The organism is Micromonospora sp. NPDC005257, assembly GCF_042872445.1.
GTDB lineage: Bacteria > Actinomycetota > Actinomycetes > Mycobacteriales > Micromonosporaceae > Micromonospora.
Window position 1 is genome coordinate 169,304 of sequence record NZ_JBIAKL010000003.1, and the last position, 54,028, is coordinate 223,331.

The following is a 54,028-nucleotide window of genomic DNA, read 5'->3' on the forward strand; positions in this document are numbered from 1 at the left end:
CGATCCGGGCGGTGATCCGCTCCAGCACGATCTGGAGCGCGCCCTGCGCGGCCGACAGCACCCGGGAGCGGGTCATCGCGGTGTGGAAGGTGGCCACCACCGGGCCCCGGGCGCAGAGCACGGCCAGCATCGACAGGCTCGGGGTGAGCGGCTCGTGCACGTGCAGCGCGTCGAACTCGCCCCGGGTGATCCAGCGCCGCACCCGGGCGGTGGAGACCGGGCCGAACGCGATCCGGGCCACCGACCCGTTGTACGGCAGCGCCACCGCCCGCCCCGCCGAGACCACGTACGGCGGCAGCGCCGACTCCTCGTCGGCGGGCGCCAGCACGCTCACCTCGTGACCGAGCCCGAGCAGCGCCTCGGCCAGGTCCATGACGTGGTTCTGCACGCCGCCCGGGACGTCGAAGGAATACGGGCACACGATGCCGATCCGCATGGCGTCCCCCTAGACCGTCCCGGTGGTGGCCGGCGGCGCCGACGCGGGCGTGCCGTCCCGGCCCTGGTCCAGCCACATCCGCTGCAACATGTGCCAGTCTTGCGGATGCCGGGCGATGCCCGCCGCCAGACCGTCGGCAATCCGCTGCGTCACCGTGCGCACCCGCGCGTCGAGCGGGGCGCTGTCCGGGTCCGGAAGCGGCAGCGGGCCCTCGAGCGACGCGCACGCGGCGTCCGGTTCGTACCACAGTGAGGCCACGTAGAGCGGCGCGCCGGTGCGGATGGCCAGCAGCGCCGGCCCGGCCGGCATCCGGGTCCGGCCACCGAAGAAGTCCACCTCGACGCCCCGGGCCGACAGGTCCCGGTCGGCGAGCAGGGGCACCACGTACCCGGCGCGCAGCCGGTCCACCAGCACGTCGAACGCGGGACGCGGGCCGCCGCGGTTGGGCAGGATCTCCATCCCCAGCCCTTCCCGGAACCCGACGAACCGCTCGTAGACGCCGTCCGGAAGCCGCTCGGCCACCGTCGTCATCGGCCAGCCGGTGGCCGCCACCCAGGCGCCCGCGGCATCCCAGTTGCCGGCGTGCGGCAGCGCCACCACGGCGCCCCGCCCGGCCGCCACGTCGGCGGCGAGCAGTTCCTGCCCGGCGAGGCGGAACCCGGCGAGGATCTCCGCCCGGCTCAGGCCGGGCAGCCGGAACGCCTCCATCCAGTACCGGGCGTACGAGCGCAGCCCATCGCGCACCAGCGCGTCCAGTTCCGCGTCGGGCATCTGAGGGCCGACCACCCGGCGCAGGTTGGCGCGCAGTCGACGCGTACCCCCGCCGTCCTTGCGGTGGGCGCGGTCGGCGCCCACCCGGAAGGCCGCCGCCGCGACGGGCCGGGGCAGCGCCCGGACCAGGCGCCAGCCCGCGACGAAGCCCGCCTCGGTGAGGTTCACTCCGCGCCGACCCGCTGGGCCTGCCGGTACACGTGGGCCATCCGCTGCCCCACGGTGAAGATCGAGACGGCGGCGAGCAGCCAGAGCGCGATCTCCAGGGCGTGGGGGACGCCGACGCCGGTGAGCAGACCGCCGACACCGACGATGAGCAGCCGCTCGGTGCGCTCGGCGATGCCCACGTTGCAGGTCATCCCGAGGCCCTCGGCGCGGGCCTTGACGTAGGAGACCAGCCCGCCCGCGGCCAGGCAGATCAGCGCCGCAGCCACGCCCGAGTAGTCGTGCTCGGTGGCCAGCCAGTACGCGACAGCGCCGAACACCGCGCTGTCGGCGACCCGGTCCATGCTCGAGTCGAGGAACGCCCCGAAGCGGGTGGATCCGCCGCTCATCCGCGCCATCGTGCCGTCGAGCAGGTCGGTGAGGGCGAAGACCGTGACGATCAGCGCGCCGGCGACCAGATGGCCGCGCGCGCCGAAGCCGAGCGCGCCGGCGAGCACGCCGACGGTGCCGGTCACGGTGACCGCGTTGGGGGACACGCCCGCACGGAGCAGGGTACGGGCGATCGGCTCCACGACGCGGGTCATGCCCGCGCGGGCCGTCACTTGGAAGATCTTCGCCATGGCGGTCCCACGATAACGGCCCGCAACCGTCGGGGACACAGCCGGGCGTGCGACCCGCCCGACGGCCCTTGTGCCCGCACCCGCGCGGGTGTGAGATCGAGCCAGGAGGTGAGCCAGTTCACCGGATCACCGGTCCGCGTTCGCGTCCGGCAGCAGATCACCGGAAGATATCGCCGCGGCGCCCGTCCCGGGTCCGCTCCCCCGTCGCCCGCGGCGGTCGCCACCACCACCGGTTGAGGGAGGTGCGCCGCGATGGCGCAGAAGAACGAGAAGGGTGCCACCGGCGGCGCGCCGGTGGTGACGGAGCCCGGCAGGGTCCGCAACGTGGTGCTCGTCGGGCACTCCGGCGCCGGCAAGACGACGCTCGTCGAGGCGCTGCTGGCCGCCGGCGGCACGATCGGCCGCGCCGGCGCCGTCACCGAGGGCACCACCGTCTGCGACCACGACCCCGCCGCCGTACGCCAGCAGCGCTCGGTGAGCCTCGCCTGCGCCCCGCTGGTGCACCGCGACGTCAAGGTCAACCTGCTGGACACGCCGGGCTACGGCGACTTCGTCGGCGAGCTGCGCGCCGGGCTGCGCGCCGCCGACGCGGCGCTGTTCGTGGTCTCCGCCGTGGACGGCATGGACGCCGCCACCGCCGCCCTCTGGGAGGAGTGCGCCGCCGTCGACATGCCCCGTGCGGTGGCGGTCTCCCGGCTGGACCACCCGCGCGCCGACTTCGACGAGGCGGTGGCGCTCTGCCAGCGGGTCTTCGGCGACAACGTGCTCCCGCTCTACCTGCCCATGCTCGGCGACGACGGCGAGTCGGTGGCCGGTCTGATGGGGCTGATCACCCGCCGGGTGTTCGACTACTCCGGCGGGCTGCCGGCGGCGGTGCGGGAGCCGGACCCGGAGCACCTGCCGGCCATCCAGGAGTCCCGCAACGAGCTGATCGAGGGGATCATCGCCGAAAGCGAGGACGAGACCCTGATGGACCGCTACCTCGGCGGCGAGGAGATCGACCCCGAGGTGCTGATCACCGACCTGGAGAAGGCTGTCGCGCGCGGCCACTTCTACCCCGTGGTGCCGGTCTGCGCGGAGACCGGCGTCGGCCTGGACGCGCTGCTCGACGGGCTGGTCGCAGCGTTCCCGTCGCCGCTGGAGCACGAGCTGCCGGCGGTCACCGGCGTGGACGGCTCGCCCCGCCCGCCGCTGACCTGCGACCCGGACGGCCCACTGGTCGCCGAGGTGGTGAAGACGACAGTCGACCGGCACGTCGGGCGGGTCTCGCTGGTGCGGGTCTTCTCCGGCACGCTCCGGCCCGACCAGGTGATCCACGTGTCGGGTCACGGCATGGCCGAGCGCGGCCACCCGGACCACGACGCCGACGAGCGGGTCGGCCACGTCTACAGCCCGCTGGGCGCGACCCTGCGCGAGGTGGCCGCATGCGTCGCCGGTGACCTGTGCGCGATCACCAAGTCGGGCAGCGCGGAGACCGGCGACACCATCTCCGCCAAGGACGAGCCGCTGCTGATCGCGCCCTGGGAGATGCCGGAGCCGCTGCTGCCGGTGGCGATCACGGCACGCAGCCGGGCCGACGAGGACGCGCTGGCCCGCAACCTGTCCCGGCTGGTCGCCGGCGACCCGACGCTGCGGCTGGAACGCAACCCGGAGACCCACCAGCTCGTGCTCTGGTGCATGGGCGAGGCGCACGCCGACGTGGTGCTCGACCGGCTGCGCGGCGGCGGGGTCGAGCTGGACACCGAGCCGGTCCGGGTGCCGCTGCGCGAGACGTTCGGCGCCGCCGCCCGGGGGCACGGCCGGCACGTCAAGCAGTCCGGCGGCCACGGCCAGTACGCGGTCTGCGACATCGAGGTGGAGCCGCTGCCCCGGGGCGCCGGGTTCGAGTTCGTCGACCGGGTGGTCGGCGGCGCGGTCCCGCACAACTACATCCCGTCGGTGGAGAAGGGCGTCCGGGCCCAGATGGAACGCGGTCTGGTCGCCGGCTACCCGGTGGTGGACCTGCGGGTGACGCTCGTCGACGGCAAGGCGCACAGCGTCGACTCGTCCGACGCGGCGTTCCAGGCCGCCGGCGCGCTGGCGCTGCGCGACGCCGCCGAGAAGGGCCAGCCGGCGCTGCTGGAACCGGTCGACGAGATCACCGTGCGGGTGCCCGACTCGTCCGTCGGCGCGGTGATGGGCGACCTGTCCGGCCGGCGCGGCCGGGTGCTCGGCACCGAGCCCGATCCGGATGCCGAGGGGCGCACGCTCGTCCGCGCCGAGGTGCCCGCGACGGAGCTGCTGCGGTACGCCGTCGAGCTGCGCTCGATGACCGCCGGCACGGGCACGTTCCGCCGCGAGTTCGCCCGCCACGAACCCATGCCCGCCCACCTGGCCGACCAGGCCCGCAAGGAGTCCACCACCCACTGACCCCCTCCTCCGCCGGCCCTTCGCCCTCCCTCCCGGCCCTCGCGATCTTGCACTTACCGCCCCCCGCAAAAGCGGCATTCCGGTCACCTGAGGGGCCGCAAGTGCAAGATCGGCGGAAGCGGGACGGGCGGGAGGACGCGGGTCAGGGGCGGACGGCGGGGACTGGGGGCATCGGCCAGTACGGGCGGTCGGCGTCCCGCAGGGCGGCTCGCCGTACCGCCGCCAGTTGCCGCTCGACCTCGGCGAAGTGGTCCGGGGCGAGCGGGCCCCGAGCTAGCGCGGCCGCGTTCTCCTCGACCTGGGCGACGGTACGTGCGCCGGGGATCGGCACGGCCCGGTCGCTGCGCGCCCAGATCCACCCGATCGCCCCCTGCGCGAGGGTGCGGCCGTCGGCGGTCAGCGCGTCGCGGACGGCGGCGACCCGGCGCAGCCACTCCGGGGCGGGCCGGCCGCTGCGGAACCACTCCAGCCAGGTCGGCCCGAGTCCGCGTACGTCGTCGCGGGGCAGCGTCGACTCCGGCGTGTACTTGCCGGTGAGCAGGCCCATCCCGAGCGGCCCCCGGGCCAGGCCGGCGAGGTCGTGCTTGTCGCAGGCGTCGAGCATGGCCGGGGCGTCCCGCAGCACCGACAGGGCGTGTTGCACGGCGGCGGCGCCACGGGCGACCTCGGCGAAGGCAGCGGCCCGGTCGGCGCGGTCGGTGCTCCACCCGTACGCGCGGATCAGGCCGGCGTCGACCAGCTTGTCGAGCGTGCCGACGAGCGCCTCGGCCCGGGGCAGCGGCAGGTCGCCCAGGTGCAGCTGGTAGAGGTCGATACGGTCGGTGCCCAGCCGGCGCAGCGAGTCGGTCACCGCCCGGCGCAGGTAGTGCGGCGAGGCGTTCTCGCCGGTGGCCTGCCGGGCCTGCTCGTCGAACGTGTAGCCGAACTTCGTGGCGACGACCGCCTCGTCGCGCCGGCCGGCGAGCGCCCGCCCGAGCACCCGCTCGCCGTGCCCGGCGCCGTACGTGTCGGCGGTGTCGAACAGGGTGACGCCGAGGTCGAGCGCGCGGCGGACGGCGCGTACCGACTCGTCGTCGTCGACCCGGCCCCAGCCCAGCGGGCGGGCGCCCTCGGCCCACGGGCCGCCGATCGCCCAGCACCCCATGCCGAGGGCGCTCACCTCGATGCCGCTGCGCCCCAACTGTCGCGTGTCGACTGCCACCGCCGCATCCTGTCACCTTCCCGGCGACAGGGGGCCGATTCGTAGCCCAGGAGCCCGGCCACGGTCACGCCGTGTGACACCGAACGCTGGACGGTAACGGTGGGCGAGCCGTCAGCGCGCGTAGGCCAGCAGTACCGGCTCGTCCTGGCCGGGCCAGGTGCCGGTGAGCCCCCCGGAGCCCGGCACCTCGGCCGGCACGGGCTGCCGGACCACCGCCAGCTCGACGTCACCGACCCGAACGACCGTCACGCCGTCGTCGGCCGGACCTGCCGACACCGGAGCAGCCGACACCGGACCGGCCGGGACCGGACGGCCGGTACGGCTGCCGGACAGCGTCATGCGCGCCGGGCGCACCTCGCGCTTTCCGTCGACCTCGAAGTACTCCTCGGCCTGACCGGCGTCGGCGAGCACCGCGGCGGCCAACACCGGCGGGTACACCGGATCGCCGCAGGCGTCGTACGCCCAGCGGCGGCCGAGCACGGAGTGCTCGATGACGCCCACCAGGAAGTCGTCAGCTCCGGCCAGCGGCGCGCCCCGGTAGGTGAGCGGCGCCTGGAGCACCGGGCCGTCGCCGGCGCGCACGAGCAGCGTCTCGATGCCGACCTCGCCGGCGGGGTCGTCGAACCGGTACGCCGCGACGCCGCTGAGCGGCACGCCGGCCTCGCCGGCGAACCACTGCCGGCCGGGCAGCCAGGAGGCGAGCAGCTCCAGTTTCGAGGGGCGCAGTTCCGCGCGGTGCAGGAGAGCCATGCGCGAGATCGTACTGCCGCGAACAGCCGCCGTCAGGCCGCGAGCAGCGCCGTCAGACCGCCGCCCACGCCCCGGCGAGCAGGTCCCGGGTGTCGGCGAGCAGTTGCGGCAGCACCTTCGTCCGGCCGATCACCGGCATGAAGTTGGCGTCGCCGCCCCAGCGCGGCACCACGTGCTGGTGCAGGTGCGCGGCGATGCCGGCGCCCGCGACGCCGCCCTGGTTCATGCCCAGGTTGAAGCCGTGCGCGCTGGACACGTGCCGGACCACCCGCATGGCGGCCTTGGTGAACGCGGCCAGCTCGACCGTCTCCGGCTCGTCCAGCTCGGTGTAGTCGGCCACGTGACGGTAGGGGCAGACCAGCAGGTGTCCGGGGTTGTACGGGTAGAGGTTGAGCACCGCGAAGACGTGCTCGCCCCGGGCCACCACGAGGGACTCCTCCGGCGGCAGCCCGGGCGCCAGGCAGAACGGGCAGCCGGCCGGCTTCTCGTACCCGCCCTCGGGCCGGTCCTCGCCGGAGATGTAGGTCATCCGGTGCGGCGTCCAGAGCCGGTCGAGTCCGTCCGCCAGACCGTTGTCGCCGCCGTACCCGGTGTCCCGCTCCGCCCCTGTCACACAGGCGATCCTACGATCCGGGGCGAACCGCGCCGCCGCCCGGGCGGCGCGGCCGCCGGGCCGCCTACTCGGCGGCGGTGGCGGTGGGACCGGCGTTGGTGCGCGAATCCACCACCTCGCGGACGTGCGCCACGGCCTCGTCGATCGGCACGCCGTTGCGCTGCGAGCCGTCCCGGTAGCGGAACGAGACGGTGCCGGCGGCCACGTCGTCGTCCCCGGCGATCACCATGAACGGAATCTTCTGCTGCTGCGCGTTGCGGATCTTCTTCTGCATCCGGTCGTCGCCCAGGTCGACCTCGGCCCGGATGCCGTGCCGCCGCAGCGTCGCGGCGAAGTCGACCAGGTAGTCGCCGTGCTCGTCGCGGATCGGGATGCCGACCACCTGCACCGGCGCCAGCCAGGCCGGGAACGCGCCCGCGTAGTGCTCGGTGAGAACGCCGATGAACCGCTCGATCGAGCCGAACTTGGCGCAGTGGATCATCACCGGCTGCTGCCGGGTGCCGTCGGCGGCCTGGTACTCCAGCCCGAAGCCCTTGGGCTGGTTGAAGTCGTACTGGATGGTCGACATCTGCCAGGTGCGGCCGATGGCGTCCTTGGCCTGCACGGAGATCTTCGGACCGTAGAAGGCCGCGCCGCCCGGGTCCGGCACCAGCTCCAGGCCGGTCTCCAGCGCGCACTGCTCCAGCACGGCGGTGGCCGTGGCCCAGTCGGAGTCGGAGCCGACGAACTTGTCCGGCTTCGACTCGTCGCGGGTCGACAGCTCCAGGTAGAAGTCGTCGATGCCGAAGTCGCGCAGCAGGCTGAGCACGAAGCCGAGCAGGTGCTTGATCTCGGACGGCGCCTGCTCGCGGGTGCAGTACGAGTGCGAGTCGTCCTGGGTGAAGCCGCGCACCCGGGTCAGGCCGTGGATGACGCCCGACTTCTCGTACCGGTAGACCGTCCCGAACTCGAACAGCCGGATCGGCAGCTGCCGGTAGGACCGCCCGCGCGACCGGTAGATCAGGTTGTGCATCGGGCAGTTCATGGCCTTGAGGTAGTAGTCGCTGCCCTCCATCTCCATCGGCGGGAACATCGTGTCCTTGTAGTAGGGCAGGTGTCCCGAGGTGTGGAAGAGACCTTCCTTGGAGATGTGCGGGGTGCCGACGTAGTCGAAGCCCTCCTCGACGTGCCGCGCCCGGACGTAGTCCTCCATCACCCGCTTGAGCACGCCGCCCTTGGGGTGGAAGACCGGCAGGCCGGACCCGATCTCGTCGGGGAAGCTGAACAGGTCGAGGTCCGCGCCGAGCTTGCGGTGGTCGCGGCGGGCGGCCTCCTCGAGCAGCTTCAGGTACGCCTTGAGCTCGTCCCGGGTCGGCCACGCGGTGCCGTACACGCGCTGCAGCTGCGGGTTCTTCTCCGACCCGCGCCAGTACGCGGCGGCCGAGCGCATCAGCTTGAACGCGCCGATGAGCCGGGTGTTCGGCAGGTGCGGGCCGCGGCACAGGTCCGACCAGCAGACCTTGTCCTCGTTCGCGGCGAGGTTGTCGTAGATGGTCAGCTCGCCGCCGCCCACCTCCATCACCTCGGAGGAGTCCAGCCCTTCCCCCTTGACCTCGATCAGCTCCAGCTTGAACGGCTCGGCGGCCAGCTCGGACCGTGCCTCGTCCAGGTCGGCGAAGCGGCGGCGGCGGAACCGTTGGCCGGACTTGACGATCTCCTGCATGCGCTTCTCGAGCTTGGCCAGGTCGTCCGGCTGGAACGGCTTGTCGACGCCGAAGTCGTAGTAGAAGCCGTTCTCGATCGGCGGGCCGATGCCGAGCTTCGCCTCCGGGAAGACGTCCTGCACCGCCTGGGCCAGCACGTGCGCGGTGGAGTGGCGCAGCACGTTCAGCCCGTCCGGGCTGTCCAGCGCGACCGGCTCGACCGCGACCTCCTCGGCCGGGCGCCAGTCCAGGTCGCGGAGCTGGCCCTGCGGGTCGCGGACCACCACGATCGCCTTCGGCCCGCTCATCGGCAGGCCGGCCGCGGCCACCGCGTCGGCCGCCGTCGTCCCGGCGGCGACGACGACGGGGTCGGCCACGACGGGGTTACGGGGTGCGGACACGGTGACTCCTGTCGTCGACGGTTCAAGGCCGGTGACCGGCCACTGCGATGCTATCGGTCGCCGGGATCCGGGCCGTCGCCGACGCCGGTGCCCGTGCCCGATGAGTTCCGTGTCGTGTTGAACCTTTTCGCCCCGCCGCCCGAACTACCAGGTGGGGCCGGAGCCGGTGCCGATCCCAGTCGACAGGGATGGGGACGACCATGAGGATGACCCGTCGGGGCCGGTGGGCGGCGGCGTCGCTGGCGGCCGTACTCGCCGGGGCGGTCGGCTGGCCGGGCGCGGCGAACGCGGCCGGGGTGACCGTCACGGCCTCGCCCGCCCAGGTTCGCCAGGGCGACGCGATCGAACTGTCGGTGCTGGTGCCGGCGGACCGGCCCGGCACCCGGACCACCCGGATCGAGCTGACCATGCCCGCGGACGCCCCGATCGGCGAGGTGTACCCGCTGTCGGTGCCGGACTGGGCGCCGACCATCACCACCCGCACGCTCGACCAGCCGGTCCCCGGCATGCACGCGGCCGAGCTGAACCAGGTGACCCACTCGGTGAGCTGGCTGCGGATGCCGGGCACCGGCACCGGGCCGGCCCGGCTGCCGCTGGGCATGGGCCCCATGCCCGCCACCGACCGGCTCACGTTCACGGTCGTGCAGACGTACGACGACGGCACCGTGGTCCGGTGGGCGGACCCGGCGGGCGGCGCGCACCCCGCGCCGGCGCTCGACCTGCTGCCGCCGCTGCCGGGCACCGTGACGCACGACGGCGGCCCCGGCACGGACGGCGGCGGGCACGGCGGTCACGGGGGCGCGGGCGCCCCCGGCGCTGCCGATGGGGCGCAGGGCGGCACGGCACCGGCGGCCGACGACGGGCCGAGCGCCGACCTGCTGCTCGGGGGCGGCCTGCTGGCCGGCCTGGCCGGTGGCGCGGCGATCGGCTGGCTGCTCAGCCGTCGCCGGCGCGACACCATGACCCTCCCGCCGGACGACGACGGCACCCCCGACGCCACCGTGGCCCCCGACAGCGCGACCCCCGAAGCCGGCGAGCCCATCACCGCCGGCGCCACCCCCACGCGTCCCTGACCGCCACGCCGCCGGCCCAACAAGCGGAAACACCCATCCACGATGCGAGACCACCGAAGGTCCTGGTCCGAAAGCGCCCTCCTGGGGGCAGGTCCGTGACGGGGGTAGGGGCGGATCCGTCAGGCGGGGGTGGGGAGCCAGGCGGGCAGGGCCTCGCGAGCGGCCAGCCAGTCCTCCGGCACGCCGCCCGGGGTGCCGGCTCCGGTGTACGCGGCCACGATCCCGCCCACGATGGCGGCCGTGGTGTCCACGTCTCCGCCCGCCTGGACGCAGACGCGGATCGCGGCGGGATAGTCGTGCAGCAGCGTGGCGGCGACCCAGAGCGTGAACGGGACGGTGTCCTGCGCGGTGACCCGGGCGCCGTTGCCGAGCGCGTCGGCCGCCCCGGCGGCGGAGTGACCGAGCAGCGCGGCAGCCCGGCGTACCCCTCGGTGCACCTCACCGGCCGGGTCGAGCGCTCCGGCGACGGCGGTGAGCAGCCGGGCCGGGTCGGGCCGGTCGCCGTCGAGGCGGGCGCGGGCGGCGAGCGAGGCGGCCACCGCGACCGCCACCGCACCGGCGACGCCCTCCGGGTGGGCGTGCGTCACCTCGGCGGAGGCGCGCGCCTGCTGGGCGGCACGGCGGGTGGAGTCGGCGTGCCAGGCGCCGAGCGGCGCGACCCGCATGGCGGCGCCGTTGCCGCAGGAGCCCTGCCCGTCGAACGCGGACGCGGCGGCCACCGGCCAGGGCGTGCCGGTGCGGATCAGCCGCAGGATGGTCACCGCACCCGGCCCGTAACCCCGGTACGGCTCACAACGCTCGGCGAACGCCAGCGCCAGCCGATCCCTGTCGATCCGGCCCTCGGCGGCCAGCTCGGCCACCACGGAGCAGGCCATCTCGGTGTCGTCGGTCCACTCCCACGGCGGCTCGGGCAACCGCCCGGCGGCGAGGTCGTCCGGGTGCCGCCCGGGGACGAAGAACTGGGAGCCGAGGGCGTCGCCCACCGACAGGCCGGCCAGCGCGTCGCGGGCGAGCGTGAGGCGGGCGTCGGGAAAGAGCGTGAACGTCATCGCCGCCCCAGCTTGCCCGCTTCACCGGGCCGCCGCAACGCGACCGGCTTGCCACGCCGAGTACGGTGCTGACGTGGCAACCGTCCTGCTGGTCGAAGACGACCACGTCGTACGCGGCGCCATGCTGCGGTCGCTGACCGACCGGGGGCACGCGGTGCACGCCGTCGGCACCGCGCTGGACGCGTTGCGCCGGGTCGCCGCGGAGACACCGGATCTGGTGGTGCTCGACCTCGGACTGCCCGACCTGGACGGCTCGGACGCGCTGCGGATGCTGCGCGGCATCACCGACGTGCCGATCATCATCGCCACCGCCCGCGACGACGAGCAGTCTGTGGTACGGCTGCTGCGCGCCGGCGCTGACGACTACATGGTCAAGCCGTTCACCGGGGCGCACCTGGACGCCCGGATCACCACGGTGCTGCGCCGGGCCGGGCGGGCCAGCCGTACCGTGGAACCGGCCGTGCACACGGTCGGCGGCCTGCGGGTCGACGTGGGTGAGCGCAGCGCGGTGCTGGACGGGGAGCCGCTGGCCCTGACCCGTAAGGAATTCGACCTGCTGGCGTATCTCGCCGCGCGTCCCGGCCGGGTAGTGTCCCGGCGGGAACTCTTGGAGGAGGTATGGCGGCAGCCATCGGTCGGCGAGGACCAGACCATCGACGTTCACCTGTACTGGCTCCGCCGCAAAATGGGCGAGTCCGCGGCGAAGCCGCGCTTCCTGCGCACCGTGCGGGGGGTCGGCTTCCGGCTGGTGGCGCCGGACTGAGGCTCACGCTGGCCGGGCTCACCGCCGGGCTGTGCGGGCTGATCGCGCTCGCGTTCCTCGTCCCGCTCGGGCTCACCCTCGCCGACCGGACCCGGGAGGCGGAGCTGGCGGACGCCGAGCGCCGTGCCGCGCTGGTGACCGGCGCGCTGGCGGCCAGCACGGACACCGCGACGATCGAACGGGCGGTGGCCGCCGCGGCCGGCGACGATCCGGCCCTGCGTCCGGTCGTGCACGGCATCGGGGCGGACGAGTCCGCCGGCCGCGCGAACCCGCGGGTGCTCGCCGACGCCGCCACGCAGCGCCGCTCGGTGGTGACCGACGTGGACGGCGGGGTGCTGCGACTGGACCCGGTGGTGCTCGGTGACCGGGTCGCCGTGGTGGAGGTCTTCGTCCCCGACGACGTGCTCGACTCCGGCGGTGGCGGGCGGTGGCTGCTGCTGCTCGCGATCGGCCTGGCGCTGGTCGGCGCGGCCGTGGCGGTGGTCGACCGGGTGGCCGCCCGGGCCGTGGACGCCACCGGCGACCTGGTCAAGGCGGCGCTCGCGGTGGGCGACGGCGAGCTGGGGGTACGGGTCGAGCCGACCGGCCCGCGCGAGCTGGCCGAGGCCGGGCACGCGTTCAACCGGATGACGGAACGTCTGGTGGCGCTGCGCGCCGACGAGCACGAACTGGTCGCCGACCTGTCGCACCGGCTGCGTACGCCGCTGACCGCGCTGCGGCTGGACGCCGAGGCGCTGGAGTCCGACGACACCAGCATCGGCACGTTCAGCGAGGCGGAGCTGGACCGGCGGCGCGGCATCCGGCGCATCCGGCAGGCGATCGTCACGCTTGAGGGCGAGGTCGATCAGCTCATCAAGACGACCCGCAAAGCGGTCAGCCAGGAGACGGCGCCGGCGTCGTGCGACGTGAGCGAGGTGGTCCGGGACCGGATGGTCTTCTGGTCGGCGCTGGCCGGGGACCAGAACCGGCCGCACCGGGTGGTCGGTGCGCAGTTGCGCATCCCGGCACCCGTGCCCCGCGCCGAGCTGGCCGCCGCGCTGGACGCGGTGATCGGCAACGTGTTCCGGTACACGCCGCAGGGCACGGCGTTCGAGGTCGCGGTGAGCCGCCGGGACGGCTGGGTGGCGATCCGCATCGACGACGCCGGGCCGGGCATCGCCGACCCGGACCGGGCGTTGCGCCGGGGCGAGAGCGACAAGGGCTCCACCGGGCTCGGGTTGGACATCGCCAAGCGGGTCGCGTTGCAGGCGAACGGTTCGGTGAGCATCGACCGGGCCCGGCTCGGCGGGGCGAGCGTGGTGATGCTGCTGGCCGACCCGGACGCGGCGCCCCGGCCGGTGAACCGGTTCGGGCTGGTCGGTCGGATGGCCCGGGAGGCACGCGAGCCGCGCGCCGGGCGGCGCTGGCCGCGTCCGCGCTGAGCCGGTGACTGTGTACCGGCGCAAGTTCTCCTTAAAGGTGGTTTAACGACGGCCGCGAAACCGGCGTGAACTGCCAGGATCGCTGACAGAACCCATCAGTTCCGTCGGCCGGGACGCCCCGTAACACCTTCCGGCCGGCGGATCATGCGCGCGGCGGGAGTCCGGTCCCCCCACACCTCGCTCCCGTCGCGCGCGCTCTCCCGTCGATCCCGGGCGCGAGGTGACCGCATGCCACCGGCCGTCAGCCGTCTGCTCCGCTGGGCCACAGTCGTCGGCCTGGGCGTCGCGCTCACGCTCGCGGTCTGGCAGGACCCGGTGCTCGCGCACGGTCCGGCCCGGCCCGCGCCGGCCGCGAGCGGTCCGAGCCCCGCGCTCACCGCGCTGGCGCTGGCCGGGATGCTGCTGACCGCGCGACGCCGGCCGCCCCGGATGTCCCGGCGGCCGGCGCCCGTACGGCCGCTCAGCGGGCCGCGTTCGCCAGGTACGCGTCGATCTCGGCGGTGATCCGGGCCTGCTCGGCCGGCGCCAGGAACGCGGCCGAGACGGCGTCGCGTGCCAGGGCGGCCACCCCGTCCGGGCCGAGCCCCAGCAGCCGGGCGGCCACCGCGTACTCGTCGTCGAGCGTGGTGCCGAACATCGGCGGGTCGTCGGAGTTGATGCTGACCGGCACGCCGGCCTCGACGATCCGGGGCAGCGGGTGCGCGTCCAGGCTCGGTACGGCCCGGGTGCGCACGTTGGAGGTCGGTGCGATCTCCAACGGGATCCGCCGCTCGGCGAGGTGGGCCAGCAGCGCCGGGTCCTGCGCGGCGGAGATGCCATGACCGATCCGCTCGGCGCCCAGCTCGCGCAGCGCGTCCCAGATCGTCTCCGGGCCGGTGGTCTCACCGGCGTGCGGCACCGAGCGCAGCCCGGCCGCGCGGGCCTGGTCGAACCAGGGCTTGAACTGCGGCCGGGGCACCCCGATCTCGGGGCCGCCGAGGCCGAAACTGACCAGCCCGTCCGGTCGTTCGTCGAGCGCGATCCGCAGGGTCTGCTCGGCGGCGGGCAGGCCGGCCTCGCCGGGAATGTCGAAGCACCAGCGCAACGTGATGCCGAAGTCGGCCTCGGCGCGCTTGCGGGCGTCCTCGATCGCCTCGCAGAACGCCGGCGCCGGGATGCCGCGGTTGACGTGCGAGTACGGCGTGACCGTCAGCTCGGCGTAGCGGACCTGCTGGCGGGCCAGTTCCCGGGCGACCTCGTGGGTGAGGAGCCAGACGTCGTCGGCGTCCCGGATCAGGTCCACCACGCTGAGGTAGACCTCGATGAAGTGGGCGAAGTCGCGGAACGCGAAGTAGTCGGCGAGCGCCTCCGGATCGGCCGGGACGGGGCTGCGGCCCTCGTGCCGGGCGGCCAGCTCGGCGACGATGCGGGGCGAGGCCGAGCCGACGTGGTGCACGTGCAGCTCCACCTTGGGCAGTCCGGCGATGAAGGTGGGCAGGTCGGTCACGAGTTCTCCTCTGCGCGGGCGCCGGTGCGGGCCACCATGAAGATCCGGCGGAACGGGAAGTACACCTGACCCTGCCGCACCGGGTACGCCTGGGCGAGCCGCACCGCCAACTCGGCGCGGAAGGCGGCCCAGCCGGCGGCGTCCAGCGCGGCGCGGACGGGGCGCAGCGCGGTGCCCTCCATCCAGGCCAGCACCGGGTGGTCGGCGCCGGTGGCGGGCAGCAGGTGCACGTACGTAGTCTCCCAGGCATCCACCGCGCAGCCCGCGTCGGTCAGCAGCGTGGCGTAGCCGACCGGCTCGTCGACGGGCGCCTCGCGCAACCTTCCGGCGAGCGCGTCGCGCCACCGGTCCTGCGCGGCGACGGAGCGCAGCAGCCGGTGCGAGGGCGCGTCGAAGTTGCCGGGCACCTGGAACGCCAGCCAGGCGCCGGCCGGCAGCGTGGCCGCCCAGCGGCGGAGCAGGTCGCGGTGTTCCGGCACCCACTGGAGCACGGCGTTGCCGACCAGGACGTCCACGTCGGGCTCCGGCCGCCAGTCGCGGACGTCGCCGACGGCGTACCGGACCGGACCGCCGTCGGCGCTCGCCCGCGCGATCATCTCCGGGGACGAGTCCAGGCCGGCGACCCGGGCGCCGGGCCAGCGGCCGGCGAGCGTGGCGGTGAGCGTGCCGGGGCCGCAACCGAGGTCGACAACGGCACGCGGGTGCTCGGCGCCGACGCGGGCCAGCAGGTCGTGGAACGGCCGGGAGCGCTCGTCCCCGTAGCGCAGATAGGTGCGTGGATCCCACATGACAGCCTCCAAACCGTACGTACGTCTTGCTGGAAGGTACGGCCCGCCGAGCGCCACGGCAAGCCGCTCACTAGGCTCGACCGGGTGGAACAGCGCAGCTTCGACCGGCTCGGCCGGCACGTCGGCATCATCGGACTCGGCGCGTGGCAGCTCGGCGCAGACTGGGGCGAGGTCAGCGAGGACGCGGCGCTCGCCGTACTGGCCGCCGCCGTCGACGCGGGCGTCACCTTCCTGGACACCGCCGACGTGTACGGCGACGGCCGCAGCGAGGCGCTGATCGGCCGGTTCCTGCGCTCCCGCCCCGGGCACGGGCTCACCGTGGCGACCAAGATGGGCCGCCGGGTGGAGCAGACGCCGGAGGCCTACACGCTGGACAACTTCCGGGCCTGGACCGACAGGTCCCGGGCCAACCTCGGCGTCGACACGCTCGACCTGGTGCAACTGCACTGCCCGCCGACCGCCGTCTTCGCCGACGACCGGGTCTTCGACGCGCTGGACACGCTGGTCGCCGAGGGTCGCGTGGCCGGGTACGGCGTCAGCGTGGAGACCTGCGACCAGGCGCTCACCGCCATCGCCCGGCCCGGTGTGGCGAGCGTGCAGATCATCCTCAACGCGGTCCGGCACAAGCCGCTGGAGCGGGTGCTGCCCGCCGCCGCTGCCGCCGGGGTGGGGATCATCGCCCGGGTGCCGCTGGCGAGCGGTCTGCTCTCCGGCCGGTACGACGAGAACACCACGTTCCCGGCGAACGACCACCGCACGTTCAACCGGCACGGCGAGTCCTTCGACGTGGGCGAGACGTTCTCCGGCGTCGACTACGACAGCGGCCTGGCCGCGGTGCGCCGGCTCGCGCCGCTGGTCGGCGGCGACCGGACGATGGCGCAGTTCGCGCTGCGGTGGGTCCTCGACCAGCCCGGCGTGACGGTGGTGATCCCCGGCGCCCGCTCCCCCGAGCAGGCGCGGGGCAACACCGAGGCCGCCGGGCAGCCGGCGCTGACCGAGGTGGAGCTGGCCGCGGTGCGGGCCACCTACGACGAGCTGATCCGCCCGCAGGTGCACGACCGGTGGTGAGCCGGCCGGCCGGCGCGGCGACGCCGGGCGCCCGCGGTGGCGGGCATGCTGGAGCGGGACTGTCGTCGGAGGGGGAACGATGAGGGGTTGGTTCCGGCTCACCCTGGGGCTGCTCGCCGTGGTGCTCGGTGCGCTGTGGACGGTGCTGGGCCTCGGGTACGTCGAGGGCAGCGTGATGAGCGACCAGCGGATCTGGGCGGTGGTCGGCCCGGTGCTGGTCCTGATCGGACTGGCCGGGCTCTGGTTGGGGATGCGCGCGCGGCGGCGCTGAGACGCCGGGCAAGGCGAAGCCCCGCCTCCCGTACGGGATGCGGGGCTTCCGGCACCGGCCGGTGCGGTCAGCTCAGATGGGGCGGACCTGCTCGGCCTGCGGACCCTTCTGACCCTGGGCGATCTCGAACTCCACCCGCTGGTTCTCCTCCAGCGTGCGGTAGCCGCTGGACTGGATGGCCGAGAAGTGGACGAACACGTCAGCACCCCCGCCATCGACGGTGATGAAGCCGAAGCCCTTGTCAGCGTTGAACCACTTCACGGTTCCCTGCGCCATGTGTATCTCCTTCTAAAACTGGCGGCCGAGCACGCCGTGCGGCCGATTGGCCGTTTTCGAGCAGCGGCGCCTGAGGCGGCCTCCAATGCAGGAGACTTCTCTCAACCCACGCGTCTCTCAACAGCGTGAGACAGCAAACCACGTACGCAAAAACTTCGCACAGCCCTCCGGACGAAATTTCTCCGACATGTGACCTGAAGGCCGCGCGAACGCCGCTGCGCGGCCCCGCCGGAGCCATGCGAAAGGCCCCTTTCCCGCATTCGGGAAAGGGGCCTTTCTGGCCTTTACGTCAGTCCGGCCAGCGCCCGGTCAACCGGCGTACGCCCACCGCTCCACCTCTGTCGACGGCGGCCCGCACCACCGAGAAGATGGCGCCCTGCAGGGCCGCGGCGGCCAGCACCTCGCCCCAGCGGCGGTCCTCGTCGGTGGCGCTCGGCGCCTCGCCGTCGCCCGCCGTCACCTTCCAGACCTGGCGGAAGACCGCCCCCGCGACGGCGCCGGCGGCCAGGCCGAGCAGCACCCCCACCGGCTTGTACGCCGCCTTGCCGACCCTGCCGCTCACCTGCGCCTCCCTCGGACGATCACCAGCACCACCGCCGTCACCAGCGCGCCGGCCGCGATGGCCGCCCACGGCAACGGGTTGCGCCCGACCGCCTCGCCCTTCTCGTACGCCTGTGCCCGGACCAGCCGGGCCCGCTCCGCCGCCCGCCCGCGCACCCGGGCCGCGGTCAGCGACGCCTGCTCACGCATCCGCGCCTTCGCCGCCTCGGCCGAGTGCCGCACCAGCGCCTTCGGATCGGCCCTGGCCGCGAGCAGCTCCACCGTCTCACCGAGTTCCACCCGGGTCCGGCGGATCTCCTCCCGGAGCGCCGCCACGTCTCCGGTCCCGTTACCGGTCATGCCCGCCTCCCGTCCTTCACCGCGGCGGTGACCGTGTCGACGTCCGCCCGAACGCTGCGGACCGCCGCCTGGGGCACCGGCGGGACGGCACGGCTGACCTGCTTCTTGCCCACGAGCGCCAGGATCCCGGCGAGCAGGAACAACGCCACCGCCACGATCAGGGCGGCCAGCCACGCCGGCATGACCAGCGCCAGCAGCAGGATCACGGTGGCGACCAGGGCGCCGGCCCCGTAGAGCGCCATCACCCCGCCGCCGCCGAACAGACCGATCCCGATCCCGGCGTGCTTGCCCTTCTCGGTCAGCTCCGCACGGGCCAGGGCCAGCTCGTCCCGCACCAGGCGCGTGACCTGCTCGGTGGCGCGCTGTACCAGCTCGGCGGTGGACGGCTCGTTCCCGGTCCGCGACGTGCTGCGACTCGCGACGTCAGCCATGCTGTCCTCCTTTCCTCATCACCGCGCTGTATGCCCGGAGTCGCCGATCGTCAATCCTGCGCGGCGCGGCCGGTACACCCGGCCGCGCGCCGCCGCAAGCCGGTGCCGGGCACCGGATCCGGGGCGTGCGCACCACGTCCCCCGCCACGGCCCGGCCAAACCCGTGCGGCCGGAAAGCCGCCCGTACGCGGGAACCCCCGGCGCCAAGGGCTGCCGGGGGCTCCGCTCGGGGTACGGGTTCAGCGCCGCGCCTCGGCGTGCTCCTCCCGGCCCACGAACACCTCGCTGCGGGCGTCGCCGTCGTCGCTGCCGCCGAAGACCCGCGCGTCGTCGGGCGCCTCGGTGCCGGCCGGGGGGCGTGCCGGGCGTCGCGGCTGCACCGCCTGCCAGGGCAGCAGGCCGGCGACCTCGCCGACCTCGGCGCGCAGCCGGGGCAGGGCGGTCGGGCGCTGGTCGCGTACCCAGGTCACCAGGTGCTCGCGGACCAGGCACCGCAGGTCCCACAGGCTGCCCGCGTCGGCGGCGCTGACCAGCGCGCGGACCTTGACCAGGCCACCCGTCGCGTCGGTCACCTGGAGCACGCAGACCCGTCCGTCCCACAGCTCGGTGCCCTCGCACAGGCGGCGCAGCTCCTCCCGCATCGCCTGCACCGGGATGGCCCAGTCCAGCTCGAACTCGGCGGTGCCGAGCACCGCCGCCTCGGTACGGGTCCAGTTCTGGAACGGCCGGCTGGTGAAGTACGAGGTGGGCAGGATCAGCCGGCGGTCGTCCCAGACCTGCACCACCACGTAGCTGAGCGTCAGCTCCTCGATCCGGCCCCACTCCCCCTCGACCACCACCACGTCGTCCAGGCGTACCGCGTCGCTGAACGCGAGCTGGAGACCGGCGAAGACGTTGGCGAGCAGGCTCTGCGCGGCCAGCGCGGCGACCGCGGCGATCACACCGGCGGAGGTCAGCACACCGGCGCCGACCCCGCGTACGGCCGGGAAGGTCATCAGCATCACGCCGACCGTGAGGATCACGATCACCGCGATGGTCAGCCGGCGCAGCAGCACCACCTGGGTACGCACCCGGCGGGCGTGCCTGTTGTTCGGCACGTCGACCCGGAACCGGGCCAGCGCGGTGTCCTCCGCCACCACCAGCAGCGAGGCCACCAGCCAGGCGGTGGCCGCGATCGTCGCCAGCACCAGCGTGTGCAGGACGACCTGCCGCCACGGGCTGCCGACCGCGTACCCGGTGGTGAACCGGACCGCGAACTGCACCGCGGCCACCGTGAGCGTCACCTGGAACGCGCGGTGCGCGTGGTCGGTCAGCTCGGTCATCAGCAGCGAGCGGCGACCGAGGCGGCGGATGACCCGGTGCACCACCTGGGCCAGCACCAACGCGATCGCCGCCGCGGCGAGCGCGGCGGCGACGGTCACGACGTAACTCTGCACGAACTCTCTCTCCCCTCCGACCGGGCGGGAATCGGGCAAAGGCCCAATGGTGCCCGGCGGCCCGGGTATCGACCAGGATCAGACCTTGCGGTACCGGGACTGGAAGAAGCAGTAGACACCGAACGCGGCGATGCCGAGCGCCATGAGCGCCAGCAGCCACGGCCCGTACGACTGGTCGCGCAGCGTACGCAGGGCGGCGTCGAGACCACGAGCCTTCTCCGGGTCGTAGTTGACCGCGGCGACCACGACCAGCAGGCCGGCGATGGCGAACACCGCGCCTCGGGAGGCGTACCCGGCCATGCCGAGGCGGCGGGTGAGCTGCCGGGTCTTCGGGCTCATCTCGCCGGTCTTCAGGTTGCGCTCGAACTTCTTCTTCAGGCCGTAGATCACCATGCCGATGCCGAGCGCGGCGAGCGCCACGCCGGCCAGCCCGACCAGCCACCGGCCGCCGTCGGAGGCCATCAGCTTCTCGGAGAACTGCTGCTGCTGGTCGGAGGCGTTGGCGCTGGCGTCCTGGAAGACCTTGATCGCGGTCCAGCCCAGCCAGACGAAGACCACGACCCGGACCGCCGAGGCGATCCGCTCGAAGAGTCGTTCCTTGCCGGTCTTGGAGACGTGGCCGGAGATCGCCTCGAAGGCCTGCCAGATCGCCATGGCGAACAGGCCGACCGCCACGGCGATCAGGAGGAACTTACCGAGCGGCTGTTCACCGAGGGTGCGCAGCGCGCCGTTCTGGTTTCCCTCCTCGCCCGACTTACCGAAGGCGATCTGCAGCGCCAGCCAGGCGAAGAGGAGGTGCACAACCCCGTAACCGATGAATCCGGCACGGGTCAACAGTTCGAGCCACCGGCTGTTACGAGCCTGGGCGGCGGTGGCTCCGGCATTCCGGGTGAGAGACATGAGCCCTCAATCTCCCGGCGGGCGGTTTTCCAAACGTGACCACCCGCCGGGACGGCCGAAACGGATCAGCCGTTGAGGTCGCGGGCGACCCGCAGCACGACCTGCTGGTCGGTGACGCTGTCCAGGCTGACCTGGAAGCCGGCGACCTCGGTGGCCTGCTGGCCCACGGTGAGCGAGAGCTGTTCCCCCGCCACCTCGACTGTCACCTGGTCACCCTGGGCACCGACCAGCTTGGCCTCGACGCCGAGGATTCGCGCGCTGGCCTCGACGCCGCGGTCGAAGGTGATCGTGCAGGCGTCCAGACCGCAGTCGGTCTCGGCGCCCTCGGAGCTGCATCCGGCGAGCAGAGCGGCGCCGAGGGCCAGGCCGGCGAGCAGACCGGCGGCGCGGCGGGCGGGGGCGGAGGTGGCGCGTCGGATCGTCACCGGCCCAAGGATAGGCGGCACGCGCCATCGCGCCTTCGTCCACGGGCGCCGGGAGTCCGTGCCGGGCGGCGTGTCCGGGTTGCGCGCTAGGGTTCCGGAATGGCTTTCGACGTCGCCCGGGTCCGGGCCGCCTACCCTGCCCTGGGCGAGGGATTCGCCCACTTCGACGGCGCCGGGGGCACCCAGACCGCCGCCACCGTCGTCGAGGCCGTGGCCGGGGCGATGCGGGCCGCGACCGGCAACCGCAGCACCGCGTTCCTGCCCGGCCGCCGGGCGCTGGACCTGGTCGCCGGCGCGCGGGCCGCTGTCGCCGACCTGCTCGGCGCCCAGCCGTCGGGCGTGGTGCTCGGGCCGAGCGCGACAGCGCTGACGTACACACTGGCCCGCTCGCTCGGCGCCGGCTGGCGTCCGGGCGACGAGGTGGTGGTCTCCCGGCTGGACCACGACGCCAACGTCCGGCCGTGGGTGCAGGCCGCGCAGGCGTCCGGCGCCACGGTGCGCTGGGCCGAGTTCGACCCGGCGACCGGCGAGCTGCCCGCCGGGCAGTACGCCGACCTGGTCACCGAACGCACCCGGCTGGTGGCGGTGACCGCCGGCAGCAACGCGATCGGCACCGTGCCGGACGTGGCGACGATCGCCAAGACCGCGCACGTGGCCGGGGCGCTGGTCTGCGTGGACGGCGTGCACTCCGTGCCGCACGGCCCGACCGACCTGGCCTCGCTCGGCGCCGACTTCCTGGTGACCAGCGCGTACAAGTGGTCCGGTCCGCACCTGGCGGCCATGGTGGCCGATCCTGAGCGGTGGGAACCGCTGCGCCCGGCGAAGCTGCTCCCCTCCGCCGACGCGGTGCCCGACCGGTTCGAGTACGGCACGCCGAGCTTCCCGCTGCTGGCCGGAGTGACCGCCGCGGTGGATCACCTGGCCGGGCTGAATCCGGAGGCGACCGGCGATCGCCGGGCACGCCTGCGCGCCGGGCTGACCGCCGCGCAGGCGCACGAGGAGGCGGTCTTCGACCGGCTGCTCGCCGGGCTCGCCGACCGCCCGTTCGTGACCGTGTACGGCGCGCCGGCCCGGCGCTGCCCGACGGTGTCGTTCCGGGTGGCCGCCCTGGCCCCGGCGCAGACGGCGGCGGCGCTCGGCGAGGCGGGCCTGTGCCTGTCGCACGGCGACTACTACGCCTACGAGTACTTCGAGGGCATGGGGCTGCGCGCCGACGGCGGCGCGGTGCGGGCCAGCGTCTACCACTACAACACCGTCGACGAGGTGGACCGGCTGCTGGCCGAACTGGACCGGCTGGCCGGGCCCGGAGGGAGAATGATCCGGTGAGTTTTCTGGTCGAGGAGAACACCGCGAAGCGCCGCTTCGAGATCCTGGTGGACGACGCGCTGGGCGGATTCGCCGCGTACACGCCCCGCGGCGAGACGCTCGTCTTCACCCACACCGAGGTCGACGGCCGGTTCCAGGGCAAGGGCGTCGGCGCGGCGCTGGTCCGGGGCGCGCTGGACCAGGTCCGTGCCCGGGGCGGCCGGGTGGTGGCGCAGTGCCCGTTCGTGGCCGCCTTCATCGAGCGCCACCCCGAGTACGCCGACCTGCTGGCCGACGCGGCGTGAGGCCCGGCCGGGGGACTTTCCCACCCGGCCGGCCCGGAGTCAGCGTGCGCCGGTCAGCACCTCGGCGGCGGCCCGCGCCGCGGCCGCGGTGGCGCCGTGGGTGGCCAGGTGCACCGCGCCGGTGACCAGCTCGGGCACGCCCAGCTCGACCACCACCGCGTCCGGGCGGACGGCGAGCGCCCGGCGTACCGCGTCCCGCATCCAGTCGTGGCGGTGCAGGTCGCGCACCACGAGCACCAGCGGCCGGCCGGCCGGCGTCGCGCCCGGATCGGCCGGTACGGCGTCGGCGGCGTAGCGGGCGGTCGTGGTGCCCGGCGCCAGGTGGGCCAGCGGGGCGGCGATGCCCCACGGCGTCTCCTCGCCGATGGCGATGTTGCGCGAGGGCTCGAACTCCACCACGTGCGCCGGACCGGCCAGCGGCAGCAGCCCGGCGTCGCCGGTGACCCGTACCGCCCGGCGGGCGGCGGTGAGCCCGATCGGTGAGCCCTCGGCCGAGGGCGGTCCGGCGGTCCGGCGGGCGCGGGCGGCGACGCTCCACGCGGCGAGCTGACCGACGCGCTTGGCCGCCTCGGCGAGCCGCTCCTCGGGCAGTTCCCCGCTGATCACCGCCGCGACGATCGCGTCGCGCAGCTCGCGGGCGTCGGCCTCGGTGGCCCGTTCCCCGCCCACACAGATCGCGTCGGCGCCGGCCACGAGCGCGCGTACCGCGGCGCCGGTGAAGCCGTACCGGTCGGCCACCGCGCGCATCTCCACCGCGTCGGTGACCACCACGCCGCCGAAGCCCATCTCCTCGCGCAGCAGGCCGCCGAGCACGCGCGGGCTGAGTGTGGCGGGCAGCTCCGGGTCCAGCGCCGGCACCAGCAGGTGACCGGTCATCACCGCCTGCGCCCCGGCCGCGACGGCGGCGCGGAACGGGGCCAGTTCGACAGCGTCGAGGCGGGCCCGATCGCCGCCGATGAGCGGCAGGTCGTGGTGCGAGTCGACCCGGGTGTCGCCGTGTCCGGGGAAGTGCTTGGCGCAGGCGGCCACGCCGCCGGACTGCAGTCCTCGTACCCAGGCGGCGGTGTGCCGGGCGACGAGCGCCGGGTCGGCGCCGAAGGAGCGCACCCCGATGACCGGGTTGGCCGGGTTGGAGTTGACGTCGGCGTCCGGGGCGTAGTCGAGCGTCACACCGGCCGCCGCGAGTTCGGCGCCGAGGTCGCGGGCGACCTCCTCAGTCAGCGCCGGGTCGTCGACCGCGCCGAGCGCGTAGTTGCCGGGCCGGGAGCTGCCCCGGGCGGACTCGATCCGGGTGACGTCGCCGGCTTCCTCGTCGATCGCGACGATGACGTCCGGCCGCTCGGCGCGCAGGTTCGCGGTGAGCGTGGCGACCTGCTCGTTGTCGACGACGTTGCGGGCGAACAGGACGACCGAGCCGAGTCCTTCGCCGAGCCAGCGGCACACCCACGGTGGCGGCGTGGTGCCGACGAACCCGGGTTGCAGGACGGCGGCGGCGAGCGCCGCCAGGTCTCCGGTCGATCCCATGGTCCGCTCGCTCATCTGCTGTCGTACCCCCGTCTCCCCCACGGACCCGCCGGGGCTGGCGGGTGCTGCCATGGTCACACCGCGCCGCTAAATAGTCAACAATCCTTACTGTTAGCCGGTGGCGCCCCGCGACCACCCGTGGGAGAGTTCCCACATGTCCGCCCTGCCGCTCGCCGACGCCACCAGCGCCGCCGACATCCCCGGCGTACGCCTGCTCGGCCTGGTGGTCGGCGGCCTGTTCCTGCTGATCGCGATCCGGGCCATGTTCCGCCGCTGATCCCGCGCCCGACCGGGTTGGGGCCCGCCGCCCGGGGTAGGGCTTGCCGTGTCCGGACACGACGAAGCCGTCCGGTCACGGCGAGAGGGCACCCACCATGAAGATCGGCTACTTCCTGTCCAGCGAGGAGTACACCCCGGCGGAGCTGCTGGCCCAGGCGCGCGGCGCCGAGCAGGCCGGGTTCGAGGCACTGTGGATCTCCGACCACTACCACCCGTGGGTCGACGCGCAGGGCCAGAGCCCGTTCGTCTGGTCCACCATCGGCGCGCTCAGCCAGGTGTGCCGGCTGCCCGTGACCACCGCTGTCACCTGCCCGACCATGCGCATCCACCCGGCGGTGATCGCGCAGGCGGCGGCCACCAGCGCGGTGCTGCACGAGGGACGGTTCGTGCTCGGCGTGGGCACCGGCGAGGCGCTCAACGAGCACATCTTCGGCGATGCCTGGCCGCAGACCGACGTGCGGCTGGAGATGCTGGAGGAGGCGGTGGAGGTGATCCGCGAGCTGTGGCGGGGCGAGTTCGTCAACCACCACGGCAAGCACTACACGGTCGAGCACGCCCGCATCTACACCCGGCCGGACGCGCCCCCGCCGATCTACGTCTCCGGTTTCGGCCCGAAGTCGATCGAGCTGGCCGGGCGGATCGGCGACGGCTACGTCAGCACCATGCCGGACGCCGACATGGTGCGCCGGTTCCGCGAGTCCGGTGGCGGCGACAAGCCGTGCCAGGGCGGCTTCAAGGCCGCGTACGCCGACAGCGCCGACGAGGGCGCGCGGATCGCGTACGAGCGCTGGCCCAACGCGGGCGTGCCGGGCGAGCTGTCCCAGGTGCTCCCCTCCCCCCGGCACTTCGAGCAGGCCGCCGAACTGGTCCGGCCGGAGCAGGTGCGGGAGGCGTTCGTCTGCGGCCGGGACGCCGACGCCCACCTGGAGATGATCGACGAGTACGCCAAGGCCGGCTTCGACGAGGTGTACGTGGCGAACACCGGCCCGCACTGGCAGGGCCTGTTCGACCTGTACCAGCACGAGATCCTGCCCCGGCTGCGGTGAGCGGCGGTGCCGGTTTCGCGCGGGATCGCCCGGGGTAGCTGAGGCGCTTGATGAAACTGACCACGCACTCCACCAGCCTGCGCCGGGCGGCGCGGAACCTGTTCGGCTGGACCGCGCTGCGGCCCAACCAGCTCGCCGCCATGCGCGCCGTGATGAAGCGCCGCGACGCCCTGGTGGTGCTGCCCACCGGGGCCGGCAAGTCGGCGATCTACCAGATCCCGGCCAGCCTGATCCCCGGCCCGACGGTGGTGATCTCCCCGCTGCTGGCGTTGCAGCAGGACCAGATCGCCGCGCTCAACGAACGGCAGCGCCCGGAGCTGCGCGCGGTGCGGATCAGCTCGGACGAGAGCGCCGCCCAGCAGGCCGAGGCGATCGAGGACATCCGGGCCGGACGCGCGGAGTTCCTGTTCATCACGCCGGAGGCACTGAGCAACCCGGACCGCCTGGCCGAGGTGCGCGAGCTGAAGCCGGCGCTGGTGGCGATCGACGAGGCGCACTGCATCTCCGCGTGGGGCCACGACTTCCGGCCGGACTACCTGGCGCTGGGCCACCTGATCGACGGCCTCGGCCGGCCGCCGGTGGTGGCGCTCACCGCGACCGCCTCCCCGCCGGTACGCGACGACATCATCGCCCGGCTGCGGCTGCGCGATCCGGAGGTGGTGGTCTCCGGGCTGGACCGGTCCAACCTCTTCCTGGAGGTGGCCCACTGCCCGACCGACGACTACCGGTGGCGGCGGCTCATCGCGCTGCTGCGCGACGACGAGCGGCCCGGCATCATCTACGTGCCGACCCGCCGGGCGGCCGAGGAGCTGGCCGAGCGGCTCACCGGCGCCGGTTTCCCGGCCGAGTTCTACCACGGCGGCATGCCCACCGCGGCCCGGCACGAGCTGCACGAGGCGTTCCTGGCCGACCGGGTGCCGATCATGGTGGCCACGTCGGCGTTCGGCATGGGCATCGACAAGCCGAACATCGCCTGGGTGGCGCACATGGCGCTGCCCGACTCGCCGGACAGCTACTTCCAGGAGATCGGCCGGGCCGGGCGCGACGGCTCGCCGGCCCGGGTGCTGCTGCTGTGGCGCTCCGAGGACGTCGGGCTCCAGCGCTACTTCAGCGGCGGGCTGCCGGACGAAAAGGAGCTGACCGAGCTGGCGGCGGTGCTGCGCGGCAAGGCCCGCAACCGCAAGGAGCTGCGGGAGCTGACCGGCCTCGGTCCGCGCAAGCTGGGGCAGTACCTGTCCCTGCTGGAGCAGGTGGGCGCCGCCGAGCCACGGGCCAAACAGCGCATCGGCGCCCCTCGGTACGCCCCGGCGGCGGCCGAGTCCGGCCACGCGGCGCTCGCCGAGGCGGAACGTCAGCAGACGGTGACCCGGTCGCGTACCGACATGATGCGCGCCTTCGCCGAGACCACCGGCTGCCGGGGCCAGGCCCTGCTGGCGTACTTCGGCGAGCAGATGAGCGAGGTGTGCGGGCACTGCGACAACTGCCACGCGGGCACCAGCGTGGCAGCCGACGGCGCGGTCGGGCCGTTCCCGGTGCACAGTCAGGTCCGCCACCCGGAGTGGGGCGCCGGCCTGGTGCTCAGCTACGAGGAGGACCGGATGACAGTGCTCTTCGACGAGGTGGGCTACAAGACGCTGTCCGTGCGCGTGGTGTCCGAACAGGGCCTGCTGACGCTGGACTAGCCTGACCCGGGCGCCACGGGGGCGCCCGTCGACAACGACGACCACGGCGAAAGGGGCCTGATCGTGATCGAGCAGCCGGCGTACACCCGGTTCGGCGTCTCCGACGAGGAGTGGGGACTGCTTGTGGGGCTGCCGCAGTCGGTGCTCACCGCGGCGGCCGCCGCCGAGTCCGACGGCACCCGCCGGACCATGGCCGAGAACGCCGCCGGGCTGGGGACCATCGCCGCCGGCCGGGAGTCGGCGAGCCCGCTGGTGGCGGCGGTGGCCGGTGAGATCGTCGACCGGGTGGGCGACCCGGAGACCGGGGCGGAGCTGCCGGTGATCACGCCGGAAGACCCGAAGGCGATGATCGAGGACGTGCTGGCCCGGGCCGGGCAGGCGTCCGCGCTGCTCGGCGCGCGGGTGGACGAAGGGCAGGCCGGGGCCTACCGGCACTGGCTGGTGGAGATCGCCGAGCAGGTGGTGGGCGCCGCCTCCACCGGCGGCATCCTGGGTCTGGGCGGCGACACGGTGACTGATTCCGAGCGCCGGTTCCGGGACCGGCTTTCCCACGTGCTGAACGACTGAACGGACTCCTAACAGGAGGATCGCCGGTCCGTCAATGACGGACGTCACGCCCCACGGGTGTCGCTTTTCGACCCCGTGGGGCGTCCTGCTTAGAGCAGGAGTGACGAGCCACGGGGGTCCTTGATGGACGGAAAGCTGCAACGCCAGGTTCTCGACACGGCCGCGCTGCCACCACGGGAGCGCTTCGGCATGTGGCTGGACATGCTGGCGGGCAGCCCGACGCCGCTGCGGGTGCGCACCGCGCACGCCGACGACTTCGCCGCCCGCGCGGAGTTCATCGAACTGGGCCGGATGCGGCTCATCCGCTACCGCTACCCGTCGTTGGACTGCGTGCGCACCTCGAAGCTGATCCGGCGCTCCGACCCGGACTACTACCTGCTCGCGCTGACGCTCACCGGGACCAGTCAGGCCGTCCAGGAGGGGCGGCGGGCCCGGTGCCGCCCCGGTGACCTCACCTTCTACGACTGCTCCCGCCCGCACGAGGTCAGCCACCACGCCGACGCCGCCGGGCCCGCGTACGCCCGCTCCGTCGTGGCCCTCGTGCCGTACGACGCGCTGCCGCTGCCGCACCGCAAGCTCGCTCGCCTGTTCGCCGGCCGGATGTCCGGCTCCGAGGGCGTCGGCGCGCTGGTCGCCGACTTCCTCACCCGCATCACCGCGCACCCCGATCAGTACCACGCGGCCGACGCGGAGCGGCTGGGCGCCGTCGGCCTGGACCTGGTCGCCACGCTGCTCGGGCGCAACCTCGTCTCCGAGGACGCGGTGCCCACCGAGATCCGGCGGCGTGCGCTGCGGGAACAGGTGCACGGGTACGTGCGCCAGCACCTCGGCGACGCCACGCTGGACCCGGGCAGGATCGCCGACGCGCACCACATCTCGCTGCGCTCGCTGCACCGGCTCTTCGAGGACGAGGAGACCACAGTGGCCGCGTACATCCGGGACGAGCGGCTGGCCCGGTGCCGTCGCGATCTCACCGACCCGGCACTCGGCGACCGCTCGATCCAGGTCATCGCCGCCCGCTGGGGATTCCGGGACAAGGCGCACTTCAGCCGGGTCTTCCGTGCCGCCCAGGGGGAGACGCCTCAGGCGTACCGGGCCCGTCACCTGGAATCGGCACGGATCGTCAACACCACGGCATCCGCCGTCAACCCGGCCCGTACATACTGAACTCGGGCCGATACATACCGCTCGCGGTGGCCCATGGATATCGGGGGGCCGTGGCGCGGCGCCCACGGCGGTTCGGCCGTGGGCGGCCCGCCCGGTGGTGCACCGGTACCGCACCCCGCGGCCACGATTTCCGGCCCCGTCGCGCATCCCCCCAGGACCGGCGGGGCCGGTCGCACTCAGCCGGCCTCCTGCTCCAGCAGCGCCAGCACCGACTTCTCCACCAACTCGCGCGGCATCTCCGGCCGCACCGGCGCCAGCACCCCGTCGTGGTAGAGGTCGACCACGCGCGGGTCCACGTACGAGGTCCGGGCCACCGTCGGGGTGTTGCCGAGCAGTTCGGCCACCGAACGCATCACCGCCGCCACGGCGCGCCTGCGGGCGGTGGCGAAGCGCTGCGGTCCCACCGCGGCCAGTTCTGCCGCGGCCAGCACCGTCGCATGCCAGGTGCGGAAGTCCTTCGCTGTCATCTCGCCGCCGCTGGCGTCGCGCAGGTAGTCGTTCACCTCGTCGCTGCGCACATCGCGCCAGGCCCGGCCGTCCCAGTAGCCGAACAGCCGCTCCTGCGCCCGCCGCCGCCGGCGCAGGTTGAGCAGCACCTGGCACAGCTCCGCGTCCTCGATCCGGCGGACCTGCTCGATGCCGCCCTTCGCCGGGAACTCGAACACCACGCGGCCGCCCCGGGAGCGGGCGTGCTCGGGGCGCAGCGTGGCCACCCCGAACGTGGGGTCGTCACCGGTGGCGTACTGGTCGCTGCCGACCCGGAACGCGCCCATGTCCAGCAGCCGGGCGACCGTCGCCAGCACCCGTTCCCGGCGCAGGCCGCGCAGCGCCAGGTCCTGCGTGACCCGGTCGCGCAGCGCCGGCAGCCGGTGCGCCACCTCCAGCACGTGGTCGAACTTGGCCTCGTCGCGCTTGCGCCGCCAGCCCGGGTGGTAGAGGTACTGCTTGCGGCCCGCCGCGTCGATGCCGGTGGCCTGGATGTGGCCGTTCGGGTAGGGCGAGATCCACACGTCCCGCCAGGCGGGCGGGATCACCAACTCGCGCAGCCGCGCCAGCTCCTCGGCGTCGCGCACCGGCTCGCCGGCCGGGTCGAGGAACAGCCAGCCCTTGCCGCGCCGCCGGCGGGCGTACCCCGGCCGGCCCGGATCGCTACGCCGCAACCGCACCGGAGACCCGTTCCACGTCGGCCACCGCGGCCACCACCTCGTCGATCCCGATGGCATTCAATGTCGGGTGGGTTCCTACCCCGCCTGACCCGGTCGAATCCCGGTTGACGGGGGTGAGACTGATCGTTCCGAGCGCCCGGTGCCGCGGCCGGTCAGGCGGTGGGCCCCAGTGCGCCGCCGGCACCGGGCCGAACAGCACCACCGAGGCGGTGCCGTAGCCGGTCGCGAGGTGGGCGACGCCGGTGTCCCCGCTGACCACCAGGCGCGCGCCGGCGACCAGCGCGGCCAGCTCGGCCAGTCCGGTCCGGCCCGCCAGCACCGCCCGCGGCGGCAGCCCGGCGTCGTGGGCGACCTGCTCGGCCAGCACCCGCTCGTCCGGCGAGCCGGTGACCGCCACCCGGTGCCCGCGCGCGGCCAGTTCCCGGGCCAGGCCGGCGAAGCGGTCCGCCGGCCAGCGCTTCGCCGGGATCTTGCCGCCCGGGTGCAGCAGCGTCACCCCGGCCGGTACGCCGGTCACCGCCGGCCGCCGCAGCGCCAGGTCCCCCGGATCGGCCGGCAGCCCGTACGCGTGCAGCAGCCGGCACCAGCGGCGCACCTCGTGCTCGTCCTCGTCCCAGGTGGGGCCGTGCGGGTGTCCGGCCTCCGGGTTGTGGTGGGCGAGCAGCCGGCCGGGACGGACGGCGGCCAGCGCCCGGTGCGACAGCGGTCCCCGGCCGTGCAGGTTGACCGCCACCTCCGGCGGCGGCCCGGTCCAGGCGACCCGGTCCGGTCCGGTGGTGGGCAGCACCCGGTCCACCGCCCCGGTCAGCTCCGCCAGCGGCGCCAGCCAGGCCGGAGCGGCCAGTACCAGTTCCCGGCCCGGCAGGCCGGCCCGGAGCCCGCGCAGCGCCGGCACGGCGGTGGCCAGGTCGCCGACCCCGAGCGCCCGCAGCACCAGGATCACGGGTACGAGGACTCCTGCGCGGCGCAGACCACCATCTCGCGTACCGCGCAACCGGCCGGCTGGGACAGCGCGAACATGACAGCGGCGGCGGTGTCGGCCGGCTCGTTGAGCACCGCGTCCGGGCCGGGGCGGTACTGCGCGTCGCGTTCGTCGAAGAACGCGGTACGCATCCCGCCCGGGATCAGCAGCGTCACGCCCACCGTGCCGGCCAGTTCGGCGGCGAGCGCCCGGGTGAAGCCGACCACCCCGAACTTCGCCGCGCAGTACGCGGTCGCGTCGCTGACCGCCTTCACCCCGAGCGTGGAGGCGACTGTGACGATGCTGCCCCGGGACGCCTCCAGCCAGGGCAGCGCGGCCCGGACCACCGCGGCGGTGGCGAGCAGGTCCACCGTGACGATCCGTTCCCAGGTCTCCGCCGGGATGTCGGCCAGCTTGCCCGGCACGTCCATCCCGGCGGCGGTGACCACCGCGTCCAGCCCGCCGGAGCGTTCCGCGAGATCGCGGGTGGCGGCCTCGGCGGCGCGGGTGTCGGCCAGGTCGCACTCGACCCAGGGCACCCCGTCGGCGGGACGCTGCCGGTCCAGCACCAGCGGGCGGCCACCGGCGCGGGCCACCGCGGCGACCACCGCCGCGCCGAGCCCGCTGGAGCCACCTGTCACCAGGACGGTCGGCCCGGCTCCGGGCGCTCCGGCGCTCACGTCGGCACCGTCGGGCAGGCGGGCGCGACCGCGCCGGGCCGGATGCGTCGCTCGTTCATCGTGTTCCCTTCGCCGTGGACCGGCCCGGCGCGACGGCCTCGGCCGGATCGACCGACCCGGCCGGCCGGCCGCTGCCCCACCCGGCCCGCGCCGCCGCGATCATGTCGGTGGTCGAGCGTCCGTCCAGGTACGGCACGACCACCGTGTGGCCGCCCCACCGGGCCAGGATCTCCGTCTCGGGCAGCGTCTCCGGCCCGCCGCCGCTGGCGTAGTCGCCGCCCTTGACCCAGATGTCCGGGCGCAACCAGGACAGCGCCGCCTCCGGAGTCGGCTCGTCGAAGATCAGCACCGCGTCGACGCAGCCGAGCGCGGCGAGCAGCCGCCCCCGGTCACCGTGCGGCACGACCGGACGTCCCGGCCCCTTGAGCCCGGCCACGCTGGCGTCGGAGTTGAGGCAGACCACCAGGCAGTCGCCGAGCTGCCGGGCCGCCTGCAGCGTCGCCAGGTGCCCGGCGTGCAGCAGGTCGAAGCAGCCGCCGGTGGCCACCACGGTGCCGCCGGCCGCGCGTACCCGGGCCACCACCTCGCCGGCCGCCCCGGCGCCGATCCGGTCCCCGCCGCCGGTGACCACGGCGGGGGCCACCGCCCGCACCGGCGCGGGCAGCGCGGTGGCCACGCCGCCCCCGGCCACGTACGCGGACGCCTCGGCCACCGCCTCCTGCACCGCCTCGGACACGAGCGCGCCCCGGGCCAGGGCCAGCGTCGCGGTGGACGCGAACCGGTCCCCCGCCCCGCAGGTGTCCCCCTCGGCGGGCGGCGCCGGGACCACCAGGGGCGTGGCGCCGGCATGGCTGAGCAGCGCGCCGTCCCCGCCGAGCGTCACCGCCACCGCGCGCGCCTGCCAGCGGCGGCGCAACGCGTGCGCGCTGCGGGACGCGACGGCCAGGCGGGAGCCGCCCGGCGGCGTCTTGGCCAGCTCGCGGGCCTCGGGCTCGTTCGGGGTGGCCAGGTGCACCCCGGGTACGGCGGCCGGCCCGCGCGGATGCGGATCCCAGACCACCGGCGCCCGGGTCGCGGCCAGCGCGGCGCGCAGCGCCGGATGCCCCGCCACGCCCCGGCCGTAGTCGCTGACCAGCACGGCGGACGCGTCGGCGATCAGCCGCAGCACGGCGTCGCTCGGCTGGCCCGGCGCACCGGCGCTCCCGCCCCCCCGGTCGTGGCGCAGCAGCACCCGGCCGCGCGCCCGCAGGCGGATCTTCTCCGGGGTGGCGCCGGCGAGCGGAAGCGCGTACAACCGCACCCCGGCGGCGGCGAGCAGCGTGCCCAGCCGGGCCCCGCCGGCGTCGTCGGCGACGGCGGTGACCAGCGCGACCTCGGCGCCCTGCGCGGCGGCGAAGACGGCGGCCAGCCCGGCGCCGCCGGGCCGGTCGAGGGACACGGTCTCGTCCAGCACCGGCACCGGGGAGTCCGGGCAGAGCCGGTTGACCAGACCTTCGACGTCGCGGTCCAGCAGCGTGTCGCCGAGCACCACCAGCGGTCCCCTCATGCCGGGCCTCCCCGCCCGGCCGGCGCCGCCGGGTCCGGCTCTGTGACGACGACCTCGACTCCGGCGCGTACCGGATCGGCCGGCGTCCGGGCGGCGAGCGCCGCGGGCAGCGCCAGTTCGACGTACTCGCAGAGCACGTGCGAGGCCACCAGGTGCAGTTCCTGCACCACCTGCCCGTCCGGCGAGTCGATCGCCAGGTGCTCGTGGCAGAGGTCGGCGAGGGGGTTGGGCGCGGGTCCGGTGAAGGCCCAGGTTCGCAGGCCGGTCTGGTGGGCGGCGTTGGCGGCGGTGAGGAGGTTGGCGCTGGTGCCGCTGGTGGTCATGAGCAGGAGGTGGTCGTCGGGTCGGCCGTGGGCGCGGACCTGCCGGGCGAAGGTTTCGTCGTATCCGTAGTCGTTGCCGATGGCGGTGAGGGCGCTGGTCTCGGCGTGCAGGGCGATGGCGGACAGGGGTTGGCGGTCGTGGCGGAGTTTGCCGACGAGTTCGGCGGTGAGGTGCTGGGCCTCGGCGGCGCTGCCGCCGTTGCCGGCCACCAGCAGCCGGCCACCGGCGGCGAGCCGGTGCGCCAGCTCCGCACCCCAGCGGGCCAGCATCTGTTCCGCCTCCCGCAGCGGCAGCAGCGCGGCGGCCAGCAGACTCAGGTGGTCCTCCAGCACCGTCGCGCCGGCGGCCGGCGTGGCGGGCGTCATCAGGCGACCACCCGGGTCGGGCGGCGCACTGTGGCCACCTCTCCGTACAGCTCGGTGAGGCGGTCCGCGGTGGTGGCCCAGGAGTAGCGGGTGCGGGCCCGCTCCAGCGCGGCGGTGGCGTAGGCGAAACGGCGGATCCGGTCGCCGAGCAGGCCCCGGATCGCCGCGCCGAGGGCACCCGGCTCCCGGGGCGGCACCAGGTCGCCGGTGCGTCCGGCCACCACCGTGTCGATCAGCCCGCCGACAGCCGTCGCGACCACCGGTACGCCACAGGCCATCGCCTCCAGCGGGGTGAGCCCGAACGGCTCGTACCAGGGGGCGGCGACGAGCACGTCGGCCGACCGGTACCAGCGGCCCATCTCCTCCCGGGGCGCCGCGCCGATCAGGCGTACCCGGTCGGCGACGCCCAGGGAGCGGGCCAGCGCGCGCAGGCGCAGCGCGTACGGGTCGGTCTCCAGCAGTCCGGCCGGCGGCCCGCCGACCACCACGCACTCGGCGTCCGGCACCTCGGCGACGGCCCGGATGACGTCCTGGAAGCCCTTGCGCTCGACCAGCCGGCCGACGGTGAGGACGCGGGCCCGGTCGCCGTCGCGGTCGGCGATCGGGCCGAGCGGGGCGAACGTCGTCAGGTTCACCCCCGACGGCACGACCGTCATCCGGGATCGGGGCACGCCCATCCGGACCAGTTCGGCGACCTCGTCCTGGCACTGGGCGACCACCCGGTCCACCGAGTGGCCCAGCTTCCGTTCGTGCTCGACCCGGCCCGGTGGGCTGGTGTCCTGCACGCCCTGGTGTCGGCGCTTGACGGTGCCGAGGGCGTGGTACGTCTGCACCACCGGCACGCCCACCCGGCGAGCCGCGGCGAGACCCGCCAGCCCGCTCATCCAGAAGTGCGCGTGCACCACCTCGGGCTGCCAGTCGCCGGTGCGCCACCGCTCGGCCAGCCACTGCCCGAACGCCGGCATGTACGGCAGCAGGTCGTCCTTGGCCACCGGTTCGGCCGGCCCGGCCGGTACGTGCACCACCTCGTACCCGTCCGGGGTGCGGACGCTCACCGGCAGGTCCACCGCGTCGAGCCGGGTGTAGACGCGCACGTCGTGACCGGCGGCCGCGAGCGCGGCGGAGAGCTCCGCGACATGCGTGTTCTGGCCACCGGCGTCCTCCCCGCCGAGGACGGCGAGCGGGCTGGCATGCTCCGAGATCATCGCGATGCGCATACTTCCTCCTCCAGCAGCCGGTCCCAGTCGGCGAGGAATCGCTCCAGGCCGTAGCGGTCCCGGGCGGCGGCCCGGGCGACGGCGCCCGCCCGGCGGGCGGACTCCGGGTCGTCCAGCAGGCCACGGGCGGCGTCGACGAGCGTGTCGACGCGGGTGGACAGCGCGCCCGCGGCGGGTGGCACCGCCTCCACCGCCTCGGTGGTGGCCAGCGCCACCACGGGCATGCCCATGGTCATGGCCTCGACGAGGCTGAGGCCGAGCGAGGTCCAGCGGCACAGGTGCAGGTACGCGCGCCGTTTGGCGAGTTCGGCGTGCATGGTGTGCTGGGGTACGTCGTCGTGGCTGGTCAGCCGGTCGGCGGGCAGGCCGAGGTGGGCGGCGAGGCCGTCCACCCTCATCCCGTAGACGTCCAGCGGCGCCAGCTCGGCGAACCGGGCGAGCAGGTCGGTGCCGGTGACCCGCCAGCGGCGTACCGGCTCGTTGATGACGACGGCGAGGCGGTCGAGTTCCCCGGTCCACTCGACGGCGGGTGGTACGACGCCGTGGTCGACGACTGTGGTGCGGGTGCCGCCGTTGTCCCAGAACAGCTCGTTGAACGCGGTCACGTGGGTCAGCAGCAGGTCGTCGCGGTCGGCCATCGGGTGCCGGGTGTTCGGCACGTCGCCCTTCGGGGTGTTGTGCTCGACGTAGATCGCCGGCACGTCCCGGCCGGGCCTGCGGCCGAGCCAGTCGGCGGCCAGGTCGAGTTCCTCCGGGCGTTGCACGATCACCAGGTCCACGTCAGCGTCGCGCAGGTCGGCCGGGGTGACCTCGGCGGCGTTGTCCGGCCACGGGTAGGTGCGCGCCCGGCCGAGCCCGTACGGGCCCCGGTCCGGGGTGACCGGCACCAGGTAGCGGTGCTTGCCGTGCACGAAGGACGTCGTCCACGAGCCGTGGACGTGCCACAGCAGGATGTTCATCCGGCCACCCCGCCCGTGGCCGGCGCCGGCACGCCGAGCAGCCGCAGCGCCTCCAGTACCCGGCCCGGCTCGACCGCCGACAGGCAGGGGTGCCCGGGGACCGGGCAGACGGTGGCGCGGGTGTCCCGGCAGGCCGCGCCCGCGTCACCCAGCCGCACCGTCGGCACCCGGTAGGGCCCCCACTGTCCGAACGGAACCGTGGGTGCGAACAGGCTCACCACGGGCACGCCGAGCGCGGCGGCCAGGTGCGCCGGGCCGGTGTTGCCGACCACCAGCGCGGCGGCTCCGGCGATCACCGCCGCCAGTTCGGCCAACCCGGTCCGTCCGCCCAGGTCGACGCCGCCCGCCGCGGCGACCCGCGCGGTCAGCTCCCGCTCGTCCGGTCCACCGGTGACCACAACCCGGTGACCGGCGGCGGCGAGCACCCGGACCACGCGGGTGGCCAGTTCCTCCGGGCAGGCGCGGGTCTCCACCGACGATCCCGGGTGCAGGACCACGTAGCCGGGCGGCCCGGCGGCCTCCGCGGGCGGCGGCAGCCGGTCGGTGCGGATGCGCAGTGCCGGTTCGTCGTGGCCCGGGAGCGCGTGGCCGGCGGCGGCGGCGAGGGACAGGGCGCGTTCGGGTTCGGGTACGCCGGGCGGGACGCGGTGGCGGACGTCGAGCAGGCTGCCGGGATAGTCGTCGCTGATCGCGCTGATGCGGGGTACGCCGGCCAGGCGCAGCAGCAGGGCGAGCGGGAGTGGGGACTGGTGGAAGGAGGTGAACACGACCGCCTCGTCGGCGCGTACCTCCGCGAGCCGGCCGGTCAGCGCGCGGACGGCGTCGGGGTCGACGGGTGGGGCGGGCGCGTCGATCCACGGCAGCGGCGCCTCGATGATCTCGTCCACGCCGGGCAGCAGTTCGGCGGCGGCCCGGCCGCGTGGCCCGCAGAGCAGCACCACCCGTCGCGCGCCCGCGGCGACCGCCCGGATGCCCGGCCCGGTCACCAGCACGTCCCCGGCCGCGTCGCTGCGGACCACGAGCACTGTGCCCCGGCGGGAGCGGCGAGCGGGTCGCGGGGCCGCCGTCAGGCGCATCCGGGTCAGCACGATGCCCACCGCGTCCGGCAGGTCGGCGGCGACTGTGGGCGCGGCGGCCATCTCGGCGGCCCTCGTAGCGGGCGTGGGCACCATGATCGCGGCGGCGCCGGCCGCCGCGGCGGCGCCCGTGTCCGCGCCGATGTCGCCGATCAGCACGCACCGGGTCGGCGTGGTGCCGAGCGCGCGGGCGGCCTCGTGCACCAGGCCGGGCGCGGGCTTGCGGCAGGAGCAGCCGTCGGCCTCCGCGTGCGGGCAGATCGCCCAGTGGTCGAACGGACCCAGCAACTCCCCGATCCGGGCGTGCACGGCGTGCATCTGTGCCTCGGTGAACAGGCCCCGGGCCAGGCCGGACTGGTTGGTGACCACCGCCAGCCGCAACCCGGCCGCCCGCAACCGGTCCAGCGCTTCCCGGGCGCCCGGCACCGGCCGTACCTTCTCCGGGTCGCCGTTGTACGGCACGTCCTCCACCAGGGTGCCGTCCCGGTCCAGCAGGACCGCGTCGTACAGGCCGGACGGGAACCGGTCAGCACCCGGGTCAACCCGGGCTGACCTGCACTGATCCCGCTCCTGGTCCCGTCGCACGGGCGGCGGGTTCCCGACGCCCCGAGGAGTAAACGTCAACGTCGGGCGCCAGGCTGCCCCGCCGGTGCCGCACGGCCGGGGCGCCCGACTGCCACGACCGGCCCGGTCCGGCGATACCCGCCGCCCCGGAGAAGCTAACCCCCGTCGCCGTTAGCGCCGGCCCACAGCGGGGTACCGGTCGGTGATGGCGGTTGTGGAGAAGGTGATCGACGCGCCCCCGGAGCAGGTCTTCGAGGTGCTCGCGGACGGGTGGACGTACAGCGACTGGGTGGTCGGCACGGCGCACGTGCGGGACGTGGACGACGCGTGGCCCCGCGTCGGCACCAACCTGCACCACCGGGCCGGGCCCTGGCCGTTCTCGCTCCAGGACAAGTCGACGGTGCTGGAGTGCGAGGCGCCGCACCGGTTGGTGCTGCGCGCCGGGCTGTGGCCGGCCGGGGAGGCGATCGTGGCGTTCGCCCTGGAGCCGCTGGAGGGCGGCAGGACCCGGGTGACGATCGGCGAGGACTTCGCCGCCGGGCCGTTGCGGTGGGTCCGTACCAAGCTCAACGACCTGGTGCTGCACCTGCGCAACCGGGAGACGCTGGCCCGGCTGTCCGACATCGCGACGCGGCAGAAGCCGGAGCGGTGATCGATCGCCGGCGGGGCGTCTGTGCGGCCGCCGTACGAGGGACTGGCTACCCTCTCAGGTGAACCTGTCGGCTGACCGAGGATGTCCGTGATGATCGAACCCGTGCAGTTACCCTCCCCGTGGGGGGATGCGCGCCTGACCGTCGTCGTTCCGACCTACAACGAGGCGGGCAACCTTCCGGTGCTGGTCGAGCGCCTGCTCGCGCTGCCGCTGCCGGGGCTGAAGGTGCTGGTCGCGGACGACAACTCCCCGGACGGCACCGGCGAGGTCGCCGACAAGCTGGCCATCGAACACCCGGACCGGGTGATGGTGCTGCACCGCCCGGGCAAGGAGGGCCTCGGCCGGGCGTACGTGGACGGCATCGGCCGCGCGCTCGACGACGGCGCGGACTTCGTCGCGCAGATGGACGCCGACCTGTCGCACCCGCCGGAGGCGCTGCCCGGCATGCTGGGCGCGCTGCTGTCGACCCAGGCTTCGGTGGTCATCGGCTCGCGTTACGTGCCCGGTGGTGAGCTGGACGAGAACTGGCCGCTGTACCGGCGTGCGCTCAGCGGCTGGGCCAACCTGTACGTGCACACGCTGCTGCGGGTACGCATCCGCGACCTGACCGCCGGCTTCAAGATCTGGCGGGCCGACGCGCTGCGCGCGATCGGGCTGGACCGGGTGCAGTCCAACGGCTACAGCTTCCAGGTGGAGATGCACTACCTCGCCACCAAGCTCGGCCACACGATCCTGGAGGTGCCGATCCGCTTCGAGGAGCGCCGCGACGGCGACTCGAAGATGACCACCGCCACGAAGATCGAGAGCGCGCTGATGCCGTTCAAGCTGCGTAGCCGGCACCGCAACCTCGACTCCTGACACCGCTCTCCCGCGCCTCCACCGCGCCCTCACGCTGCGTCATTGTCACCGTGCGTGAGGGCGCGGTCGTCCGGCCACGTCCCTCGCTAGCCCCTTTGCTCTGCAGCCATCGGCGCAGCACCACCCTGAGCAGGGGCGCTTTCCTGGACACCGTTTCGCCGAATGTCCGCTGCGAACACGGCGCGTGACCAATGCGGATGCGGCTGCAGAGCAAAGGCGGCGGTGCGGCAATACCCTCGGACACGGCGCTGAACACTCATCGTGACGCCTCGGAACAGTCTCAGAGGTAGTACGGCGAGGGCGATCAGCAGTTGGCGCGAGCGGCGGTCAGCGGCAGCGGGCGCGGGAGTGGTGGAGGTGCGGTCGGGTCAGCGGTAGACGGCGCGGTGGGCGGCGGCGATCGTCCTGGCGTACAACGCTCCGGTGACGGCCCGGTCGCGGGCCAGCGCGGCTCGTGCCGCGTTCGCGCCCGGCGCGCCGTGCACGCCGCCGCCGGGGTGGGCGGAGGCGCTGGCCAGGTAGAGCCGGTCCACCGGGGTGTCGGCCCGGCCCAGGCCGGGGATCGGCCGCAGGAACAACTGCTGGTACGCCGCGGCCGTGCCGCCGCCCAACGCGCCACCGACCAGGCTCGGCTCGGCGGCCTCCAGGTCGGCCGGGCCGGCCACGTGCCGCCCGACGATGGACGCCCGGAACCCGGGCGCCGCCGCCTCCAGCACCTCTTCCATCCGCTCCACGTGCCCGGCCACCTCCTCGGCGCGCCAGTCCTGGCGGAACGGCAGGTGGGTGTAGGACCAGAGCGACTCGGTGCCGGGCGGTGAGTGGCTCGGGTCGGCCACCGACATCTGCCCCACCAGCAGGAACGGATCCCGTGGAATCTCACCGCGGGCCAACTCGGCCGCGTACGTGGTGAGGCCGTCCATGTCGGCGCCCAGGTGCACGGTGCCGGCGCCGGCCAGCTCGCGGTTCTTCCACGGCACCGGCGCGGACAGCGCCCAGTCGACCTTGAGCGTGGAGCCGTCCCACTTGAAGTGCGCCAGGTCCTCGACCATCCGGGACGGCAGCGCCGCCGCGCCGACCAGGTCGAGGAAGAGCGCCGGAGCGGGCACGTCGGCGAGCACCGCACGCCGGGCCCGCCAGTCGGTGCCACCAGCGGTGCGTACGCCCATCGCCCGGCCCCGGGCGGTGAGCACCCGCTCGACCCGCGCGCCGTACGTGATCCGGCCGCCCCGCTCGACCAGCCGGGCCACCAGCGCGTCGGTGATCCGCTGGGCGCCGCCGACCGGCACCGGCCAGCCCACCTGCTGGCCGAGCATGGCGAGCAGCCAGCCGTACACGCCGGAGCCGGCCTCCTCCGGGGACAGGTCGGTGTGCAGGGCGCAGCCGGCCAGCAGGACCGGACCACCCTCACCCTCGAACAGTTCGGCGCCCAGCTTGCGGACCGGGAGCACGAGGCGGCGGGCCAGCCGCAACGCGCCGCCGACGCGGAGCTGCCGCAGCATGCCCAGCCCGCCGCGCACCGGCGGGAACGGGGTGGTGATGGTCTGCAGCATCGGCTCGGCCACCTGACGCCAGTCGGCGTACGCGTGCCGCCAGCGCTCCCCGTCGCCGGGGGCGAACGCCTCCAGCGACGCGGCGGTGGTGTCCAGGTCGCGGTTGACCACCGCGGCCCGCCCGTCCGGGAGCAGGTGCGCCAGCACGTCCGGCGCGTGCGTCCAGGTCAGGCCGTGCCGTTCCAGGCCCAGCCCGTCGAGCACCGGTGAGGCGTAGCCGAGCGGGTAGAACGAGCTGTAGAGATCGCTGAGATAGCCGGGCGCTGTCACGTACGCGGAGCGGACCGCCCCGCCGGGCGCCTCGGTGGCCTCCAGGACCTCGACGTCCCAGCCGGCGTCCACCAGCAGGTTCGCGGCCACCAGGCCGTTGTGCCCGGCTCCGATGACGACGGCGTCCGCGGTGGAGGTCATCGGATCCGCCTACCCGGCCGGTCTCCGGGCGAAACGCGTTTGTCCCGCCCAGGTCGGGGCAAGCAGCCGCATGTACACGGTTGCGCAGCTCATAGGCGGAGTGTGGGGTGCCGGCGGCGAGGGCGGCGAGCTGGTCGTCCACGATCCGGCGGACGGGTCGCCGGTGACCCGGGCGCCGGTCGCCACCGCTGACGAGGTGGCCAAGGCCGTGGAGGCGGCCCGGGGCGTGGCCGCGGAGTGGGCGGCGACCGCATCCGCGGAGCGGGCGGTGGCGCTGCACCGCGCGGCGGACGCGGTCGAGGCGGCCGCCGGGGAACTGGCCGAGGCGACCACAGCGGAGATGGGCAAGCCTCTGGACGACGCACGGGGCGGGGTGGCGGCGGGCATCGGCGCGCTGCGACAGTACGCCGAACTCGCCCCGGTGCGCGGTGGCCGGACGCTGCACGGCGCGCACGACGCGCTGGACTTCATGGCCCCCGCGCCGCGCGGCGTGGTCGCCGCGATCACCCCGTGGAACGACCCGGTGGCGGTGTCCTGCGGCCTGCTCGGCGCAGCGCTGGTCACCGGCAACGTGGTGGTGTACAAGCCGAGCGAGCGGACCCCGGCCACCGGCTGGCTGCTGGCCCGCGCGCTGGACTCGGCGTTGCCGGCCGGGGTGCTGTCGCTGCTCACCGGCGGCAGCGAGGTGGGGGCCGCGCTGGCCGGGCAGGAGCTGGACGTGATCGCCCACGTCGGTTCGACGGCCACCGGGCGGGCGATCGCCGCCGCGGGCGCGCGTACCGGGGCGAAGGTGCTGCTGGAGAACGGCGGGAGCGATCCGCTGGTGGTGGACGCGAACGTCGACCCGGTCTGGGCGGCCGAACAGGCGGCGCTGGGCTGCTTCGCCAACGCCGGTCAGATCTGCGTGGCGGTGGAGCGGATCTACGTGCACCGCGACGTCGCCGAGGGCTTCACCGACGCGCTCGTGACGCGCGCCGAGGCGCTCACCGTGGGCCCCGGGCGTGACCCGGGCACACAGCTCGCGCCGCTCGTCGACCGGCGGCACCGGGACCACGTGCACGGGCAGGTCACCGCGGCGCTGGCGGACGGCGCCCGGGCACGCGCCGGCGGCGTGCTGCCGGACGGTCCCGGCGCGTTCTATCCGGCCACTGTGATCGAGGGCTGCCGCCACGACATGGCGCTGGTCCGGGAGGAGACGTTCGGGCCGGTCGCCCCCGTGGTGGTGGTCGACTCGTTCAGCGAAGGGCTGCGCTGCGCTGCCGACTCGCCGTACGGCCTGGCCGCCACGGTGCTGACCGGCTCGATGAGCCACGCCCAGCGCGCCTGGCGGGAGCTGCCGGTCGGCACCGTGAAGATCAATTCGGTGTTCGGCGGGGCGCCGGGCGGGGCGGCCCAGCCGCGCCGGGGCAGCGGCCAGGGCTTCGGGTACGGCCCGGAGCTGCTGGACGAGTTCAGCACCGTCAAGGCGGTGCACCTGGAGGCGCCGGGCGGCGGCCACTGGTGAGACCGCACGACACGAGCCCGGGACCGAGGCGGTCCCGGGCTCGGCGCGTACTCCCAGGGGTCAGCGGCCCCCGCGGGCCTTGCGGGTGGCGTTGTCGTTGGCCTTCTCGATGGCCTTGACGAGTTCCGGCTTGGTCATCCGGGACCGGCCGCGCACGTCCAGCTTCTTCGCCACCTCCATGAGGTGGTCCTTGGTGGCGTTGGCGTCCACGCCGCCGGCCGTCTTCGCGCGCCGGGCCGGACCACCGCCCTCGGCCTGCTTGTCGCTGGGGCCCTTGCGGCCCTTGGGCTCCCAGTGGTCGCCCACCTTCTCGAACTCGTGCTTGACCGCGGCGAAGGCGGTGCGGTGCGCCCGCTCCCCCTCGCCGTACGTCTCGACCGCCGAGTCGTGCGTCTTCTCCCAGGTCCGCTGCGCCTTCTCCGGGGAGCGCCGCAGCGTGCTGGGCAGTACCTCGCGCCCGGGCATCTCGTCCTCCTGGAGTCTCGATCGTCTGTCTTGCCTGATTCCCTGCCGCCCGGCGGGCAAACCGGCACCCGGTTTGTCGAATTCCCCCCGGGGGTACCGCCCGCCCACGCCCGGTGGCACGGGCCCGGAGGAGGCGGACATGACCGTGACGACACCACGGACGGCCGACGGCCGGACGCGGTCCCGTCTGCCGCGCCGGATCCGTCAGCTCAACTGGCGCACCTGGCGCGGCGTGCTGATGCGCAGCGGCAAGGGTTTCGTCACTGACAACTGCGCCGACTGGGCCGCGGCGCTCACCTACTACGGGGTGCTGGCGCTGTTCCCGTCCACGATCGTGGTGGTCGCGCTGGTCGGCCTGGTCTCCGACGGCCCGCGCACCGTCGACACCGTGATCGACCTGGCCCGGGAGATCGGCGCCGGCTCGGTGGTCGGCAACGACGCGTTCGTGGGCGTGGTGCGCAGCGTGGTCGAGCAGCAGGGTCCGGCGAAGGTGCTGCTCAGTTTCGGTCTGCTCGGCGCGCTCTGGTCCGCGTCCGGCTTCATCGGCGCGTTCACCCGCGCTTCCAACGCGATCTACGGGGTGCGGGAGGGCCGACCGTTCTACCGGCTGCGCCCGTTGCAGATCGGCATGGCCGCGGTGACGATCGTGCTGCTCGCAGTCGTGGCCACCGGGCTGATCGTCAGCGGGCCGGTCACCGACGCGGTGGGCGACCTGCTGCACGCCGGTGCGGTGGCCCGCACGACGTGGTCGGTGGCGAAGTGGCCGCTGCTCGCGGTGGTCGCGATGACCTTGCTGTCGCTGCTGTTCTGGATCGCGCCGAACGTCCGCCAGCCGCGGTTCCGCTGGCTCACCCCGGGCGGCGCGCTGGCGCTCGTGGCCTGGGTGCTCGCCTCCTTCGGCTTCGGCCTGTACGTGGCCAACTTCGGCTCGTACGACGTCACGTACGGCAGTCTCGGCGCGGTCATCGCGTTCCTGGTGTGGCTCTACCTGTCCAACTGCGCGTTGATGCTCGGCGTGCAGGTGAACGCGGAGCTGCAGCGCGGGCGGGCGATGCAGGCCGGAATCGAGGAGCCGGGCGACCCGGTGCTGCCGCCGCGCGCCCCGGCCGACGAGGACAAGACGGACGGGGAGAAGGCGGCCGGGGAAGAGGCCGGCAGCGAGAAGACCGCCGACCGGTTGCCGCCCGGATGACCGGCTCCCTCGGCCGGCGCCGGTTTACCGGCGGTCCCCCGGGGCATCTCCCAAGGCATGGAACGTGGCAGCAGCAAGCACTCGCCCAGGGTCGACGACCAGATGAGCAGTGAGGTCAGCGGTCTCGTCCAGAGCGCCGGGACCGGCGGCTCGCGGGCCGAGGAGTTCCGGATCCCCGAGCCGGCCGGCGAGGACCAGCCGGAGGCCACCACGGCGCCGGCCGGGGAGCTGCGCAGTGGCGCGCCGCAGGGCATGAGCTCCGAGGACGTCGAGGCGCGCAGCCGTCTGGGGCGGTTCATCACGATGACCGCCCTGCCCGGCGACCGGGAGGCGCTGCTGGCCAACGCGCTGGAGAACGAGGCGCCGACGGACATCGTCGCCGCCCTGGAGACCCTGCCCGAGGGCACCACCTACCAGACGATCTCCGAGGTGTGGGCCGCACTCGGGCACCGGAACGAGACGACGCGCTGGTGAGCGGGCCGACCCACGGCCTGCGACGAGACACCGGCGGAACAGGAGGAACCCCGAGATGAGTGGCGTCACCGAGCATGTGGACGTGCAGGTCCCGATCCGGACCGCATACGACCAGTGGACCCAGTTCGAGGAGTTCCCGCACTTCATGGAAGGTGTGCAGGAGGTCCGGCAGCTCTCGGACAGGATGACCCACTGGACCGTCGAGATCGCGGGCGTGAAGCGCGAGTTCGACGCCGAGATCACCGAGCAGTTGCCGGACGAGCGGGTGGCCTGGCGCTCCACCGGGGGCACCCAGCAGGCGGGCGTGGTGACGTTCCACCGCCTCGACGAGGGGCACACCCGGGTCACGCTCCAGATGGAGTTCGAGCCGCACGGCGTGGTCGAGCAGGCCGGCGACAAGCTGGGCGTGGTCGACCGGCGTGCCAAGGGTGACCTGGAGCGGTTCAAGCAGTTCATCGAGCGGCGCGGTCAGGAGACGGGCGCCTGGCGGGGCGCCGTCGACCGGCCCACCCCCTGAGCACCTCCCCCGTACCCGAGTCTGGATGGCCGCCGGCACCGCCGGCGGCCATCGCCGTGCCCGGCCGTTTGCGATCATCCGGTCCGGGTACCGCAGGGGAATGACCGACAACGACCGCCACGTGTGGCGCGACGAGGACCGCACTCCCCTGCACGAGCTGGACCAGGCCATCGCCCGGTCGGCCACGGACGGCCAGGGCGACGACGTCACCGCCAACGACGCCGACGAGGAGGCCGCGTTCGGCCACGGCCCGGAGGCGGTGGACCGGGGCGCCGGCCCGGAGGCCGAGCGGCGTGAGATGACCGATGCGGACCGGGCCTACCGGCCGTCGACGATCGGACGGACCGGCCCGGACAGCATGTGATCTCCGGCGGCTGCGGGCACCGTGCCGGTGCCCGCAGCCGCCGAAATCATGCTCGACGGAACGGCAAAAAATGCGGTACGGACGGTCGTGAAAACGGACAGCCCATCTAGAATCGGCCGAACGGCTGACGGCGCTCCCCCTGAGGCGCGCAAGACTTTCGGAATGCAACAGGGCTCCGGTTTTCTCTCCAGCCGTCAGCGCAAGCTCGCCTGGCTGGGCTTCCTGCTCGCCGCGATCCAGGCTCCGGTCTCGGCCCGGTTCACCGAGGACAGCTCCTGGCTGTTCAGCCTGGTGGTGGCGCTGATGGTAGCGACCGTGATCATCGCCGACGACGACGGCGCGCGCCGCCGCCCGGCCGACGCTCGCGCCTCCGACTGAGTCAGCTCGCGCTGGGGCGCGCCTCGTGCCCCGGCACTCCCCGGCTGCGGCGGCGCTCCTTCATCTCCGCCTCGTAGAGGTGCCGCCGGCCCTCGACCAGCTCGTCGCGGGCGTGCCGGTCCAGCTCCCGGAAGAGCGCGTAGTACCCGTCGTCGAAGTCCTCGACGATCTGGAACGTCCACCGTCCGGCGATGACGTTGCGGCCGAGCAGTTCCCTGTCGACCCGCTCGGCCAGTGCCGGGTGACCGGCGGAGCGGAACATCTCCACCGCGTCGTCGAGCATCAGGTCGGCGTGGCCGATGAGCTGGTGCAGCTCGTACAGGTGGCCCCGGGCCCGCTCGACGCACTCCAGGGCCTCGCTGAGCTTGCCCAGCGCCTCGACGGTGGCGTCACTCACTCCCTCCGGGCGCCGGTGTGCCCGGTCCGGCCCGTCGGCCCGTTGTCCCATCGTGCCCTCCGTGACCGTGCTCGCGTGGTCTGCGTACCGGACTTCTGCCCCCGGACGGGCGACTCAATCCCGGTGGAGGAGGCGGGGCACCCCCCGGACGATCCGGGCATCCGCCGCTCGGCCGAGGTCGGTCCCCGGCATGCGGCGTTAGCCTCGGACACCATGCGCGTGCCGAACAACCGGGTCGCGACCCGCCGCTCCGCGGCCGTGGCCGCGCGGACGACCCTCACCACGCTCGCCGCCGCCGTCGGCACCACCGGCCTCGCCGCGGCCTACGCGAACCCCGGGCTGCTCGCCGAGGTCGACCAGCACGCCGCGGGGGTACGCGACAGCCTCGACGGCGACCGCCGGCCGCTTACCGTCGCGGCGCTGGCCGGGTACGCCGAAGGGCTGCGCGAGGCGGCGGCCGAGCACGGCTGGACGCCGCCGGCCGGGCCGGAGGTGGACTGGTCCGAGCCGGACTGGATGCTCACCCGCCTGCTCGCGGTCTGCCTGCTGGCCCGCGGGCTGGACCCGCGTCACCTGGCCTGAGCCGGGCACGGCTACGGGGTGCCCGCGATCGCCCCGCGGACACCCCGTCACCCGTTGCCGTCAGCCGCCCGGCCGGCGGAACTGCTGTGTCTCGTCGCCCGCCTCGCCGGAGCGGTACGTGCCCGCGCCCGACATGGACGACTGCTGCTGCTGCCCCGCCGGCGTCGGTTGCCCGCCCCGGTCGGCCTGCTGCCGCTGGTAGTCGCCCCGGCCGGCCTGCTGCGCCTGCCGCTGCTGCCGGTACGCCCGGGACTCCTCGGCGGCCCGGTGCAGCCAGCCGTCCCATCGGTCCTGCATCGGCTTGATCAGACCACCACCGACACCCACGATCAGGATGCCGGCCACCGTGGCCAGGAACGCCACGAGCACCGGTGTGGTCACCGTGGTGGCGATGCCCACCTGGTTGAGCGCGGCGATCACGCCGAGCGCCAGGATGAAGATCGCCGTCACGTCGGCCAGCACACGGCCGTACGAGAGCCCGCCCAGCGCGCCGGAGACCAGGTCCCGGACAGCGTTGGCGATGGCGGCGGCGATCACCACGATCACGATCGCCACGAAGGCCCGCGGCAGCCAGGACACCACCCCGCGGATCAGATCGCTGATCGCGTTGGGTCCCCACACCCCGAAGGCGAACTGCAGGGTGAACAACAGGACCGCGTAGTAGGCCAATTTGGCCAGGATGTCGCTGGCGTCGTACTTGGTGCGTTCCAGGGCCCGTTTGATGCCGCCGCGTTCCACGGCGCGGTCGAATCCGACCCGTTCCAGTGCCGCGTCCACGATTTTGAGGACGGCTCGGGCGATGAGCCAACCCACGACGAGGATCGCGATGAACGCGATCGCCCGCGGTACGAAGAGCAGCACCGACCTCCAGAAGTCGGTCCAGGCCGCACTGATGTCGACCTGCCCGACCGCGAGGGTTTTCGGCATGATGTCCCTCCTGTCGCGTGAACTGCGCCGCCCGCATACCCGATGACCTCGGCAGCACGCCGGGCCGGACCGGGGCAATTTCCCGACATGGCCGGCCGAACGGGCACCGACCTGCCGGAACAGCCGCGCCGCCGGGTGCCCGTGTCCGCCACGGGGGCATGATCGGAACCAGCCCGACGTGCTCCGGTTAGGCTGCGGTCATGCCAGGCACCGTCGGTCGGGTTCCCACACCGCCCGCCCCCGCACCGGGAGCGCCCACCGATCCCGTCGTCGGCGGGCCGGCGGCCGGTGCCGTTCACCCCTGGGCCGGCACGTCGCTGGGCGCGCCGGACACCTGGGATCCCGCGGTCCGCGCGGTCGCCGACGTGGTGCTCGCCTCCCCGGTGCCGATGGCCCTGCTCCTCGGCGACGACCTGGTGGTCTTCTACAACGACGGGTACGCCGAGCTGATCGGCGACCGGCACCCGGACGCGCTGGGCCGGCCGGCGGCCGAGACGTTCGCCGAGGTGTGGCGCGACCCGGGCGCGGGCGAGGCGCTGAAACGGGTGTACCGGCACGGCGAGCCGTTCCTGCAACGGGAGGCGGTCCTGCCGGCCGACCGGCAGGGCCCGGCCGAGCCGGCCGTGTTCACCAGGGGCCACTGCCCGGTCCGCGACTCGGCCGGCCGCATCGTCGGCGTGCTCACCGTCTCGGCGCAGACCACCCAGCTGACCCAGCAGTTGCAGAGCCTGAGCGACTTCGCGGCGGCGCTGGCCGGCACGCTCACGCTCGACGACGTGGCGCGGGTGACGCTGCGCTACTGCCTGCACACCTTCGACGCCGACCGGGTGTCGTTCGCGGTGGACGAGGGCAGCGCGTGGCGGCTGGTCCGCCGCATCCGCGGCGAGCTGCTCGACGAGGCCGACGAGCGGCTGCCCCCGCTGTGGCGGCGGATGTCCGCCGAGTCGGCGCTGCCGGCGGTGGTGTCCGCGCGCAGTGGCGTGGCCTCGTTCACCGCCGACGGGCAGCCGCTGCGCGGTGTCGCGGCGGACCGGCACGACGAGAAGATCCGCGCGCTCGCGGCGCTACCGCTGCGCACGACGGTGGTCCGGGGCTCGCTGACCGTCGGCTACCGGGCGCCGCGCCCCTGGTCGCCTGCGGAACGGGCGCTGCTGACCGCGTCCGCGGAGCTGGTCGGTCAGGCCGCCGAGCGGGCCCGCCGGTTCGAGACCCAGCACGGCACCGCCCAGATGCTGCAACGCAGCATGCTGCCGGAACGGCTGCCGGACCTGCCCCGGCTGCGGATCGCCGCGCGGTACGACCCGGGCGTGGACGGCAACGCCGCGGGCGGCGACTTCTACGACGCGTTCCTGCTGCCCACCGGCGCGCTGGGCGTGGTGCTGGGCGACGTGGCCGGGCACGACGTGCAGGCCGCCGCCCGGATGGGGCAGGTACGCGCCGCGCTGCGCGCGCTCGCCCTCGTCGACTCCCGCCCGGACGCGGTGCTCGACGGACTGGACCGGCTGGTCAGCAGCCTCGGCGTCGAGGGCGGCACCCACGAGCTGTTCGTGACAGTGGTCTTCGGCGTGGTCGAGGCGGACCGCGAGCTGATCACGCTCGCCAGCGCCGGTCATCCCGCGCCGCTGATCCGCCGCGCCGGACCGGACGCGGCGGTGGCCGAGTTCGTCGACGTGCCGCCCGCCCCTCCGCTGGGCCTGGGCGGGCGGGCGCGTACCGTCACCGTGCCGTTCCGCCCCGGCGACACCCTGCTGCTCTACAGCGACGGCGTGGTGGAGCGGCGCCGGCAGGACCTGGCCGCCGGGATGGCCGGGCTGGGCGCGGCGGTGACCGGGGCGGTCGGCGGTGATCCGCGCGCGCTGTGCGCGGTGGCGACCGCGTCGGTCCCGGGCGCCACCGAGGACGACGTGGCGGTGCTCGCCGTGGAGTTCGCGGTGCGCCCCAGCCGGTCGGCGAGCATGGAGGTGCCGGCCGAGCCGACCGCGCCGAGCCGGGTCCGGCACTGGATGACCGCGCAGCTCGGCGAGTGGCGGGTGCCCGAGGCGGTGATCGGCGCCGCGGTGCTGTGCACCAGCGAGCTGACCACCAACGCGCTGCTGCACGCCGGCACCGCCGCCCGGGTCGAGGTCGACCTGTCCGCCGAGCGGCTGCTGGTGTCGGTGGCCGACTCCGGCACCCGGGGTCAGGTCACCCGGGCGCAGACCGACACGCTCAGCAGCCGGGGCCGTGGGCTCGGCCTGATCGAGGAGCTGAGCGACGCCTGGGGCACCGACCCGACCGTACGCGGCTCGACGGTCTGGTTCGAGATCCTCATTCCGGCGGGTGACTCACGCGTCGGCGACGCCCCGGCCGGGTAGGAGCCGGAGATGACTGACGACAAGCGACGCGGTGTCCTCTTCGACGTGGACGGCACCCTCGTCGATACGACCTACCTGCACACGGTGAGCTGGTGGGAGGCGCTGCGCCAGGGCGACCACCGGGTGCCCATGGCGCACGTGCACAGGTCCATCGGCATGGGCTCGGACAAGCTCCTCGACCACCTGCTCGGCGCCGAACGGGACCGCGACGCCGACGGCAGGCTCCGCGACGCCCACGACGCGCTCTACGCGGAGTACTGGGAGCGGCTGGCGCCGCTGCCTGGCGCCCGGGAGCTGCTGCGCGCCTGCGCGGAGCGCGGGCTGCGGGTGGTGCTGGCCACCTCGGCGGCCGAGCACGAGGTCACCGCGCTGCGGGCGGTGCTGGACGCGGACGACGTGATCGACTCGGTCACCTCGTCGGCCGACGCGCAGGAGAGCAAGCCGGCGCCGGACATCCTGGTCGCCGCGCTGGAGCAGTCCGGGCTGGCCGCCGAGCGGGTGGTGTTCGTCGGCGACTCAGTCTGGGACGTGGCCGCCGCCGGCAAGCTGGACATCCCCTGCATCGGGCTGACCTGCGGCGGCACCGGCCGGGCCGAGCTGGCCGGCGCGGGCGCGGTGGCCGTGTACGACGACCCGGCGGCGCTGCTGGACGCCCTGGCGGACAGCGCGATCGGCGCCCTCGGCTGACCGGCCGGTCAACCGCTGGGCGCGCGCAGGCTTAGCCGGGCCCGCTTCGGGGCACTGCTGGACTCCACCGCCCGGCCGCCGGGCGACGGAAGGGTGGTGTCGTGGAACCGGTCGATGTCGCGTTCGCTCTGCTGGGCGTCGGTGCGCTGCTGGCCGGGGTGCTGCCCCGCGTGCTGGAACGACGGCCGCTGTCGATGCCGATCGCGTTCCTCGGGCTCGGCATGCTCGTGTTCCTGCTGCCCACCGGTCTGCCCACACCGGACCCGCTGCGTTGGCCGGAACTGACCACCCACCTCACCGAGGTCGGGGTGATCGTCGCGCTGATGGGCGCCGGCCTGAAGATCGACCGTCCGTTGAGCTGGTCCCGCTGGTCGTCGACCTGGCGGCTGCTGGCGATCGCCATGCCGTTGTGCATCGCCGCGGTGGCGCTGCTCGGCTGGTGGTGGGCCGGTCTGGTGCCGGCCGCGGCGCTGCTGCTCGGCGCGGCGCTCGCCCCCACCGACCCGGTGCTCGCCTCGGACGTGCAGGTGGGCGAACCGACCGATGTGGAGGACTCGGAGGACGAGGTGCGCTTCGCGCTCACCTCGGAGGCGGGCCTGAACGACGGGCTCGCCTTCCCGTTCGTGTACGCGGCCATCGCGATCGCCACCACCGGGTTCGCGCCGTCCGGCTGGCTGGCCGAGTGGTTCGCGGTGGACGTGCTCTACAAGCTCGCCGCCGGGGTGGGCGGCGGGCTGCTCATCGGCTGGCTGCTCGGCAAGCTGTTCTTCCGCGCCCCGAGCAAGTTGCGGCTGGCCAAGCACTCCGAGGGCTTCCTCGCGCTGGCCGCGACGTTCCTGGCGTACGGGCTGGTCGAGGTGATCGGCGGGTACGGCTTCCTGGCGGTGTTCGTGGCCGCCCGGGCGATCCGGGCCGCCGAGCGCACAAACGAGTTCCACGCCGTGCTGCACGACTTCGCCGAGCAGGTGGAGCGGCTGCTCACGGTGCTGTTGCTGCTGTTGTTCGGCGGGGCCGTGATCGGCGGGCTGCTCGCGCCGCTGACGTGGCCGGCGGCGCTGGCCGGGCTGGCCCTGGTGCTGGTGATCCGGCCACTGGCCGGGTGGCTGTCGCTGCGCGGGGCGCCGGGGAAGCCGGCCGAGCACTGGGTGATCTCATTGTTCGGCATCCGCGGCGTCGGCTCGTTCTACTACCTGGCGTACGCCACCAGCAAGACCGACTTCCCGCAGGCGGATCTGGTCTGGGCCACGGTCGGTCTCGTGGTGGTGGTGTCGGTGGTGGTGCACGGCATCGCCGCGACACCGGTCATGCAGTTGCTGGACCGGGAGGGCGAACGCACCGGCGAGGGCGCACGGCCCGGCGCGGCGGCGCAACCGGTCGGCGCCAACGGCTGAGCGCCCCGGATCAGCCCAGCAGGGCGGCGAGCGCGCGCCCCAGGTCCCGGCCGGAACGCCAGGCGGTCTGCACGCGCGGGCGGCCGAACGCGTCACCGGCCAGACCGATCCCGTCGTCGTCCAGGTGGAACGTGACGCTCCCGGCGTGCGCCGCCGGTGTCGCGTACGTCCAGCGGTGCACGTGTGCCGACGCGGCCGGCTCGGGCAGTCCGAGCAGGTCGCGTACCGCCTGCTCGATCGCCGGGCCGGCGGCGGCGGGTCGGCGCAGGTGCCCGGCGGCGAAGTCGGCGGTGGTGTGCGCGACCAGCACGGGGGCACCGTCGCCGCGCCGGGCGCCGTCGTCGCAGACCAGGCTGAGCACGGGGTGGTCGTTGACGAACGCGCCGTGAAAGTCCGGCCAGCGGCGGGCGGGGAAGTGCAGCACCCCGGTCAGCGCCGACGACCAGCGCTGCGCGGCCACCGTCCGGGCGGCGTCGGCCAGCGCCGGGTCCAGCAGCGGCGCGGCCTGCGGGCCGGGCATGGCCAGCACGACCGCCTCGGCCTCGGCGCCGTCCACCCGGGGGCCGGGCTCGACGCGCATCACCAGCCGTTCGTACGTCACCGGCAGGTCGCCCGCGAGATGCTCGACGAGCGAGCGCAGCCCGCGCGGGGCGGCCCAGCGCATCGGGCCGCTGACCCGCTCGCGCCCGCCCGGCCCGTACGCGACGAGCGTGTCGGTCCACTCCCGCGCCAGCCCGGCGGCCCGCCACCGGTCCACCACGGCGGCGAAGTCCGGGTCGTCAACCGTGAAGTACGCGGCGCCCAGGTCGGCGGGACGGCCGTCGAAGCGCCCGCTGGCCATCCGCCCGCCGGTGACCCGGGCGCGTTCACGCACCCGCACCGGGACACCGGCCCGCGCCAGCTCGGCCGCGCAGGCCACCCCGGCGATGCCCGCGCCGACCACCAGCACACCCTTCCGGTCCGCCGTCACCAGGTGATCGTAGGCGGCGGACGGCATGAATCCGCCGAGCCGGGGTAGTGGTACACCTGTTCGAGGAGAGGTGATCAGCATGGCCGACCGCAACAACGCCAGCGGCAGGAACGTGAACCCGGACGCCGCCGTGAAGGATCCGGACGACTGGGTCACCGGCGACGAGCCGCCCACCGCCGCCCAGGAGTCTTACCTGCACACTCTGGCCCAGGAGGCGGGCGAGCCGGTGCCGGAGGGCCTGACCAAGGCCGAGGCGTCCCGGCGGATCGACGAGCTCCAGGCGGAGA

Annotated in this window: 58 protein-coding genes (2 of these 58 cut by a window edge); 27 read left to right on the top strand and 31 right to left on the bottom strand. The window is 74.4% G+C overall.

Translation table 11 applies throughout. The annotated features are described in order from the left end of the window. The 3 genes in view from ACFYO8_RS07605 to pgsA are tightly spaced (at most 9 nt apart) and all read right to left on the bottom strand, a layout consistent with a single transcriptional unit that may run on beyond the window. Positions 1-436: the 5' end (the start) of a glycosyltransferase family 4 protein gene (locus ACFYO8_RS07605; protein WP_355096857.1), read on the bottom strand. The gene continues 725 nt to the left of window position 1, outside the view; the window shows 436 of its 1,161 coding nt (coding positions 1-436); the start codon lies at positions 434-436; the stop codon falls past the left edge of the window. 9 nt (positions 437-445) lie between these two features. Beyond that, on the bottom strand, positions 446-1,375 hold the full coding sequence (locus tag ACFYO8_RS07610) for a phosphatidylinositol mannoside acyltransferase (RefSeq protein WP_357706861.1): 930 nt from the start codon (positions 1,373-1,375) through the stop codon (positions 446-448). Beyond that, complete coding sequence (pgsA, locus tag ACFYO8_RS07615; protein ID WP_354867057.1) at positions 1,372-1,992, bottom strand: phosphatidylinositol phosphate synthase; 621 nt, start codon at positions 1,990-1,992, stop codon at positions 1,372-1,374. The genes ACFYO8_RS07610 and pgsA overlap by 4 nt, the downstream gene beginning before the upstream one ends. Before the next feature lie 252 nt (positions 1,993-2,244). On the opposite strand from pgsA, the gene ACFYO8_RS07620 reads away from it, so the two are divergent. Further along, on the top strand, positions 2,245-4,401 hold the full coding sequence (locus tag ACFYO8_RS07620) for an elongation factor G-like protein EF-G2 (RefSeq protein ID WP_357706864.1): 2,157 nt from the start codon (positions 2,245-2,247) through the stop codon (positions 4,399-4,401). Positions 4,402-4,543: 142 nt separating this feature from the next. On the opposite strand, the gene ACFYO8_RS07625 is transcribed toward ACFYO8_RS07620, so the two are convergent. The 4 genes from ACFYO8_RS07625 to thrS form a co-directional block, all read right to left on the bottom strand. Then, on the bottom strand, positions 4,544-5,602 hold the full coding sequence (locus ACFYO8_RS07625; RefSeq protein ID WP_354867061.1) for an aldo/keto reductase: 1,059 nt from the start codon (positions 5,600-5,602) through the stop codon (positions 4,544-4,546). Between the two features lie 111 nt (positions 5,603-5,713). After that, positions 5,714-6,352: a hypothetical protein gene (locus tag ACFYO8_RS07630; protein ID WP_355097600.1), complete on the bottom strand. Its 639-nt coding sequence runs from the start codon at positions 6,350-6,352 to the stop codon at positions 5,714-5,716. Between the two features lie 52 nt (positions 6,353-6,404). Next, positions 6,405-6,965 (bottom strand): HIT family protein, encoded by a 561-nt coding sequence (locus ACFYO8_RS07635; RefSeq protein WP_387187862.1) that lies wholly within the window; start codon positions 6,963-6,965, stop codon positions 6,405-6,407. 64 nt (positions 6,966-7,029) lie between these two features. Then, the gene (thrS, locus tag ACFYO8_RS07640; RefSeq protein WP_355097076.1) at positions 7,030-9,048 is read right to left on the bottom strand and encodes a threonine--tRNA ligase; all 2,019 of its coding nucleotides are present in this window, start codon (positions 9,046-9,048) and stop codon (positions 7,030-7,032) included. A gap of 200 nt (positions 9,049-9,248) precedes the next feature. Here thrS and ACFYO8_RS07645 point away from each other — a divergent pair, with 200 nt between their 5' ends. After that, complete coding sequence (locus ACFYO8_RS07645) at positions 9,249-10,121, top strand: DUF1775 domain-containing protein (RefSeq protein ID WP_354867067.1); 873 nt, start codon at positions 9,249-9,251, stop codon at positions 10,119-10,121. Between the two features lie 119 nt (positions 10,122-10,240). Here ACFYO8_RS07645 and ACFYO8_RS07650 read toward each other — a convergent pair whose 3' ends face one another. Then, complete coding sequence (locus tag ACFYO8_RS07650; protein ID WP_355095913.1) at positions 10,241-11,170, bottom strand: ADP-ribosylglycohydrolase family protein; 930 nt, start codon at positions 11,168-11,170, stop codon at positions 10,241-10,243. Between the two features lie 73 nt (positions 11,171-11,243). Between ACFYO8_RS07650 and ACFYO8_RS07655 the strand changes: the two genes are divergently transcribed. The 3 genes from ACFYO8_RS07655 (at position 11,244) to ACFYO8_RS07665 (ending at position 13,858) form a co-directional block, all read left to right on the top strand. Next, the gene (locus tag ACFYO8_RS07655; RefSeq protein WP_354867071.1) at positions 11,244-11,933 is read left to right on the top strand and encodes a response regulator transcription factor; all 690 of its coding nucleotides are present in this window, start codon (positions 11,244-11,246) and stop codon (positions 11,931-11,933) included. A gap of 29 nt (positions 11,934-11,962) precedes the next feature. Beyond that, positions 11,963-13,354, top strand: coding sequence for a HAMP domain-containing sensor histidine kinase (locus ACFYO8_RS07660; RefSeq protein WP_354867615.1), 1,392 nt, complete (start codon positions 11,963-11,965; stop codon positions 13,352-13,354). Between the two features lie 228 nt (positions 13,355-13,582). Further along, positions 13,583-13,858 carry a hypothetical protein gene (locus ACFYO8_RS07665; RefSeq protein ID WP_354867072.1) on the top strand — a complete coding sequence of 92 codons (276 nt, stop codon included), beginning with the start codon at positions 13,583-13,585 and terminating at the stop codon, positions 13,856-13,858. Here the strand turns inward: ACFYO8_RS07665 and ACFYO8_RS07670 are convergent. Next, the gene (locus ACFYO8_RS07670) at positions 13,815-14,840 is read right to left on the bottom strand and encodes an adenosine deaminase (protein WP_355095915.1); all 1,026 of its coding nucleotides are present in this window, start codon (positions 14,838-14,840) and stop codon (positions 13,815-13,817) included. The two genes, ACFYO8_RS07665 and ACFYO8_RS07670, sit on opposite strands and share 44 nt — an antisense overlap. Next, on the bottom strand, positions 14,837-15,628 hold the full coding sequence (locus ACFYO8_RS07675) for a trans-aconitate 2-methyltransferase (protein WP_354867076.1): 792 nt from the start codon (positions 15,626-15,628) through the stop codon (positions 14,837-14,839). The genes ACFYO8_RS07670 and ACFYO8_RS07675 overlap by 4 nt, the downstream gene beginning before the upstream one ends. Positions 15,629-15,712: 84 nt before the next feature. On the opposite strand from ACFYO8_RS07675, the gene ACFYO8_RS07680 reads away from it, so the two are divergent. Both ACFYO8_RS07680 and ACFYO8_RS07685 read left to right on the top strand, forming a co-directional pair. Continuing rightward, the gene (locus tag ACFYO8_RS07680) at positions 15,713-16,696 is read left to right on the top strand and encodes an aldo/keto reductase (protein ID WP_355015141.1); all 984 of its coding nucleotides are present in this window, start codon (positions 15,713-15,715) and stop codon (positions 16,694-16,696) included. 79 nt (positions 16,697-16,775) lie between these two features. After that, positions 16,776-16,967, top strand: coding sequence for a hypothetical protein (locus ACFYO8_RS07685; RefSeq protein ID WP_355015140.1), 192 nt, complete (start codon positions 16,776-16,778; stop codon positions 16,965-16,967). A gap of 72 nt (positions 16,968-17,039) precedes the next feature. Here the strand turns inward: ACFYO8_RS07685 and ACFYO8_RS07690 are convergent, their stop codons facing one another. The 7 genes from ACFYO8_RS07690 to ACFYO8_RS07720 form a co-directional block, all read right to left on the bottom strand. Beyond that, positions 17,040-17,243 carry a cold-shock protein gene (locus ACFYO8_RS07690; protein WP_091424054.1) on the bottom strand — a complete coding sequence of 68 codons (204 nt, stop codon included), beginning with the start codon at positions 17,241-17,243 and terminating at the stop codon, positions 17,040-17,042. A 289-nt stretch (positions 17,244-17,532) separates the two neighbouring features. Beyond that, on the bottom strand, positions 17,533-17,805 hold the full coding sequence (locus ACFYO8_RS07695) for a DUF4235 domain-containing protein (RefSeq protein WP_354867083.1): 273 nt from the start codon (positions 17,803-17,805) through the stop codon (positions 17,533-17,535). Continuing rightward, positions 17,802-18,143: a DUF3618 domain-containing protein gene (locus tag ACFYO8_RS07700; RefSeq protein ID WP_354867084.1), complete on the bottom strand. Its 342-nt coding sequence runs from the start codon at positions 18,141-18,143 to the stop codon at positions 17,802-17,804. The genes ACFYO8_RS07695 and ACFYO8_RS07700 overlap by 4 nt, the downstream gene beginning before the upstream one ends. Then, the gene (locus tag ACFYO8_RS07705) at positions 18,140-18,574 is read right to left on the bottom strand and encodes a phage holin family protein (RefSeq protein WP_354867086.1); all 435 of its coding nucleotides are present in this window, start codon (positions 18,572-18,574) and stop codon (positions 18,140-18,142) included. The genes ACFYO8_RS07700 and ACFYO8_RS07705 overlap by 4 nt, the downstream gene beginning before the upstream one ends. Before the next feature lie 239 nt (positions 18,575-18,813). Further along, entirely contained in the window at positions 18,814-20,010 is a 1,197-nt protein-coding gene (locus ACFYO8_RS07710) for a mechanosensitive ion channel family protein (protein ID WP_355015139.1), read from the bottom strand. 78 nt (positions 20,011-20,088) lie between these two features. Next, positions 20,089-20,910 carry a DUF1206 domain-containing protein gene (locus ACFYO8_RS07715; RefSeq protein ID WP_355015138.1) on the bottom strand — a complete coding sequence of 274 codons (822 nt, stop codon included), beginning with the start codon at positions 20,908-20,910 and terminating at the stop codon, positions 20,089-20,091. Between the two features lie 65 nt (positions 20,911-20,975). Then, positions 20,976-21,335, bottom strand: a complete 360-nt coding sequence (locus ACFYO8_RS07720) for a hypothetical protein (RefSeq protein ID WP_354867092.1) — start codon at positions 21,333-21,335, stop codon at positions 20,976-20,978. 99 nt (positions 21,336-21,434) lie between these two features. Between ACFYO8_RS07720 and ACFYO8_RS07725 the strand changes: the two genes are divergently transcribed. Beyond that, entirely contained in the window at positions 21,435-22,661 is a 1,227-nt protein-coding gene (locus tag ACFYO8_RS07725) for a cysteine desulfurase-like protein (protein ID WP_354867094.1), read from the top strand. After that, the gene (locus ACFYO8_RS07730; RefSeq protein WP_354867095.1) at positions 22,658-22,945 is read left to right on the top strand and encodes a GNAT family N-acetyltransferase; all 288 of its coding nucleotides are present in this window, start codon (positions 22,658-22,660) and stop codon (positions 22,943-22,945) included. The genes ACFYO8_RS07725 and ACFYO8_RS07730 overlap by 4 nt, the downstream gene beginning before the upstream one ends. Before the next feature lie 39 nt (positions 22,946-22,984). Here the strand turns inward: ACFYO8_RS07730 and ACFYO8_RS07735 are convergent, their stop codons facing one another. Then, positions 22,985-24,484, bottom strand: a complete 1,500-nt coding sequence (locus ACFYO8_RS07735; protein WP_354867617.1) for a glycoside hydrolase family 3 protein — start codon at positions 24,482-24,484, stop codon at positions 22,985-22,987. Positions 24,485-24,623: 139 nt separating this feature from the next. Here ACFYO8_RS07735 and ACFYO8_RS07740 point away from each other — a divergent pair, with 139 nt between their 5' ends. The 5 genes from ACFYO8_RS07740 (at position 24,624) to ACFYO8_RS07760 (ending at position 29,210) form a co-directional block, all read left to right on the top strand. Further along, entirely contained in the window at positions 24,624-24,746 is a 123-nt protein-coding gene (locus tag ACFYO8_RS07740; RefSeq protein ID WP_013285408.1) for a hypothetical protein, read from the top strand. Positions 24,747-24,843: 97 nt separating this feature from the next. Beyond that, positions 24,844-25,794 carry a TIGR03557 family F420-dependent LLM class oxidoreductase gene (locus tag ACFYO8_RS07745; protein WP_354867098.1) on the top strand — a complete coding sequence of 317 codons (951 nt, stop codon included), beginning with the start codon at positions 24,844-24,846 and terminating at the stop codon, positions 25,792-25,794. 50 nt (positions 25,795-25,844) lie between these two features. Continuing rightward, on the top strand, positions 25,845-27,476 hold the full coding sequence (locus ACFYO8_RS07750) for a RecQ family ATP-dependent DNA helicase (RefSeq protein WP_354867100.1): 1,632 nt from the start codon (positions 25,845-25,847) through the stop codon (positions 27,474-27,476). A gap of 63 nt (positions 27,477-27,539) precedes the next feature. Further along, positions 27,540-28,043 (top strand): hypothetical protein, encoded by a 504-nt coding sequence (locus ACFYO8_RS07755; RefSeq protein ID WP_354867102.1) that lies wholly within the window; start codon positions 27,540-27,542, stop codon positions 28,041-28,043. Positions 28,044-28,166: 123 nt separating this feature from the next. Next, positions 28,167-29,210 (top strand): helix-turn-helix domain-containing protein, encoded by a 1,044-nt coding sequence (locus tag ACFYO8_RS07760; RefSeq protein ID WP_387256869.1) that lies wholly within the window; start codon positions 28,167-28,169, stop codon positions 29,208-29,210. Between the two features lie 176 nt (positions 29,211-29,386). Here ACFYO8_RS07760 and ACFYO8_RS07765 read toward each other — a convergent pair whose 3' ends face one another. The 8 genes from ACFYO8_RS07765 to ACFYO8_RS07800 are packed head-to-tail and all read right to left on the bottom strand — an operon-like array spanning position 29,387 to position 38,089. Then, positions 29,387-30,376, bottom strand: coding sequence for a DNA topoisomerase IB (locus ACFYO8_RS07765; protein WP_355015136.1), 990 nt, complete (start codon positions 30,374-30,376; stop codon positions 29,387-29,389). Further along, the gene (locus ACFYO8_RS07770; RefSeq protein ID WP_354867108.1) at positions 30,360-31,319 is read right to left on the bottom strand and encodes a glycosyltransferase family 9 protein; all 960 of its coding nucleotides are present in this window, start codon (positions 31,317-31,319) and stop codon (positions 30,360-30,362) included. The genes ACFYO8_RS07765 and ACFYO8_RS07770 overlap by 17 nt, the downstream gene beginning before the upstream one ends. Next, on the bottom strand, positions 31,316-32,017 hold the full coding sequence (locus ACFYO8_RS07775; RefSeq protein WP_354867110.1) for an SDR family oxidoreductase: 702 nt from the start codon (positions 32,015-32,017) through the stop codon (positions 31,316-31,318). The genes ACFYO8_RS07770 and ACFYO8_RS07775 overlap by 4 nt, the downstream gene beginning before the upstream one ends. Positions 32,018-32,072: 55 nt before the next feature. Then, the gene (locus tag ACFYO8_RS07780; protein WP_355015135.1) at positions 32,073-33,563 is read right to left on the bottom strand and encodes a PfkB family carbohydrate kinase; all 1,491 of its coding nucleotides are present in this window, start codon (positions 33,561-33,563) and stop codon (positions 32,073-32,075) included. Then, a complete protein-coding gene (locus ACFYO8_RS07785) occupies positions 33,560-34,252 on the bottom strand; it encodes an SIS domain-containing protein (protein WP_354867114.1) in 693 nt (230 codons plus the stop codon). The genes ACFYO8_RS07780 and ACFYO8_RS07785 overlap by 4 nt, the downstream gene beginning before the upstream one ends. Next, on the bottom strand, positions 34,252-35,469 hold the full coding sequence (locus ACFYO8_RS07790; RefSeq protein ID WP_354867116.1) for a glycosyltransferase: 1,218 nt from the start codon (positions 35,467-35,469) through the stop codon (positions 34,252-34,254). The genes ACFYO8_RS07785 and ACFYO8_RS07790 overlap by 1 nt, the downstream gene beginning before the upstream one ends. Next, positions 35,454-36,428: a glycosyltransferase gene (locus tag ACFYO8_RS07795; RefSeq protein WP_354867118.1), complete on the bottom strand. Its 975-nt coding sequence runs from the start codon at positions 36,426-36,428 to the stop codon at positions 35,454-35,456. Before ACFYO8_RS07795 ends, ACFYO8_RS07790 begins: the two co-directional genes overlap by 16 nt. Further along, a complete protein-coding gene (locus ACFYO8_RS07800) occupies positions 36,425-38,089 on the bottom strand; it encodes an HAD-IIIA family hydrolase (protein WP_387187853.1) in 1,665 nt (554 codons plus the stop codon). The genes ACFYO8_RS07795 and ACFYO8_RS07800 overlap by 4 nt, the downstream gene beginning before the upstream one ends. 184 nt (positions 38,090-38,273) lie before the next feature. On the opposite strand from ACFYO8_RS07800, the gene ACFYO8_RS07805 reads away from it, so the two are divergent. Continuing rightward, the gene (locus ACFYO8_RS07805; protein WP_354867121.1) at positions 38,274-38,720 is read left to right on the top strand and encodes an SRPBCC family protein; all 447 of its coding nucleotides are present in this window, start codon (positions 38,274-38,276) and stop codon (positions 38,718-38,720) included. 90 nt (positions 38,721-38,810) lie between these two features. After that, on the top strand, positions 38,811-39,578 hold the full coding sequence (locus ACFYO8_RS07810; protein WP_354867123.1) for a polyprenol monophosphomannose synthase: 768 nt from the start codon (positions 38,811-38,813) through the stop codon (positions 39,576-39,578). Positions 39,579-39,946: 368 nt separating this feature from the next. Here the strand turns inward: ACFYO8_RS07810 and ACFYO8_RS07815 are convergent, their stop codons facing one another. After that, entirely contained in the window at positions 39,947-41,539 is a 1,593-nt protein-coding gene (locus ACFYO8_RS07815) for an NAD(P)/FAD-dependent oxidoreductase (protein ID WP_354867125.1), read from the bottom strand. 70 nt (positions 41,540-41,609) lie between these two features. Between ACFYO8_RS07815 and ACFYO8_RS07820 the strand changes: the two genes are divergently transcribed. Then, on the top strand, positions 41,610-43,043 hold the full coding sequence (locus tag ACFYO8_RS07820; protein ID WP_354867127.1) for an aldehyde dehydrogenase family protein: 1,434 nt from the start codon (positions 41,610-41,612) through the stop codon (positions 43,041-43,043). Positions 43,044-43,103: 60 nt separating this feature from the next. On the opposite strand, the gene ACFYO8_RS07825 is transcribed toward ACFYO8_RS07820, so the two are convergent. Beyond that, a complete protein-coding gene (locus ACFYO8_RS07825; RefSeq protein WP_354867129.1) occupies positions 43,104-43,508 on the bottom strand; it encodes a ChaB family protein in 405 nt (134 codons plus the stop codon). Between the two features lie 139 nt (positions 43,509-43,647). On the opposite strand from ACFYO8_RS07825, the gene ACFYO8_RS07830 reads away from it, so the two are divergent. From ACFYO8_RS07830 to ACFYO8_RS07850, 5 genes are all read left to right on the top strand, one after another. Beyond that, a complete protein-coding gene (locus ACFYO8_RS07830) occupies positions 43,648-44,700 on the top strand; it encodes a YihY/virulence factor BrkB family protein (RefSeq protein ID WP_354867131.1) in 1,053 nt (350 codons plus the stop codon). 57 nt (positions 44,701-44,757) lie between these two features. Beyond that, a complete protein-coding gene (locus tag ACFYO8_RS07835; protein ID WP_354867132.1) occupies positions 44,758-45,174 on the top strand; it encodes a DUF2795 domain-containing protein in 417 nt (138 codons plus the stop codon). Positions 45,175-45,229: 55 nt separating this feature from the next. Beyond that, on the top strand, positions 45,230-45,691 hold the full coding sequence (locus ACFYO8_RS07840) for an SRPBCC family protein (RefSeq protein ID WP_354867134.1): 462 nt from the start codon (positions 45,230-45,232) through the stop codon (positions 45,689-45,691). Positions 45,692-45,791: 100 nt separating this feature from the next. Next, positions 45,792-46,055: a hypothetical protein gene (locus tag ACFYO8_RS07845; RefSeq protein WP_354867137.1), complete on the top strand. Its 264-nt coding sequence runs from the start codon at positions 45,792-45,794 to the stop codon at positions 46,053-46,055. A gap of 162 nt (positions 46,056-46,217) precedes the next feature. After that, positions 46,218-46,433 (top strand): hypothetical protein, encoded by a 216-nt coding sequence (locus tag ACFYO8_RS07850; protein WP_354867140.1) that lies wholly within the window; start codon positions 46,218-46,220, stop codon positions 46,431-46,433. A 1-nt stretch (position 46,434) separates the two neighbouring features. On the opposite strand, the gene ACFYO8_RS07855 is transcribed toward ACFYO8_RS07850, so the two are convergent. Continuing rightward, entirely contained in the window at positions 46,435-46,881 is a 447-nt protein-coding gene (locus ACFYO8_RS07855) for a hypothetical protein (RefSeq protein ID WP_354867143.1), read from the bottom strand. A gap of 162 nt (positions 46,882-47,043) precedes the next feature. Between ACFYO8_RS07855 and ACFYO8_RS07860 the strand changes: the two genes are divergently transcribed. Further along, positions 47,044-47,412: a DUF6401 family natural product biosynthesis protein gene (locus ACFYO8_RS07860; RefSeq protein ID WP_354867145.1), complete on the top strand. Its 369-nt coding sequence runs from the start codon at positions 47,044-47,046 to the stop codon at positions 47,410-47,412. Positions 47,413-47,472: 60 nt separating this feature from the next. Here the strand turns inward: ACFYO8_RS07860 and ACFYO8_RS07865 are convergent, their stop codons facing one another. Next, positions 47,473-48,339: a hypothetical protein gene (locus ACFYO8_RS07865; protein WP_354867147.1), complete on the bottom strand. Its 867-nt coding sequence runs from the start codon at positions 48,337-48,339 to the stop codon at positions 47,473-47,475. A gap of 200 nt (positions 48,340-48,539) precedes the next feature. On the opposite strand from ACFYO8_RS07865, the gene ACFYO8_RS07870 reads away from it, so the two are divergent. From ACFYO8_RS07870 to ACFYO8_RS07880, 3 genes are all read left to right on the top strand, one after another. Next, entirely contained in the window at positions 48,540-50,693 is a 2,154-nt protein-coding gene (locus ACFYO8_RS07870; protein WP_354867149.1) for a SpoIIE family protein phosphatase, read from the top strand. A gap of 9 nt (positions 50,694-50,702) precedes the next feature. Next, positions 50,703-51,380, top strand: coding sequence for an HAD family hydrolase (locus tag ACFYO8_RS07875; RefSeq protein WP_354867152.1), 678 nt, complete (start codon positions 50,703-50,705; stop codon positions 51,378-51,380). Positions 51,381-51,481: 101 nt separating this feature from the next. Further along, a complete protein-coding gene (locus tag ACFYO8_RS07880) occupies positions 51,482-52,771 on the top strand; it encodes a cation:proton antiporter (RefSeq protein ID WP_354867154.1) in 1,290 nt (429 codons plus the stop codon). Between the two features lie 10 nt (positions 52,772-52,781). Here the strand turns inward: ACFYO8_RS07880 and ACFYO8_RS07885 are convergent, their stop codons facing one another. Then, entirely contained in the window at positions 52,782-53,720 is a 939-nt protein-coding gene (locus ACFYO8_RS07885; protein ID WP_387187914.1) for an NAD(P)/FAD-dependent oxidoreductase, read from the bottom strand. Positions 53,721-53,820: 100 nt separating this feature from the next. On the opposite strand from ACFYO8_RS07885, the gene ACFYO8_RS07890 reads away from it, so the two are divergent. Beyond that, a protein-coding gene (locus ACFYO8_RS07890; protein WP_091424546.1) for a DUF3072 domain-containing protein crosses the window boundary here: on the top strand, positions 53,821-54,028 show its 5' portion. The gene runs 17 nt beyond the window's last position; the window shows 208 of its 225 coding nt (coding positions 1-208); it begins with the start codon at positions 53,821-53,823; its stop codon lies off the right edge, out of view.

Coding starts and splice junctions, on each gene's coding strand:
- ACFYO8_RS07780 (WP_355015135.1), bottom strand. CDS start 33,563: ATGAGGGGACCGCTGGTGGTGCTCGGCGACACGCTGCTGGACCGCGAC.
- ACFYO8_RS07840 (WP_354867134.1), top strand. CDS start 45,230: ATGAGTGGCGTCACCGAGCATGTGGACGTGCAGGTCCCGATCCGGACC.
- ACFYO8_RS07675 (WP_354867076.1), bottom strand. CDS start 15,628: ATGTGGGATCCACGCACCTATCTGCGCTACGGGGACGAGCGCTCCCGG.
- ACFYO8_RS07815 (WP_354867125.1), bottom strand. CDS start 41,539: ATGACCTCCACCGCGGACGCCGTCGTCATCGGAGCCGGGCACAACGGC.
- ACFYO8_RS07750 (WP_354867100.1), top strand. CDS start 25,845: ATGAAACTGACCACGCACTCCACCAGCCTGCGCCGGGCGGCGCGGAAC.
- ACFYO8_RS07805 (WP_354867121.1), top strand. CDS start 38,274: ATGGCGGTTGTGGAGAAGGTGATCGACGCGCCCCCGGAGCAGGTCTTC.
- ACFYO8_RS07735 (WP_354867617.1), bottom strand. CDS start 24,484: ATGAGCGAGCGGACCATGGGATCGACCGGAGACCTGGCGGCGCTCGCC.
- ACFYO8_RS07650 (WP_355095913.1), bottom strand. CDS start 11,170: ATGACGTTCACGCTCTTTCCCGACGCCCGCCTCACGCTCGCCCGCGAC.
- ACFYO8_RS07700 (WP_354867084.1), bottom strand. CDS start 18,143: ATGACCGGTAACGGGACCGGAGACGTGGCGGCGCTCCGGGAGGAGATC.
- ACFYO8_RS07685 (WP_355015140.1), top strand. CDS start 16,776: ATGAGGGGTTGGTTCCGGCTCACCCTGGGGCTGCTCGCCGTGGTGCTC.
- ACFYO8_RS07690 (WP_091424054.1), bottom strand. CDS start 17,243: ATGGCGCAGGGAACCGTGAAGTGGTTCAACGCTGACAAGGGCTTCGGC.
- ACFYO8_RS07830 (WP_354867131.1), top strand. CDS start 43,648: ATGACCGTGACGACACCACGGACGGCCGACGGCCGGACGCGGTCCCGT.
- ACFYO8_RS07835 (WP_354867132.1), top strand. CDS start 44,758: ATGGAACGTGGCAGCAGCAAGCACTCGCCCAGGGTCGACGACCAGATG.
- ACFYO8_RS07745 (WP_354867098.1), top strand. CDS start 24,844: ATGAAGATCGGCTACTTCCTGTCCAGCGAGGAGTACACCCCGGCGGAG.
- ACFYO8_RS07860 (WP_354867145.1), top strand. CDS start 47,044: ATGCGCGTGCCGAACAACCGGGTCGCGACCCGCCGCTCCGCGGCCGTG.
- ACFYO8_RS07620 (WP_357706864.1), top strand. CDS start 2,245: ATGGCGCAGAAGAACGAGAAGGGTGCCACCGGCGGCGCGCCGGTGGTG.
- ACFYO8_RS07715 (WP_355015138.1), bottom strand. CDS start 20,910: ATGTCTCTCACCCGGAATGCCGGAGCCACCGCCGCCCAGGCTCGTAAC.
- ACFYO8_RS07875 (WP_354867152.1), top strand. CDS start 50,703: ATGACTGACGACAAGCGACGCGGTGTCCTCTTCGACGTGGACGGCACC.
- ACFYO8_RS07795 (WP_354867118.1), bottom strand. CDS start 36,428: ATGAACATCCTGCTGTGGCACGTCCACGGCTCGTGGACGACGTCCTTC.
- ACFYO8_RS07665 (WP_354867072.1), top strand. CDS start 13,583: ATGCCACCGGCCGTCAGCCGTCTGCTCCGCTGGGCCACAGTCGTCGGC.
- ACFYO8_RS07785 (WP_354867114.1), bottom strand. CDS start 34,252: ATGACGCCCGCCACGCCGGCCGCCGGCGCGACGGTGCTGGAGGACCAC.
- ACFYO8_RS07760 (WP_387256869.1), top strand. CDS start 28,167: ATGGACGGAAAGCTGCAACGCCAGGTTCTCGACACGGCCGCGCTGCCA.
- ACFYO8_RS07790 (WP_354867116.1), bottom strand. CDS start 35,469: ATGCGCATCGCGATGATCTCGGAGCATGCCAGCCCGCTCGCCGTCCTC.
- ACFYO8_RS07810 (WP_354867123.1), top strand. CDS start 38,811: ATGATCGAACCCGTGCAGTTACCCTCCCCGTGGGGGGATGCGCGCCTG.
- ACFYO8_RS07855 (WP_354867143.1), bottom strand. CDS start 46,881: ATGGGACAACGGGCCGACGGGCCGGACCGGGCACACCGGCGCCCGGAG.
- ACFYO8_RS07630 (WP_355097600.1), bottom strand. CDS start 6,352: ATGGCTCTCCTGCACCGCGCGGAACTGCGCCCCTCGAAACTGGAGCTG.
- ACFYO8_RS07865 (WP_354867147.1), bottom strand. CDS start 48,339: ATGCCGAAAACCCTCGCGGTCGGGCAGGTCGACATCAGTGCGGCCTGG.
- ACFYO8_RS07870 (WP_354867149.1), top strand. CDS start 48,540: ATGCCAGGCACCGTCGGTCGGGTTCCCACACCGCCCGCCCCCGCACCG.
- ACFYO8_RS07740 (WP_013285408.1), top strand. CDS start 24,624: ATGTCCGCCCTGCCGCTCGCCGACGCCACCAGCGCCGCCGACATCCCC.
- ACFYO8_RS07645 (WP_354867067.1), top strand. CDS start 9,249: ATGAGGATGACCCGTCGGGGCCGGTGGGCGGCGGCGTCGCTGGCGGCC.
- ACFYO8_RS07820 (WP_354867127.1), top strand. CDS start 41,610: ATGTACACGGTTGCGCAGCTCATAGGCGGAGTGTGGGGTGCCGGCGGC.
- ACFYO8_RS07725 (WP_354867094.1), top strand. CDS start 21,435: ATGGCTTTCGACGTCGCCCGGGTCCGGGCCGCCTACCCTGCCCTGGGC.
- pgsA (WP_354867057.1), bottom strand. CDS start 1,992: ATGGCGAAGATCTTCCAAGTGACGGCCCGCGCGGGCATGACCCGCGTC.
- ACFYO8_RS07825 (WP_354867129.1), bottom strand. CDS start 43,508: ATGCCCGGGCGCGAGGTACTGCCCAGCACGCTGCGGCGCTCCCCGGAG.
- ACFYO8_RS07705 (WP_354867086.1), bottom strand. CDS start 18,574: ATGGCTGACGTCGCGAGTCGCAGCACGTCGCGGACCGGGAACGAGCCG.
- ACFYO8_RS07850 (WP_354867140.1), top strand. CDS start 46,218: ATGCAACAGGGCTCCGGTTTTCTCTCCAGCCGTCAGCGCAAGCTCGCC.
- ACFYO8_RS07845 (WP_354867137.1), top strand. CDS start 45,792: ATGACCGACAACGACCGCCACGTGTGGCGCGACGAGGACCGCACTCCC.